This window comes from Pseudomonas sp. TE3911, from assembly GCF_054062775.1.
The window spans coordinates 2,575,044-2,632,714 of record NZ_JBSSFP010000001.1; the positions used below are offsets into that span (position 1 = coordinate 2,575,044).

Below are 57,671 nucleotides of genomic sequence, written 5' to 3' on the forward strand. Positions count from 1 at the left end.
TCTCGCCGTCGTGGCCTTTGTCGCCGGTTTCATCGACGCCATCGCCGGTGGCGGCGGCCTGCTGACCACGCCCGCCCTGCTCACCGCAGGCATGCCACCGCACTTGGTATTGGGCACCAACAAGCTCAGTTCCACCTTCGGTTCCGCCACCGCCAGCTTTACCTTCTACCGCCGCAAGCTGTTCCACCCACGCCAGTGGGTTCACGCCATCGTCGGCACGTTGATCGGTGCATTGACCGGCGCGGTCGTCGCCCACTACCTGCCCGCCGAAACCCTGAACAAAATGCTCCCGGTGATCGTCTTCGGTTGCGGCCTGTACCTACTGTTTGGCGGCACGCCCAAGGCAGCGCTGGATAACGACGCGCCAATCAAGAAGAAATGGCAGTCCACCCAAGGCTTCGGCCTGGGTTTCTACGATGGCGTGGCCGGCCCCGGTACCGGCGCGTTCTGGACGGTCAGCACCATGTTGCTGCACCCCATTGACCTGGTGAAGGCCAGCGGCGTTGCGCGCAGCATGAACTTCGTCAGCAACGCGGCAGCGCTGTCGGTGTTTATCTTCAACGGGTCAGTGGACTGGATAGTCGGGCTGGCGATGGGCGTGTCGGTGATGTGTGGCGCATTCTTTGGCGCACGCAGCGCAATCAGCGGCGGCGCCAAATTCATTCGCCCGGTGTTTATCACCGTAGTCCTCGGCCTGACGGTGCGCCTAGCCTGGCAGCACTGGTTCAGCGTGGCCTAAGCGACGGGCCAGGTAGAGGTCGATCAGGTAGCGCGCAATCGAACGTGAAGCGGGCAACGGCGGCAGATCGTGGATGTTGAACCACTGCGCGTCCTCGATCTCGTCAGCCTGGGGCACGATATCGCCACCGGCGTACTCGGCGTGAAAGCCCAGCATCATCGAATGGGGGAACGGCCAGCACTGGCTGCCCATGTACTGAATGTTCTTGACCTCCACCTGCACTTCCTCGCGCACCTCTCGAATCAGGCAGTCCTCGGCCGACTCGCCCGGCTCGGCAAACCCCGCCAGCGTGCTGTACACGCCAGTGACAAAACGCGGTGAACGCGCCAACAGAATCTCGTCGCCGCGGGTCACCAGCACGATCATGCTCGGCGAGATCCGCGGGTAACTGCGCAGGTCGCAGGCCTGGCAGAACATCGCTCGCTCCCGCGGCACCTGGACCATGGCCTGGCCGCAACTGCCGCAAAAACGATGCTCCCGCGCCCAGGTGCCGATCTGGGCGGCGTATCCGAGCACTTTGTACAGGGTGTGATCGCCTTGCAGCATAAAGCCGCGCAGGCCTTGCCAGCCGCAGCCCGGCACGTCAGCGGCGGAGTCAAGTTCCAGCAAGTACACCGGCTCCCCGTCGAGGTGTCCGATGCCGTGCTCGGCGAACACCGACAAGTCCTGGCGCTTGAGCCATTCCCGAGGGAACAGCGGGCCATTGGTGTCATGTAAAAAGCCGTCGCGGCTGCGGGCGACGGCCCAGCCGCCGGGAGTGTCGTTGTCCAGCAACGTTGTGGTAATCCAGCCTTGGGTCATGTCAGTCAATCCACGAATTCGGGTTTCTGCTTACTCATATGGGCCGCGATGGCCACGCGCAGGTCGTTGGATTGCAACATAGCCGAGTTCCAGGTGGCAACGTATTCGAGACCATCATTGACCGTATGGTCACGCATATAACTGATCATGGCCTTGGTGCCGGTCACAGCAATCGGCGACTTGGCGGCGATCTGATGGGCGATTTCCATTACGCCGGCCAGCAGTTGCTCGTGATCGGGATAAACGCGGTTGACCAGGCCAATGCTGCGCGCTTCCTCGGCACCGAATTGGCGACCGGTATAGGCCAGCTCACGCAGCATGCCGTCACCGATGATGCGTGGCAGGCGTTGCAGGGTGCCGACGTCGGCAGCCATGCCGATGTCGATTTCCTTGATGGAAAACTGTGCGTCTTCAGCCGCGTAGCGCATGTCGCAGGCGCTGATCAGGTCGATGGCGCCGCCGATGCAATAGCCGTGGATCGCCGCCAATACCGGCTTACGGCAGTTGTCGACCGCGTTGAACGAGGCTTGCAGCTCCAGGATTTTGCGGCGCAGCAGCCGCGCGTTGCGGCCCACGTCCTTGCCAAAGGCGTTGGCCACGGAGGCCAACATCATCAGGTCGATACCGGACGAGAAATGCTTGCCGGCGCCGCTGAGCACCACGGCACGCACGGCGTCGGTGTCTTCGACCCATTGGAAAATGTCGATGATCTCGGTCCAGAACACCGCGTTCATCGCGTTGATCTTTTCCGGGCGGTTGATCTGCACATGGGCAACGTTGCCAGTGACTTCGACGACGAACGCTTGGTATTCGGACATGGCAGTGATCCCTGACTGGCGAGTGATAAGGCCCGAACTATAACAAGGGTCCACCACGGCGCATCGGCCAAAAGCGGGACTGGCAAAAAAACCTGCCAGGCGCCATCCTTGGCGCTTTAAGCCGCCTTCTGTGCGGCGCTCGACGTTTTAAGGAAATGCCATGCACGCCCAACCCCTTGCCCCCGCCGATTTCGACTTCATCGAAGAAACCCTGCTCAAATACGGCGATGACCATTCGGTGCTGAACCTGGCGGAGCTCGACGGTTACTTCACCGCATTGGTGTCCAGCCCGGCACAGGTGGATGTAGCCGAATGGTTCCCGGCAATCTGGGGTGGTCAGAACCCTGAATGGGACAGCATGGACGACGCCCAGCGCTTCCTGGAGTTGTGCGTACGTCACAGCAACACCCTGGCCGCCCAACTGGCGACCGACGCACAAGGCTTCAAAGCACGCTTCGACGACACCGAACATCAAGGCCAAACCGTAACCCTCGCGGAAGAATGGTGCTTTGGCTATATCCGAGGCGCAGCCATCGGCAACTGGCCGCAACTGCCTGCCGAACAGGCCGCGCAGTTGGAGAAAATCTCCTGGTGCGCCGAGCAGGACAACTTCGAGTTGCCGGCCGACCTGGATGTGCAGGCTCACCAGCAACGCGTCAGCGAGATCGAACCGGCCGCGCGGGCCCTGCATGATTACTGGTTGAGCCGGCGCTAAACCTCGACAAGCACTGCACCTTTGGCCGATTATTCGGGTCCGCCCGTCGGCCACTCCGTCCCACCTTGCCTTGATCAGGAGCCTTGTACCTTGAGTTCGCAGAAAACCGTGACCGTTACACCGCCCAACTTCCCCCTGAACGGCAAGGTCGCACCGCCCGGCTCCAAGTCCATTACCAACCGCGCCCTGCTGCTGGCCGCCCTGGCCAAGGGCACCAGCCGCCTCAGTGGCGCGCTGAAAAGCGACGACACCCGCCACATGTCGGTGGCCCTGCGCCAAATGGGCGTCACCATCGATGAGCCTGATGACACCACCTTTGTCGTCACAGGCAGCGGCAAGCTTCAATTGCCTGCGCAACCGCTGTTCCTGGGCAATGCCGGCACGGCGATGCGCTTTCTCACCGCCGCCGTCGCCACCGTCGAAGGCGCCGTGGTGCTGGACGGCGACCACTATATGCAGAAGCGCCCGATCGGCCCGCTGCTGACCACCCTCAGCGAGAACGGCATCCAGGTCGACAGCCCGACCGGTTGCCCGCCGGTGACCGTGCACGGCGTGGGCAAGGTCCAAGCCAAGCGTTTTGAGATCGACGGCGGTTTGTCCAGCCAATACGTCTCGGCCCTATTGATGCTGGCCGCGTGCGGTGAAGCTCCGATTGAGGTGGCGTTGACCGGCAAGGACATCGGCGCCCGTGGCTACGTGGACCTGACCCTGGACTGCATGCGTGCCTTCGGGGCGCAGGTTGATGAGGTCAACGACACCACCTGGCGTGTAGCCCCCACTGGCTACACCGCCCATGACTACTTGATCGAACCCGACGCGTCCGCTGCCACGTACCTGTGGGCTGCTGAAGTGTTGACCGGTGGCCGTATCGACATCGGCGTGGCCGCGCAGGACTTCACCCAACCGGACGCCAAGGCCCAGGCCGTGATCGCCCAGTTCCCCAACATGCAGGCCACCGTGGTCGGCTCGCAGATGCAGGACGCGATCCCGACGCTGGCCGTGCTGGCCGCGTTCAACAACACCCCGGTGCGCTTCACAGAGCTGGCCAACCTTCGGGTCAAGGAATGTGATCGCGTGCAGGCACTGCATGACGGCCTCAATGCAATCCGTCCGGGCCTGGCGACCATCGAAGGCGATGACCTGCTGGTGGCCGCTGATCCTGGACTGGCCGGTACATCCTGCAACGCGCTCATCGACACCCACGCCGACCACCGCATCGCCATGTGCTTTGCCCTGGCTGGTTTGAAAGTGTCGGGGATCCGCATCCAGGATCCGGACTGCGTGGCCAAGACCTATCCTGAGTACTGGAAGGCCCTGGGCAGTCTTGGGGTCGCGCTGAGCTACTGAGTCAGCGGCGCCGAAATGGGGAGGGAATGCACATGACAATTCGCCAACCCTGCCCACCCGGCGCCTGTGTCTGCGACCGCGAGCAATTGCTTGAAGCCCCCGGCGCCGACCTGCGCATCCTCAACCTCACGCGCCAGGAAGAAAAACGCCTGCTCGACCGCCTCGAAGACCTCAAGAGCCTGCAAGACCTGGAGCGCATGCAACAGCTGATGTACCAGCAATTGGGCATTCGCGTGCATATCGCACCGGGACACACCGAGGTCAAAAGCATGCGCGGGATCCAGATCGTTATCGACGAACTACCGGGCATGTGCCGCAAGACTCGGCAATCGATCCCGGCGGCGATTCGCCGAGGCCTTGAGAAACGCCCGGAAATCGCCTACCGCCTGCTGGATGCCCACGACCTGTTTCGCGAAGGTTGACTCAACCGGCGACTGTCTCGGCTTCGAACAGCTGCTGCCCGACGGCCTTTGCCGTTTTCAGATGCGCCTCGGCCGCGCCGCCTTCCGAGTCCAGCAACAATTCGGACGTCCACCACCTTCGCCCCACAGTAATCAAAGATGCCGTAGTCGATCTGCGTGCGCATCGCCGTGGCATAGCCGTGGCGGTCAAACGCGCCGGCATCCGCAGCGCCGAGGGCCAACAGGTGCACCTGCAAATGCCGCAGTTTTTTCACCACTGGGGTATCCGGGCCGTAGTCGATCGCCCAGCCATTGACGAACACTCGATCGACCCACCCCTTGAGCAGCCCCGGCAGCGACCACCAGTAGATAGGGAAAGCGAGCACCAAGGCGTCGGCGCGGTCGAGCCGCGCCTGTTCAGCGAGCACATCGGCCGGTGGCGTGGCGTGGTTACGGTGTACGCGGTGGTCGGCGGCGGTGTAGCGCGGGTCGAAACCTTCGGCGGCGAGGTCGGCGATTTCGTAGGTGTGGCCGGAGGCGCTGAGGCCTGCAGCGACTTGCGTGGCGATGCTGTGGGTGAGGGATTGTGGGTCGTGATGAGCAACAACGATCAGTGCGTGCATGACATTGACTCCCTTTCGGTTTAGGCTGGGCTTAGTTACTTTTGGTAAGTTAATTCAAATAAGTTACTTTTGGTATATAAGCATGTCAAGCAATGAATCCCCTGCCCCACGTCGTCGTTTGTCCCGTGAGGATCGCCTGCATCAATTGTTGGAAGTGGCCTGGCAACTGGTGCGCGAGGAAGGCACCGACGCCCTGACTCTGGGCCGCCTGGCGGAACTGGCGGGCGTGACCAAACCGGTGGTCTATGACCATTTCGTCACCCGTGCGGGGTTGTTGGCGGCGCTGTATGAAGACTTCGACGGGCGTCAGAACCAAGCCTTCGCCGATGCCATCGAGGCCAGCCGTGCAACCCTGCAAGACCGCGCCTGGGTCATCGCCGCGTCCTACGTGGACTGCGTGTTATTGCAGGGTCGGGAAATTCCGGGCGTGACCGCCGCGTTGAGCGGCTCACCGGAGCTGGAAGCGCTGAAGCGCAAATACGAGGCCATTTTTCTCGACAAATGCCGTGACGCCCTGGCGCCCTTCGCCCCCAACGGCACGCTGTCACAAGCCGGCCTGCGGGCCATGCTGGGCGCGGCGGAAGCCTTGTCCCACGCAGCGGCCGACGGCGAAATCAGCCGAGAAGAAGCCCAGCACGAATTGTTGGCGATCCTATTGGCGATGGTTAACCGCGCGCCTGTTTTGTCACCTGACCCACTGCAATCGCTGCCTCGCTAAAGCTCGGGAGCGCCTACAGGGGATCGGTGGTTGACGCTCTGTTTAGCCCCGCTCCTGAACGAATAACCGGACTTTGCGCGTCAATTGGTCAAGATGCCGATCCCGCTGCTTCTCCGCGTCGACCATCGCCCGCTTGCCGTGTTTTTGCAGCAGGTAGGTATGGATCTGCCGCACTTCGAGGGAGCTATAGATCGCGGCTACGTCCAGCACGCCCATCAGGCCATCCGTGCCGTAGTCGCGAGTGTTCATCAGCACCTGGGTGCCACGTGCGGCGCGTACTTGAAAGCCCAGGGCTTCGAACGCAGGCACCTTTTCCACGGCACACGCCAATTCGGCATGGGGATAGCGCGCCAGCACGTCTTGCATCATCCCCCGTGCCACGCCCTGGCGGCGCAAACCGGCTTTTACAGCCATGAAGGCAATGCCACAGGCTTCGGGATCATCCTTCACCGGCAGGCAAAGAAAAAAACCGATGACGGTCTCCGAGTCCTCGGCGTCGGTAGCCACGATCAGTTCGACGTCAATGCCCTTCTCCCCATTCAGCGCCTGCAGGTAAAGGTGCACTTCAAAGCCAACCGCATACTGGTAGATGTTGTAGAGCAGGTTGCTCGGCGGCAACGCGACGCTGCTGATGTCAGTGAGGTTGTCTACCACCATCTGCAGGATCTGGCCATTGATGGGCTCGGGGCATGGTGTGGTGTAGCGGGTAAGGCTGAACATGCAAATTCCTGGGGGTTCACGTCTAGGCAGCGGGGATTGTACCTGTTGCGCACGGTCTATTGCCCGCAGACCTCACGCAGGCACCCGCGCAGCCAGCGGTGCGCCAAGTCCGCGTCCATCCGTGGGTGCCAGAGCATCGCAACAGTAAAGGTCGGCAACGTCAGCGGCAGGGCAAAGCAAAACAGGTCGCGACGGTGGGCGGTGTAGCGTTCCGGCACACTGGCGATCAGGTCGGTGTCGCGGGCCAGGGAGATGGCAGTGGAGAAACCCGCGACAATGCTGGTGATCTGCCGCGTGAAGCCCAAGGTTTCGAGCGCATCGTCGATCTGACCGCGCGCCTGCCCACGCCGCGAGACATAGACGTGCTGGCCCTCGGCATAACGCGCGACGCTGATTTCACCCAGGCTCAGGGGATGGCCGTTGCGCACTACGCCAATCAAGCGGTCGCGGAACAACGCCTGGGTCAGCACTTCAGGGCTGGCAGTGGGATCGACCACGCCGGTTTCCAGATCAACACTGCCGTCGCGCAGCAGCGTGCTGTCCTTGTCGTTTTTATTGATAAAACGCAGGCGCACGCCGGGCGCCTCTCGGGCGATGCGTGCCAGCAGCGCCGGGCCAAAGTTTTCGACGAACTCTTCGCTAGTGCGCAAGGTGAAGGTACGCGCCACCACCGCCATGTCCACAGACTGCGCAGGCCGCAGCACCGCGTGGGCAGCCTGAACCAAATCACTGACCTGTTCACGCAGCTCCACCGCCCGTGGCGTGGGCACCAAGCCGCGACCGGCACGCACCAGCAAGGGGTCGCCGGTGGTTTCACGCAGGCGGGCCAAGGCGCGACTCATGGCCGAGGGGCTCAAACCCAGGCGCTTGGCCGCGCCGGCGACGCTGCCTTCGGCGAGCAGCACATCCAGGGTGATCAGCAAATTCAGATCAGGCATAAGAGGTTCTCATCAGGCGTTTGGTGCAGGTATTCACTGCAACTCCTGCGCCTTCCGCCATGTTAGGCGACGCCGTAGATTTGTGACAGTTGCTTTCATTCAAGGAATTGCCCATGTCTACGTCCCCGCGCGGCAGCCTCATCAGCCTGTCGCTGTCCATGCTGCTGGCCTCACTCGGCACCAGCATCGCCAATGTGGGCCTGCCCAGCCTGACGCAGGCGTTCGACGCGTCCTTCCACGCCGTGCAGTGGGTGGTGCTGGCGTATCTGCTGGCGATCACGGCGGTGATCCTCAGCGCCGGCCGCCTGGGTGATCGCCTGGGGCGACGTCGGTTGCTAATAGGCGGCTTGCTGCTGTTCAGCCTGGCCTGCGGGCTGTGCGGCGGCGCGTCCTCGCTCAACGCGCTGATTGCCGCGCGCAGCCTGCAAGGCCTTGGTGCAGCCATCATGATGGTCATGGCCTTGGGCATGGTCGGCGATACCGTGCCCCAGGGCCGCACCGGCCGGGTGATGGGTTTGCTGGGCACCATGTCGGCGGTCGGAACCGCCATGGGCCCCAGCGTCGGAGGCGTGTTGCTGAGCCTGTGGGGCTGGCGTGCATTGTTTCTGGTGGGCGTGCCGATGGGCCTGCTGGCCGTCGCCCTTGCCTGGCGTTTTCTGCCGGTGGATCAGCGACACACGCCGGCATCCAGCGACCTGGGTATCTGGGCGTTGTTAAAGGATTCGTCATTGCGCACGGGCTTGGCGATGAGCGCGCTGGTAGCGGCGGTAATCATGGCCACCTTCGTTGTCGGGCCGTTTTACCTGTCCCGTGGTTTGGGGCTCGACCCGGCCTCGATGGGCCTGGCCATGGCGGTCGGGCCCTGTGTCGCAGCAATCACCGGCATACCGGCGGGCCGCCTGACCGACCGCCTGGGCAGCCAACGCATGACCTGCAGCGGGCTCGGCATTCTGCTGTGCGGTGCCCTGCTGCTGACGTTGGCTTCGGGGTTGTTCACCTACCTGGGCGCGCTGATTGTTTTGACGGCGGGCTACAGCCTCTTCCAGGCGGCGAACAATACCGCCGTGATGCGCAATGTCGCTGCGATTCGGCGCGGCACGGTCTCGGGTCTATTGAACCTGTCGCGCAACCTCGGCCTGATTGTCGGTGCTTGGGCACTCAGCGCCGTATTCGCCTGGACTGCACCCGATATAACCCACGCCACCCCCCAATCACTGGCGAATGGCCTGCACGCCACCTTCGCCGTCGCGTGCGGCCTGATCCTCCTGGCCGCGGTGATGGCATCGGGCCGCAACCGCGCCGTGAACGGCCTTCATAACCCCCACTGAGGCAAAAAAACAAAAAAGGCGTTGCGCCAGATGGGGTTACATCGCGCATCATGGGCACTTTCAAGCTCAAGGGTAACGTCCATGCGCGTTCTGTCATTGATGATGGGTCTTACGACGCTGGCCGCCAGTACGGTGTTCTGCGCCAGCGCGATGGCGAATGAAGAAAGTCAGCTGGTGCAACAGATCAACGAGTACCGCAGCCAGGTGCAGCGCTGCGGTGACCAGGGTTCCCAGGAACTGCCGCCACTGGCGAGCGACACACGGCTGGTGCTGCCGGCCACTAACGTCGGCGACCTTCAGCAGGCGCTGGCCCGGGCCGCGTATCCGATGGTGAACGTGCAGGCCATCAGCCTGTCCGGTCCCAAGGATGCTCTGTCCGCGATGAAGGCGGTGCGCGAGAGCTTCTGCCGGGTGGTGCTGGATCCGCAATTTATCGACATCGGCGTGAGCAACAGCGGTCAGGACTGGCGCATCGTGCTGGCCCGGCCCTTACTGTCCAGCGGACTGGGGGATTGGCAGACTGAAGGCCGGAAACTGCTGGACTTGATCAACGCCGCCCGTACACAACCTCGCCAATGCGGCACCCAGGCATTTACCGCGACCACCCCGTTGTCGTGGAACGACACCCTGGCCAGCGCCGCCAACAGCCACACGCGCAACATGGCCAACGGCAATTTCTTCGACCATCTGGACCACGACGGCCGCACGCCCGGCGACCGCGCCGAGCTGGCCGGTTACATCGCCAAAAACATCGGCGAAAACATCGCCGCCGGTCTGGACACCCCGCGCAAGGTGGTCGATGGCTGGCTCGCCAGCCCCGGTCATTGTGCCAACCTGATGAACCCGCAATTTCGAGAACTGGGCGCGGCCTACGCCATGGACCCGAAGAGTGATGCGGGCATTTACTGGACCGGTTTGTTCGGCACGCAATGAAGGTTGGGCAAGCGCCCAACCTCGGCGGATCCAAACGACTCAAATGAGTAAAGCATCAAAACGCCATCTATCGGATAATTGCGCTGAACTGGCAGCGTTCAACCGGGTCTGTAGCTTTGCGCCACCCACTGAAAGGCGCGCTGAAGACTCTCGATAACAAGGTGTTCCCCCAATGATGAATTGGCTGCAAAGCAGCAGCGACATGGCTGAACGGGTAATTCAGCATGATTGGGCCAACACGCCTCTCGGTCCGCTGGAGCAATGGCCGGACGTTCTGAAGACCACCGTCGCGCTGTGTTTCGCGTCGAGCTTTCCCCAGGCCATTGTCTGGGGGCCCCAGTTGATCACGATCTACAACGACGCCTTTATTCCGATACTGGGCAATAAGCCCTATGCCTTGGGAAGACCGTTCAGTGACATATGGCGCGAGGTGTGGGCTGACGTCAGCCATATCGCCGACGCGGCGTTCCAGGGGCATGCCACCTATATCGAAAACTTTCCCCTCGTGGTTGAACGCGGCCAGGCGCGGGAACAAGCCTACTTCACTTTCTGCTACAGCCCGATCCGTGATCCCCAAGGCCACGTGGTCGGCTTGCTCGACACCGTGACCGAAACCACTGCCACGGTGTTTCTCGCCAGACGCCTGGAAGTGCTGGATGCCATTGGCAACGCCGTGGTCAATGCGGCCGATGCCGAAGCCATCATGACCCGCACTACCCAGTTGCTCGCCGAACACCTGCAAGTGAGCAATTGCGCCTACGCCGACATGGACGCCGATGAAGACGGCTTTACCATTCGCGACAACTGGACCGCGCCCGGCTCGCCGAGCATTGTCGGTCGCTACAGCCTGGCAGCGTTCGGCGAGGCGGCCGTCAACTGCCTGCGGGCTGGCGAGCCTCTGGTGATCTGCGACAACCTGCGCGAGCTGCCACCCGAAGAGTCTGCGGCCTTCCAGTCCCTGGGGGTGACTGCGACTATCTGCATGCCTCTGATCAAGAACGGACGCCTGACTGCATTGATGGCCGTCCACGACAAATCCCCACGCCCATGGTCACCCTACGACCTGGCCTTGTTGAGGGAAGTCACCGAGCGCTCCTGGGCCCATATCGAACGCGTGCGCGCCGATGCCGAGGTCCGTGAAGGTCTGGCAGCGTATGCCGAGCTGAACACCTACCTGGAACAGCGGGTGGAGGAACGCACACAGGCGCTGGCCCAAGCCGAAGCCGCGTTGCACCAATCCCAGAAACTCGAAGCCATCGGACAGCTGACCGGCGGCGTCGCCCATGACTTCAACAACCTGCTCACGATCATTCGCTCCTCGGTGGATTTTTTGCGGCAGCCAGGCCTGTCGGAAGAGCGCCGCCAACGCTACATGAGCGCCGTTTCGGATACCGTGGAGCGGGCCAGCAAGCTGACCAGCCAGTTGCTCGCCTTTGCCCGTCGACAACCGCTCAACCCGGAGGTCTTCGACGTAGGCCAGCGGGTACAGAACATTGGCGAGATGCTGGAAAGCGTCACCGGCGCACGCATTCAGGTGCAGGTCGAGATGCCGTCACAGGCCTGTTTCGCCCGCATCGACGCGAGCCAGTTTGAAACCGCGCTGATCAACATCGCCCTCAATGCCCGGGACGCCATGGGCGGCCAGGGTACGCTGAGCCTACGGGTGGTCGGGCGCAAGCCGCTGCCACGTATCCGTGGCGATGCGGGGTCACGCCAACCGTATATCGCCATCTCCATGGCCGATACCGGGCCGGGTATTGCCGCCGACACCGTGGAGCGGATTTTCGAGCCGTTCTTTACCACCAAGGCCGTCGGCAAAGGCACCGGCCTGGGTCTGTCGCAGGTCTTCGGGTTCGCCAAACAGTCGGGGGGCAATATCGATGTGTCCAGCACGCCGGGCCAAGGCAGCGTATTTACCCTGTATTTGCCCCAGGTCGAAGCCCAGGATGTGCCGCCCCAAAGCCCTCAGGGAACGCTCGCCATGCCCCACGACACAACCCAGTGTCGGGTGCTGATCGTGGAAGACAACCTGGAGGTCGGGCGGTTTGCCCGCCAAATCCTTGAAGACTTGGGCTATCAGACCGCCTGGGCGACCGATGCCGAACAAGCCCTGAGCTTGGCCGGCCAGGATGGAATGGCCTTTGACGTCATCTTCTCCGACGTCGTGATGCCCGGTATCACCGGCGTCGCCATGGCCAAGCTGCTACGCCAGCGTCGTGCCGACCTGCCGGTGGTGTTGACCTCGGGTTACAGCGAGGAGCTGGCAGAAAGCGGCTATGAAGGCTTCGAGTTTCTGCCCAAGCCTTACTCGGCCGAACAACTTTCGCAGGTATTGATCAAGGCAACACTCAAGGACTGAGCGTCGCCCTACTCCGCCACAGCCACTTGGTTGCGGCCCAGGGCCTTGGCCCGGTACAGCGCCTTGTCGGCGGTGTTCATCAGGCCATGCAAGTCCCCATCCAGCGCATGGGCCGAGGCGACACCCAAGCTGGCTGAAAGCCCCGTGACCGGTTCGGCCGGCAATCCGGAAATCGCCTTGATCAACTGCTCGGCAATACCCCGTGCGGTTTCCAGCGAGGTATTGGGCAGCAATACCGCAAACTCCTCACCGCCCAGACGACCATACACATCAGACTTGCGAAACGAAGCACTGATCACCCCTCCAATCTGGCGCAACACTTGGTCGCCGGCCTGGTGTCCGTAGGTGTCGTTGATAAGCTTGAAGTGGTCCATGTCCAGCATCAGCGCGCACAGCGGCTGTTGGTTGTGTCGGCATTGTGCGTACAGCGAATGGGCATGTTCGAAGAATGCACGACGGTTCATCAGCCCGGTCAGCTCATCGGTCTGTGCGGCACGGGTTGAAATGTTGTGGGCTCTTTCCATTTGCCGAGTCAGGCGAAACGCCTTTTCCAGCGCATCGGACAATTTACGCGTGGCGCTGGCGACAAAGGTGGTGAACACCAGCACCGCGATGGCAACACCCACCTGCATGGGAGCCGGCTGGAACAGCAGCCAGAAGGTGCACGGCAGCAATACCAGGCCGATAGACGCCAGCGTCATGTAGCGATAGGCCGAGTAACACGACACCGCGCTGACCGACATGCCCACGGTGAACAGCATCACCAGCACCTGGGACAGCCGATCATCCGCTGGCATCACCGCTAACGCACCGGCGCCCCAGATGCCGGCAGAGAGCACGAGAGTGACCCAGTAGCGGCGCTCCCAGCGAGCCGGCGTGCGCTCGCTGTTGGGGCAGCGAAACCAGTCCATGAACATCTTCACACGCAGCAGCGACGACGCTGTGAGCAACAGCATCCAGACCAGCATAACGTCGTGGTCGAAGCGATCCCAACACAGCCAGCAGAGCATGGTAGCCGCGAGGTAACTGCCCAAAATGGCGGCAAATGACTGCCGAAACAGCTGGTGCAGACGGTCAGTCCGCACCTGCTCTTCTATAACGCAATCCTGGTCCTGCTCACGCCCAAGGCCATTCATGAAATTCGCCTGATTCGACTGCCATGACAAAGGCGCCATTGTGGCACCCTGCCAGCACCGCGGACAACTGAATCCCGCGCGGCAGAGCGGTTAACCCCCTTCAGGTCGCAGAATCAACACCCCCAGCGGCGGCAAATTCAGCGACAGCGACACCGGTTGCCCATGGCGCGGTTCATCCTGGGTAAAGACTTCGCCGCCATTACCGAAGTTGGAACCGGCATACATGTCCGCATCACTGTTGATCACCTCACTCCAGCGCCCGGCAAACGGCACACCAACGGAATAGGACTCGCGCGGCACCGGTGTGAAGTTAGCCACCACCAGCACGGGCTTGCCGTCTTTGCTCCAGCGCAGCCACGCGTAGACACTGTTGATCGCGTCATCGCCGATCAGCCATTGGAAACCTTGCGGCGCATCGTCCTGCTCGTGCAGGGCCGGCTCTTCGCGGTACAGACGGTTCAAGTCGCCGACCAGCTTCTGCACGCCTTTGTGCTCGGCGTACTGCAACAAGTACCAGTCCAGTTGCTGGTCGTGGTTCCACTCGCGCCACTGGCCGAATTCGCAGCCCATGAACAACAGCTTCTTGCCGGGATGCATCCACATGAACGCCAGGTAGGCACGCAGGTTGGCAAATTTCTGCCAGCGGTCGCCGGGCATCTTGTCGATCAACGAGTGCTTGCCGTGCACCACCTCATCATGGGAAATCGGCAGGATAAAACGCTCGGACCAGGCATACACCAGGCCAAAGCTCAGCTCGTTGTGGTGATGGGCGCGATACACCGGGTCTTGCTGGATGTAATGCAGCGAATCGTGCATCCAGCCCATGTTCCACTTGTAGTTGAAGCCCAGGCCGCCCTGTTGGGTCGGCTGGCTCACACCGGGCCAGGCGGTAGATTCCTCGGCGATCACCAACGCGCCGGGAGCTTCCAAGGCCACTACGTCGTTCAGGTGACGCAGGAAGTCGATGGCTTCCAGGTTCTCCCGACCGCCGTGGCGGTTGGGCACCCATTCACCGGCCTTGCGCGAGTAATCGCGGTACAGCATCGACGCCACCGCATCCACACGCAGCCCGTCGATATGGAAGTGTTTAAGCCAATGCAGGGCCGACGCCAGCATAAAGCCGTGAACTTCGGTGCGGCCCAGGTTGTAGATCAGCGTGTCCCAATCCTGGTGGAAACCTTCCAGCGGGTTGGCGTATTCGTACAGCGCCGTGCCGTCAAACTGTGCCAGCCCGTGGGTATCGGTGGGGAAATGCGCCGGTACCCAGTCAAGGATCACGCCGATATCGGCCTGGTGCAGCGCATTGACGAAATAAGCGAAATCTTCCGGCGAGCCAAAGCGCGCACTCGGGGCGAACTGCGACAACGCTTGATAGCCCCAGGAGCCACCAAACGGATGCTCCATGATCGGCATCAGTTCGATATGGGTGAAACCCAGTTGCTGTACATACGGGATCAGCCGTTCCGTCAGTTCACGCCAGCCGTATTGGCGGGCGACTTCGCCGGCCTCGTCCAGCTCGCATTGCCAGGAGCCCACGTGCAACTCATAGATCGACAGCGGTGCGGAGGATTTCTGCTTTTCGCTGCGCGACTGCATCCACTCATGGTCCTGCCAATCCACCTGCAACGGCGGAGCGACTTTCGACGCAGTGTCCGGCGGCAGTTGAGTGGCCAATGCCATGGGGTCAGCCTTGAGCGGCAAAATCCCATTGGCACCCAGGATCTCGTACTTGTAGGCCGCACCCGGTTGCAGACGCGGGATAAACAGCTCCCATACGCCCGAAGGATGGCGCAGGCGCATCGGATGGCGGCGACCGTCCCAGATATTGAAATCGCCCACCACCGACACCCGCCGCGCATTCGGCGCCCACACGGCAAAGCGCACACCCTGCACGCCATCGACGCTGGTCACCTGTGCACCCAGGCAGCTGCTGAGGTCGCGATGGTTGCCTTCGGCAAACAGGTACAGGTCCATTTCGCCCAGTAACAACTGGCTGAAACTGTAGGGGTCTTCGGTAATTTGCTCACCGCCGGCCCACTGGATCTTCAGCAGGTAGGCCTGGCGCGTGGTGAAGTGCCCGACAAACAAGCCCGGCACCTGGGTCGCGTCCAGGCTGCCGATCGGCTCGCCACTGTCCTGCGCCAACACCTGGACGCTCAGAGCTTCCGGCAGGAATGCGCGGATAAATTGCCCACCCTGCTCGTCATCATGTGGCCCGAGGATCGAGAACGGGTCATGGTGCTCGGCGCGCACCAGCGCTTCGACGTCCTTGGACGCCGGCATGGCAGTCAACTTGGGCTGCAGCGGTTCTTTATGCGTGTAATTCATGACGTCTCCCCACCGCGTGCAGTTTTAGATAGAGGTGCTAGCCCACTGAGCAACCCGTGCAGCCCTTGCAGGGGCACCGGTAGCCAGGTCGGGCGATTCTCCGCTTCGTAAGCCACTTCGTACGCGGCCTTCTCCAGGCTGAACAAGGTCAGCGCGGCGTCCTGGCCTTTGGCGTCCTGCCAGTCATGCGCCAGTGTAGACGTAGCTGTCTGATAAGCCTGGATAAATGCCTCGCGTGCTTCATTCAGATAGCGATCGGTCACGCGCCTGCGGGCCAGATCGGCTTGCGGCGAATGATCCACACCTTGCACATTCAAGGCCATGGCCGCCGCGTAATCAAACGAGCGCAGTACGCCGCTCACATCTTTATACGGGCTGTGCTTGCCACGCCGCTCATGCAATGGCCTGGCTGGCTCGCCTTCAAAATCGATCAGGTAAGCATCGCCCTTCACCACCAGTACCTGGCCCAGGTGCAAATCACCGTGAACCCGAATACGCAGCCCGCCCAACGTGGCTTTCGCCAACGCCTGGACATGGGCGCCGATGGCTTTTTTCTGCGCCAGCAAGTCACTGACCAGTGCCTGATCCGCCGGGTTCAATGTGTGTTGATGCAACTTGAGCAATTGCAGCGCGCGGTCAAGCTGTGCGCCCACGTCCTTGGCCCAGGCCTGAGTGTCCTTAGCCGTAGTGACCTCGGGTTTGAAGTCCTTGTTGTCAGTCTTCGCGCCTAGCACCAGGTGCATTTCCCCCAGGCGCTGGCCGAGCAACCCGGCAAAGTCCGCCAGTTCACCCAAGGCGTTGTAGTGCTGTTCCTGCTCGGAAATGGCCTGCGCCAGTTCATCGCGAATCGCGCGTTCCAGGTTGTTCTGGGTCCAGCTCCAGGCGTCGCCCTGATTGCTCAAGTAACCCTGGGCAATCATCAGCAGGTTGTCCTGGCCATCGGCGTCGCGACGAATCATCGAGCCCAGCAGCGGTGAGATATTCGGGTAATCGGCAGCGGTGAGGTAGGCGCTCATTTCCAGCTCCGGGTGTACGCCGGCGCTGACTTTGCGGATCAACTTGAGCACCAGGCTCTCGCCCACTACCACCGAACTGTTGGACTGCTCGGCGGACAAGTAGCGTACTTGGGCGTCGTCCGTCAGTTGCAGCGGGGCCAGGTGCGGCGTGGCTTCAAAGCGTAAATCGCCTTCGCTGGAATTGAGCACCGTACCCGCCTGCAGACCCTGGATCACCGCGCGGATGAAGTGCTCCAGGCTGAAGGCATCGGTGACCAGCCCCACCTGCCGCGTACGCCGCACACGAGCCAGGGCCAATTGTTGCGGCAAGGCACTGGTGAACTGATCTTCACCCAGGAAGCCAAAAGGCAGTTGATAGCGACTGACTTGGCCGCCGCTGGTGACATCAATTTCACTGAGCAACACCGGATGCTCCGGGTCGCCAAACCGCACGCCGTAAGCGATGTTCACGCTGTCGATGGCGGTGTCCTTACCGGCGAACCAGCGCCGCTTGGGCAGCCAGGCCGGCAACGAGGTCTGCTCCAGGGTGGTGCGACAAGGTTCTTCGAGCAATTCTTCCATGCGTTTTTTCAGTACCAGAGTGGTGAAGTCAGGGATGCTCTGCGCCGGTTCCACATGCCAACTGGGCATCTGGTTTTCCGCCGCCAGTACAAACCAATAGAAGCCGTAGGGCGCCAGCGTCAGCAGGAAATTCAACTGGCCAATGGGCGGGAAAGCGTTTCCGCCAAGCATCTCCACCGGCACCATTCCCGCGAAGGCAGAGAGGTCCAATTCCGCCGCCTGGGCGCTGCGGGACACGTTGGCCACACACAGGATAATTTCCGTACGGCCGTCTTCCCCGGTGTATTCACGGGTATAGGCCAGGATGCGGCGATTGCTCGGCGAGAGCATTTTCAAACTGCCCCGCCCAAACGCCTTGGATTGCTTGCGCACCGCCAACATGCGCCGATTCCAGTTAAGCAGTGAGTGCGGGTCTTGAGTCTGGGTTTCGACGTTGACCGACTGGTAGCCGTACAGCGGGTCCATGATCGGCGGCAGCACCAGGCTGGCCGGATCGGCGCGGGAGAAGCCGCCGTTACGGTCGATGGACCACTGCATCGGCGTGCGCACACCGTCGCGGTCGCCGAGGTAGATGTTATCGCCCATGCCGATTTCATCGCCGTAATACAACGTCGGCGTACCGGGCATCGACAGCAGCAGGCTGTTAAGCAATTCCACGCGACGGCGATCCCGCTCCAGCAACGGTGCCAGACGGCGACGAATCCCCAGGTTGATGCGCGCGCGCCGATCTGCGGCGTAGTAATTCCACAGGTAATCGCGCTCTTTGTCGGTGACCATTTCAAGGGTCAACTCATCGTGGTTGCGCAGGAAGATTGCCCATTGGCAGTTGGCAGGAATCTCCGGGGTCTGGCGCAAAATATCGGTGATGGGGAAGCGATCTTCCTGGGCCAGGGCCATGTACATGCGCGGCATCAGCGGGAAGTGGAACGCCATGTGGCATTCATCGCCGTCGTCGCCCTTCTTGTCACCGAAATACAGCTGAGTGTCTTCCGGCCATTGGTTGGCTTCGGCAAGCAACATGCGGTCCGGGTAGTTGGCGTCGATTTCGGCGCGGATCTGCTTGAGCACATCGTGGGTTTCGGGGAGGTTCTCGTTGTTGGTGCCGTCGCGCTCGATCAAGTACGGGATGGCGTCCAGGCGCAGGCCGTCAATGCCCATGTCCAGCCAGTAACGCATCACCGACAACACGGCCTTCATCACTTGCGGGTTGTCGAAGTTGAGGTCGGGCTGGTGAGAATAGAAACGGTGCCAGAAGTACTGGCCGGCGACCGGGTCCCAAGTCCAGTTGGACTTCTCGGTGTCGAGGAAAATGATGCGCGTGCCATCGTACTTCTGGTCGTCATCGGACCACACATAGAAGTCCCGCGCCGCCGAACCAGGCTTGGCCTTGCGGGCACGCTGAAACCACGGGTGCTGGTCGGAGGTGTGGTTGATCACCAGCTCAGTGATCACCCGCAATCCACGCTTATGGGCCTCGGCGATAAAGCGCTTGGCGTCGGCCAGGGTGCCGTAGTCACTGTGTACGCCACGGTATTCGGCGATGTCGTAGCCGTCATCGCGGCGAGGCGAGGGATAAAACGGCAATAACCAAATGGTATTCACGCCGAGGTCGGCGATGTAATCGAGCTTGGCGATCAACCCGGGGAAGTCACCGATGCCGTCGTTGTTGGAGTCAAAAAAGGATTTGACGTGAACCTGGTAGATCACCGCGTCCTTGTACCAGAGCGGGTCTTTGATAAAGGTGGCAGGGTTAGGTTTCTTCGCCATTGGAAACTCCTGAATGACTTAAATTCTGCGGACGCGATGCGATCGTTGTGGGAGTGGGCAAGCCCCCTCCCACAATGGATCTGCGCAAGACTTAGGAAACCGTGATGCGCCAGATTCCAAACGGCATCTGCGGATCAAGGCGTGTCCATTGGGTCTTGCCATACCAGGTCCAGCGATGGCCGTTCATCAGGTCTTCGCCTTGGGTCTGCGCATCATCCGGCAGCCCCAGCTCCCACAGCGGCAACTCAAAATGCGCTTCCTGGACGTTGAATGGATCGAGGTTGATCGCCACCAGAATGAAGTTACTGCCATCCTCACTGCGCTTACCGAAGTACAGGATGTTGTCATTCCAGGCGGTGTAGAGCTTCAACCCCAAATGCGTCTGCAACGCCGGATTTTGCCGGCGGATACGGTTGAGCTGGGCAATCTCGGCAATGATGTTGCCGGGCGCGGTGAAATCCCTTGGGCGGATTTCATATTTCTCCGAGTCCAGGTATTCCTCTTTGCCCGGCACCGGCGCTGATTCACACAGTTCAAAACCGGAATACATGCCCCACAGGCCCGAACCCATGGTCGCCAGCGCGGCCCGGATCAAAAAGCCTGGGCGGCCGGACTCGTGCAGGAAGGCTGGGTTAATGTCCGGCGTATTGACGAAGAAGTTCGGCCGGTAGCACTCGCGCCACGGCGACTGGTTCAACTGAGTGAAGTACTCGCTCAGTTCAGCCTTGGTATTGCGCCAGGTGAAGTAGGTGTAGCTCTGGGAATAACCGACCTTGCCCAGCCGCGCCATCATCGCAGGCGTGGTGAAGGCTTCAGCCAGGAAGATCACCTCGGGGTACTTTGAACGAACATCGCTGATCAGCCATTGCCAGAACGGCAGCGGTTTGGTGTGGGGGTTGTCGACGCGAAAGGTCTTCACGCCCTCTTCCACCCAGCCCACTACGATGTCGCGCAACTCCGTCCAGAGACTGGGAATCGCGTCGGCCGCATAGAAGTCGACGTTAACGATGTCCTGGTACTTTTTCGGCGGGTTTTCCGCGTATTTGATCGTCCCGTCCGGACGCCAGTTGAACCAACCCGGATGCTGCTTGAGCCACGGGTGATCCTGGGAGCACTGGATGGCAAAGTCCAAGGCGATTTCCAGGCCATGATCGGCGGCAGCCTGGACCAGGCGGCGGAAATCATCGCGACTGCCCAGTTGCGGGTGGATGGCTTCGTGGCCGCCCTCCTCACTGCCAATGGCGTACGGGCTGCCCGGATCGTCGGGGCCGGCGGTGAGGGAATTGTTTTTGCCCTTGCGGTGGCTGCGGCCGATGGGGTGGATCGGCGGGAAGTACAGCACGTCGAAGCCCATGTCATGGATCATCGGCAGGCGTGCGTGCACATCGTTGAAGGTGCCGTGACGGGCCGGATCATCAGTGATCGAGCGCGGAAACAGCTCGTACCAACTGGCGAATTGCGCCGCTTCACGCTCCACATCGATCGGGTATACGGCACTGATGCTCAAATAGGCGCGGTGATCGGCCTGAGTCATCAAATGTGCACTGTCTTCGTGCAGAAACAGTGCGACCTGCTCGGTTTCCAGCAGGCCGGACAGTTCGTGGTGCAGCAGCATCAAGCGATCGCGCAGTTCGTTGTCACTGCGTTCGGCGGCCTGCAACACCAGGCTGCGGCCTTCCTGCAACTCCAGGCTGACCGGCACACCGGCCTCGTGCTTTTTGCGCAGCTCGTAGCAAAAGCTGGCGAAGGTATCGATCCAGGCTTCGATGCAGTATTCGTGAGGGCCCTGGTCGGTGACGGTAAACGCGCCCTCCCAACCGTTGTTGCCCACATCCGCCATCACCACGCTGTGCCAGCTTTCGTCCTGCAGCGGGCGCCAGCGGATCAATACCGCGAGTTTGTCATGGCCATCGGCGAACACCTTGCTGGTCACGGTGACCCGCTGGCCCACTGCGGCCTTAACGGCGAATTCACCGCCATCAATCACAGGCATGGTGCTTTCGATTGCAATCCTGGGCAGCAACAGCGCCTGGGACAGCGGCAATAAGGAAACATCTGGAACCTGAGTTTCAGCAGTCATCGAGCATCTTCCCCTTACGCCCTGTGGACGCTCTTTGCTTGATCCGAATTCTGAGACGGCGACGCTCTCCCTGAGCAAGGCCGTAATAGGTCCGAGCCTGAGGCTTGGTCAAAAGTTCAGGTGGATGTTCCGCCATTGAGCGGGGAATCAAATCGCCCAGGCGGTTGTCCACCGGTAGAGCAAAGCACAAAGGAGGCCACACCGATGAATATCCCGATCCCGGCTGAAACCCCTGATCCTAATATCGACAATCCGACCCTACCGCCCACCGAACCGGAGCCGATTCCAGAAAAAGAACCACCCGAAAATGAGCCGCCACCGGTGGAAGAGCCGCCGACAACCATGCCCCCTGTGATCGTCAGTCCTTCTCGAAACGCTTGACGATTTTCGGCATCACACTGAACACCGCCAAGGCCAGCAACGTACTCAGGACCGCTGTCGATTCCCGGCCCAACCCGGCCGAGACCCCAATCGCAGCGGTCATCCACAGGCCGGCGGCGGTGGTCAGGCCTTTGACATGCCCCTCTTCATCATCCTTGCCTTTGATGATCGTGCCTGCGCCGAGAAAGCCGATCCCCGCGATCACGCCCTGCACCACGCGACTCATAGCATCCGCCTGATTACCTGACATCTGCGGCACCATCACAAACAGCGCGGCGCCCAACGCCACCAGCATGTGGGTCCGTACCCCGGCGGCCTTGCCCTTGCTCTCGCGCTCAAAACCCAGGATGCCGCCGAGTACGGCGGCGATCAGCAGGCGCACGGTGATCTGGGTCAGTTGTTTGGCATCGCCGATATCGGCGAACTCGGCCTGCAGTGTTTGCCACACTTCATGCCACCAAGCGTCCATGGATCCTGTCCTTTAAAGAAGCGGTTAAGTCATGGACAGCGCCTACCGCCAGTCAGTTGCCTTGAACCACGCCACGGCACCATCCCCTAAGGTTCATAGCCGATGAGAAAGGAGTTCGACATGACCCTGCGTATTGAAAACCACCTGTGTTATTTCACGCTCGACGACAATGGCCAGGAACAGAGCGTCCCCGCCACCCGAGTGAAGATATTGACGGACGATGACAAGTCCATGTCCTACGTAGAACTTGCGGGCGAGCGCACCTACATCACCGAAGCTGAAGCAGACGCCTTGACCGTCGAAGGCGCGACAGACGGACGCAACCATGTGAAGGCCACGGAGCCTGGTTCGCTGATTTGATTGATCTGTATCATTACCGCTGAAATGCCCCTGCACCCCAGGCGCGCCGGGGTGCAGCAGATTGTCGCAGAGCTCACCACACGGACCATCTGATCCGCTTTTTATCGCGCTAGCTGAGTCTGTTATGCAAACAGTCCCCGGCCCATAGTTCATCCGCCTGATGGAGGCTGATGAGCGAACGACCATGAGCGAACGAATCCCAACCGTGGAAACCTTTGAGCCCATACACCCAAAGAAGGTGAAGGCCAAATCCAGCGACACCCTGATCCATACCCGCAGCTTCACCGGACTGTTCCGCACCTTGCGCGTAGCCGGTGCCGGCTTTCTGTTCCTGGCGTTTTTCGGCACCGTGTGGCTGAACTGGGGCGGGCGCCAAGCCGTGCTGTGGGATCTGGCGGAAAGCAAATTCCATATTTTTGGCGCGACGTTCTGGCCCCAGGATTTCATCCTGCTGTCGGCGCTGCTGATTATCTGCGCCTTCGGCCTGTTCGCGATCACCGTGTTCGCCGGCCGCGTGTGGTGCGGCTATACCTGCCCGCAAAGCTCGTTCACGTGGTTGTTTATGTGGTGCGAAAAAGTCACTGAGGGCGAACGTAACCAACGCATCAAGCTGCAAGCCGCGCCCTGGAGCCTCAACAAACTGGCAAGGCGCTCGGCCAAGCACACGCTGTGGCTGGGTATCAGCGTGCTGACTGGGCTGACCTTTGTCGGCTACTTCACACCTATCCGCCCGTTGGCCGAGGAACTGCTGACTTGGCAAATGGGGGGCGTGAGCCTGTTCTGGGTGCTGTTTTTCACCGCCGCGACCTACATCAATGCCGGTTGGCTGCGTGAGGCGGTGTGCATGCACATGTGTCCGTATGCGCGGTTCCAGAGCGTGATGTTCGATAAAGACACCCTGACCATTTCCTACGACAGCGCCCGTGGCGAGAACCGCGGCCCGCGCAAACGCGAGGTCAAGCCGGCCGATGTCGGCCTGGGTGACTGCATTGACTGCCACCTGTGCGTGCAGGTCTGCCCCACCGGCATTGATATCCGCGATGGCCTGCAAATGGAATGCATCGGCTGCGCGGCCTGCATCGACGCCTGTGATTCGATCATGGACAAAATGGGTTATGCCCGTGGTCTGGTGAGCTATACCAGCGAGCATCAACTGCAAGGCGGCAAAACCCGTCTGCTACGGCCCCGTCTGATCGGCTACAGTGCGGTGCTGCTGGTGATGATTGCCGCGCTGGTAGTAGCACTGGTGGAGCGGCCGATGGTGTCGCTGGACGTGACCAAAGACCGTGGCATGTTCCGCGAAAACGCCCAGGGCCAGATCGAAAACATCTACAGCCTCAAGGTCATCAACAAGACCCAGCAACGCCAGGATTATCGGGTGGAGCTCGTGGAGGCCGACGGCTTCCAACTGCAAGGCAAGACAGAGATCAGCCTGGCGCCGGGGGAAATCATAGATGTGCCGGTGTCGGTGGCATTGCTCGCGGAGAAACCCGCGAGCAGTTCCCAGACGTTGCGCTTCAAAGTGATGGATGTAGATGAGCCAGGGATCCATAGCGTTGCCGACAGCCGCTTTGTGGCGCCGTTGAACCGCTGAGATCTATCTAAATCAGTGAGAATCCAATGTGGGAGCGGCTTACCCCTCCCGGATTGGATCTGTGCTCGTATAAACATTGTTAAGGCCCCTATGAAACGCTACGAAAAATTCGCCGAAGACATTGCCGAACTGATCCGCTCTGGCGTCCTGGGGCCTGGCCAACGTGTGCCGTCGGTGCGCTACGCCAGCCAAACCTACGGCGTCAGCCCGTCCACAGTGTTCCAGGCCTATTACCTGCTGGAACGCCGTGGCCTGATCCGTGCTCGGCCGCGTTCCGGCTACTTCGTCAACACCCATGCACCGAGCCCGTTCTCTGAGCCGGCGGTGAGCGAGCAGGTGCACGAGTCCACCGAGGTGGATGTCAGCGAGTTGGTGTTTTCCGTGCTCGACTCGATCAAAGACCCCAACACAGTGCCCTTCGGCTCGGCGTTCCCAAGCCCCATGCTGTTCCCGTTGCAACGCCTGGCCCGATCCCTGGCCAGCGCCAGCCGTGAAATGGACCCGCGCCTGGTGGTCACCGACATGTCGCCGGGCAATCCGCAGTTGCGTCGACAAATTGCCCTGCGCTACATGGTCGGCGGCCTGATGCTGCCGATGGAAGAACTGCTGATCACCAATGGCGCCCTGGAAGCCCTGAACCTGTGCCTGCAGGCCGTGACGGAACCCGGCGATCTGGTGGCCATCGAGGCTCCGGCGTTCTATGCCTGCCTGCAAGTGCTGGAACGCCTGAAGCTCAAGGCGGTGGAAATTCCGGTGCACCCGCGCGACGGCATCGACCTCGGCGCCCTGGCGCAAGCCCTTGCGCGCTATCCGATCAAGGCCTGCTGGACCATGACCAGTTTCCAGAACCCCATGGGCGCAACGTTGCCGGAAGAAAAGAAGCAAGCACTGGTTGAGCTGTTGCGCAGTCACCAGGTGCCGCTGATTGAGGACGATGTGTACGCCGAGCTGTATTACGGGCAACAGGCGCCCAAGCCGGCCAAAGCCTTCGACACCGAAGGACTGGTGATGCACTGCGGTTCCTTTGCCAAGAGCCTGGCGCCCGGCTACCGCGTCGGCTGGGTCGCCGCCGGGCGCTATGCGCAAAAGGTCGAACGTCTCAAGCTGATGACCTCGCTGTGCCCGTCGATGCCAGCCCAGGCGGCGATTGCCGACTACCTGCAACATGGCGGCTATGACCGCCACCTTCGCAAATTGCGTTATGCCCTGGAGGAGCAACAAAGCGCCATGCTCGCCGCCATCGCTCGGTATTTCCCGGCGCAGACCCGCGTCAGCCAGCCGGCCGGAGGGTATTTCCTGTGGCTGGAATTGCCGGAACAAACGGACTCATTGAAGTTGTTCCAGATGGCGCTGGCCCAAGGCATCAGCATTGCACCGGGGCCGATTTTTTCGGCGACCCAGCGCTTCAGAAACTGTATTCGCCTGAACTATGGCAGCCCGTGGACCGAGGCCTCGGAGAAGGCGATGGAGACGTTGGGGCGGATTGTGCGGTCGTTTTGAGGGAGGGGGGGTTGCTCTTTCTGACGCCATCGGGAGCAAGCCCCCTCCCACATTTTGATCGGGTTCACACAGTCCAAGTGTGGGAGGGGGCTTGCTCCCGATGGCGCCCGCACAGACGCTACCGACTCAACGGCCGCCACCCAAATCTAAAAAAGTCCCGGTGGCATACGACGCCTTATCCGACAACAACCAGATAATCGCTTCCGCCACTTCATCCGGCCGCCCTCCACGGGCCATGGGAATGCCGGACTCCAGCTTGCTGACCCGATCCGGGTCGCCGCTGAGGGCGTGGAAGTCGGTAAAGATATAGCCGGGGCGTACTGCGTTGACGCGGATACCCTCACCTGCCACTTCTTTGGACAGGCCGATGGTGAAGGTGTCGAGGGCGCCCTTGGAGGCTGCATAGTCCACGTATTCACCCGGCGAGCCCAGGCGCGCCGCCACCGAGGACACGTTGACGATGCTGCCACCCTGCCCGCCATGTTTGGGCGACATGCGCAACACCGCGTGCTTGGCACACAGGATCGGCCCCAGCACATTGGTCCTCATGATGTTAAGGATGCGGAATTCGGACATCTCATCGACCCGAGACTTGTGCGCCACGGTGCCGGCATTGTTGACCAGGGCGGTCACGCGGCCCAACTCGGCGTCGACGCGATGAAACAACGCAATCACTTCATCTTCGATGCTGACATCAGCTCGCACAGCAATCGCCTGGGCACCCAGGCCACGGACCTGTTCCAGTACGCCCAGGGCGGCTTTTTCATCGGAGCGGTAGTTGATGCAGATGCGATAGCCTTCGCGCGCCGCCAGCAGTGCCGTTTCGGCGCCAATACCGCGACTGCCCCCGGTGATGATGACAACTTTGTCCATGCGTACGGTCTCCTGATCCAACCTGGCGTTAGGGTTGGATCCGATACTAACCGTCAGGCACTGTTTTTGTCAGGCGCCTGTGCGTCCTCGGCCCGCAGAATATCCGCCATGAAACCATCGGCCGGCAGCGGATGCCCCAGCAAGTAACCCTGCAGGGAGTTACAGCCCAGCCGCGTGAGGAAACTCTGCTGCACGTCCGTTTCCACGCCTTCGGCGACAATCCGCAATCCCAAGGCCTGGCCGAGGGCAACGATGGCCGAAACGATGGCGGCGTCATCGCTGTCGTGCTCAAGGTCGCGCACAAAACCGCGGTCGATCTTCAACTCGTTGGCCGGCAGGCGCTTGAGGTACATCAGGCTGGAATAGCCGGTGCCGAAGTCATCGATGGACAGGTCGACGCCCATGTCCGAGAGCTGCTGCAACACCGTCATACTCGCGTCGGCATCGCTCATGGCGGTGGTTTCGGTGATCTCCAAGGTCAGGCTGTTGGCCGGCAACTGATGACGATCAAGGGCGTCGGCCACACTCTTGACCAGCCCCGCATGGCAGAACTGCAACGCCGACAGGTTCACGGCGATGCGCCAATGCTCATAACCCAGCGCGTACCACACGCTCATCTGACGGCAGGCCTCATTAAGCACCCATTCGCCGATGGGAATGATCAAGCCAGTCTTTTCCGCCAGTTCGATAAAGGTGGCCGGCAACAACAGGCCCTGCTGCGGATGCTCCCAGCGCACCAGCGCTTCGGCGCCCACCGCAATACCACTGACCGCATCGAACTTGGGCTGGTAGTACAAGCGAAATTGCTCTTGGTCGAGGGCGTTGCGCAGGTCCTGCAACAACTGCAATTGCTTGCGCGCATTGGTGTTCATCGACACGTCGAAAAAGCTGTAGCCGTTCTTGCCCATGCCCTTGGCGTGGTACATCGCGGCGTCGGCGTTCATCAACAATTCCTGGGGGTTGCCACCGTTACCGGGGAACACAGCGATGCCGATACTGGCCGAGATTTTCAGCTCATGCTCGGCCACCTGGAATGAGCGGTTGATCAGCCCGACCTGCCGCTCGGCCAAGCGCAGGGCATCGTCTGGCTGGCTCAGTTGCACCAACAGCACAAATTCATCACCGCCGATGCGCGCCAGGGTGTCATGGCCGCGCAAGTCTTCGCGCAGGCGCAGGCCGACTTCGCGCAGCAACTGGTCGCCCATGTGATGGCCAAAGGCATCGTTGACTGGCTTGAAGCCATCCAGGTCGATAAACATCAAGGCGAAGCAACCGCCCTGCTCGTTAACCGCCTGTATGGCCTGTTGAATCCGATCGGCCAGCAACGTGCGGTTAGGCAGACCGGTGAGCATGTCATGCAGGGCCAGGTGGGTCAGTTCCTGATTGGCCAGGCTGAGGGAGTCGGCGAGCACCGCGGTGCGGGCCTCCAGTCGCGCGTCGAGCAACGAGGTCAGCAACGCGATGGCAAGCACCGCCAGGGTGGTGACCAGCACCAGGTTATCCAGGCCCTTGCCGGTCAAGCCGTCCAACGCGGCAGCGCAGTAGCTGTCATCGGCAAAGCGTGCCGCGGCCATTCCGGTGTAATGCATACCGACGATGGCAAACCCCATCACCACCGCCGCCCCGCCGCGTGCCAGGCGTACATACGGCGTGTTGCGCCGCAGGTTGAAAGCTATCTGCAAGGCGGCGCCCGAGGCCACGACCGCTATTAACAGAGAAGCTCCAAACAAGGTGGGGTCGTAGTCGATACCGGGGGTCATGCGCATCGCGGCCATGCCGGTGTAATGCATGGTGGCAATGCCGGTGCCCATGACCAGCGCGCCAAACACCAATTGCCAGGCGGGCAAGCGCGGCTGGCTGACCAGCCATAAGGCAAAGCCGCTGGACATCACCGCGATCAACAACGACAGCGCGGTAATGCCGATATCGAAGCCCAAGGCAAACGGCAGGCGCAGGGCCAACATGCCGATGAAGTGCATCGACCAGACACCCACGCCCATGGCCAATGCCCCGCCGGCCATCCACAAATAAACCGCGCGGCCCTTGGCGGTCGCAATGCGGCCGGTCAGGTCCAGCGCGGTATAAGAGGCCAGGATCGCAACGCACAGGGAGATCACGACGAGGGAGGTTGAATAACTACCGATGAGCATGGGATTTCTCGCGGGCAACAGTTTTGAGACGTCCGTGCCAGGGTGGCAAAGCGCGCGATTGTAGCGAGATTAATTCTGGTGCAGGTGATTAATTATCATAGGGCCATCACCTGTAATTTGACGTCAAACTACTGGCCAGGTCCGGAGTGGTCTATAGCTCGTGTGCGACGTCACCTGCGTATCAAAGGCAGTGTGTCGCTTCAGTGTTGGCGGGTCTCGGGATAACAAAAACTAAAAATTTTAGAGGATTGTTACCCCTTTTCCAGTATAGACGCCCGTATTTTGAAATCGGGCTTAACACAAACTCCCAGCATCCTGCACTCCATAAAAATAAAATTTTTATTCCGTAAGGATATATAAAACTGTCATATCTTACAGGTGACTTTCATGCTGAGAGCGATAAACTTTACTCCACATGACATTCGGAGTTTCAGAAATGGCCATCATCGCACTTCTATACCCTAATAATACTGAGAATACTGGCCACCTGAAAGGCACTCAATGTATTCGAGACAAAGGCGGCGAAATCAAGTCTTATAGAATCGAAAACATCGGAGATGCTCAAGCAGTGACCGATATAACACCCTATGTAGAGCGAAAAATTGCTGAACGCGGAACTTTCCCCATTGACGATGGCGAGTACGTAGTAAGCACTCATCTATGTTATGACAAACAAATATGTTATGAAAAACAAAAAATATATGAAGTCTGGGGGAGAATCGACGCTTTCGAGGACACGGTCATTACCTATCATTTTCCCGGTGGAAAAGAATACCAATTAACCGACGGAGATAACCGAGTATTGAAATTTCGAGTTGCTTGTAAAGTTGACCAAATTCTAAAATACCTACCACGGTACACAAAAATAATTCTGGAATACAAAGGTCGCTCTACAACAGAATTTGGGAGTTTGATATCGTATAACCATGACTCTTTAGAGCTGCATGTTGAGAACAACTCCAAGTCATACAAATTTGCTGATTTAATATCCCTCAGAGCCATTTAACTCAGGTTGGCAAACAATGATGAGTGAGCCGAACAAAGAGCCCTTTCGTTCGGCTATCGCGCGTTGGCCTGTTGATCTTCGCTCAGCAACTACAGACTCAATTGGCTAAGACCGCACCAAGTGCGCGCAACGAGTCCTGACCACGTAGCATTATTCCCCCTCACGCCTACTCGGCTATTGACGTCTGCCCATCCCAACCGCCCCCCAAAGCGGCAATCAGTTGCACGCTGGCTACCAACCGGCTCTGCAGCAGCGTTAACACCGTGCGTTCATTGCTGAGTGCGGTCGCCTGTACCGTCACCACATCCAGGTAGGCAATCAACCCCGCCTTGTACTGGTTCTGAGTCAAGCGCAGGGATTCGCGCGCCGCTTCCAGCGCTTCGTTACTGACCACCGCCTCGTCTTCCAGCACCTTGAGTTGCACCATGTAGTTTTCCACTTCACGGAAGCCGTCGAGCACCGTCTGGCGGTACTTGGCCACAGTTTCGTCGTAGGACGCCACAGTGCGGTCGACTTCCGCCGAGCGCTGGCCGCCGTCGAACAAGGTCATGGCCAGCTTCGGGCCCACTGACCAGAAGCGGTTTGGCAGGCTGATCCAGTCAGCGTACGTGCTGCTGGAATAACCACCGGCCAGGCTCAGGCTCAAGTCTGGGTAGTAGGCGGCCTTGGCCACGCCAATATTGGCGTTGGCAGCGATCACCGAGCGCTCGGCCGAGGCGATGTCCGGGCGGCGCTCCAGCAACTGCGACGGCAGGCTCACCGGAATCTGTGGCAGTGCCGGGATGTCCTTGCTCACGGCCAGGTTGAAGTTGGCCGGCGCTTCGCCGATCAATACCGCAATGGCGTTTTCCAGCTGCGCACGCTGCCAGATCAGGTCGATCAGACTCGCCTGGGTGCTCTTGAGCTGGGTTTGCGCCTGGGCCACCGCATCCTTGCCGGAGACACCAGCGCGGTATTGGTTTTCGGTCATTTGCAGGGAGCGCTGGTAAGTGTCCAGCGTGGCTTGCAGCAAGCGGGTCTGTTCGTCCATTACGCGCAATTGCAGGTAGCTCTGCACCAGTTCCGATTGCTGGCTCAAGCGCATGGCCGCCAAGTCCGCCGAGCTGGCTTCGGCGCTGGCTTCATTGGCTTCCAGACCACGGCGCAATTTGCCCCAGATGTCGGCTTCCCAGCTCACGCCCAATTGCGCGTTGAGGGTGTCGCGGATACCACTGCTGGAACTGCTGAGGCTTGCGCTGCTGCTGCCGGTGCCCTGGCTGGCGCGGGTTTTACCGGCGCTCAGGTCGACCGTCGGGTAAAACGCCCCGCGCGAACTGCGCACCAGTGCCTGGGCCTGGCGAAAACGCGCCTCGGCCTGTGCCACCGTCTGGTTAGCCGTATTCAGGCGCACCACCAGGTCGTTGAGCTGGCGGTCGCCGTACAACTCCCACCAGGCGCCACGGGCCAAGGAATCACTCGGCGTGGCCTGACGCCAGCCCTGGGCCTCCTTGAATTGCACGGGTTCGATAACATCCGGGCGCTTGTAGTCCGGGCCGACGGCGCAGGCGCTGAGCAATACGCCGCAAAGCACCAGGCTCGCGACACGGGAACCGCGGGTCATGGCCAATTTGGCAAAGGTTGAATCGGTCATAGCGCAGTGTCCAGGGCAGCATCGGTACGCACGCCGCGCCATTTATTGAAACGATGGCGCGCGCGGTCGAGATAAAGGTAAACCACCGGGGTGGTGTAAAGGGTCAGGACCTGGCTGAAGACCAGGCCGCCAATGATGGTCAGGCCCAGGGGGCGACGCATTTCGGCGCCGTCGCCGGCGCCGAGCAGCAAGGGCAAGGCACCGAGGATGGCCGCCAGCGTGGTCATCAGGATCGGCCGCAGACGCAACAGGCAAGCGCTGCGAATCGACTCCAAGGGGCCCAAGCCGTCGTTACGCTCCAGTTGCAGGGCCAGGTCGATCATCAGGATTGCGTTTTTCTTCACCACGCCGATCAGCAGGAACAGCCCCAGCAAGGAGATCAGGCTGAACTCGCCCCCTGTCAGGTAGATCGCGAGCATGGCGCCGACGCCGGCCGACGGCAGGGTCGAGAGGATCGTCAGCGGGTGAATGTAGCTCTCATACAGAATGCCCAACACCAGGTACACCGCCACGAGCGCGCCGAGGATCATGAACGGCTGGCCTTTCTGGGTGGCTGCGAAGGCATCGGCAGTGCCGGCCATCTTGGCGATCACGTCCTCGGGCAAACCGACCTTGGCAATCGCCCGTTCGATGGCGGCCGTGCCCTGCTCCACCGTCACCCCTTCGGCCATGTCGAAGGCGATGTTTTCCGAGGCGAACTGGCCTTCGTGACTGACCCGGTCATCGGCCAGGCTGTTCTCGTAATGGGCAATGGTCGACAACGGCACCCGTGCGCCATCGGCAGTAATCACCTGCATCTGGTTGAGGGTGATCGGGTCCTGGGCGTATTTGGGGTTGACCTCCATGACCACCTGATACTGGTTAAGGCTGTCGTAGATCGTAGAAATCTGCCGTTGGCTGTAGGCGTTGTTCAACACCCCGGTGACCATGTCCATGTCGATGCCCAGGCGCTTGGCCTGGTCGCGGTCGACAATCAGCGTGACCTGGGCTGCGCCCCGGCCTTCACGGGCGTCGATGGCGGTGAGTTGCGGCAGTCCACGCAACGCAGCGACGACTTTCGGGTACCACAGGCGCAATGCGGCCAGATCACCGCTTTGCAGGATGTAGGAGTACTGCGCGCTGGTCTGGTCGCGGCTGCCGCCAAATTGCAGGTCTTGGTCAGCCATCAGGAACAGGCGCCCGCCCGGCACCAGCGGCACTTCCTTGCGCAGGCGCTCAATCACCGCCTGGGCAGAAATCTTGCGTTCGCTGATGGGCTTGAGGCGTACCAGCATTACCGCGTTGTTGGTGCCGTTGTTGCCGCCGATAAAGCCCGCCACGCTAAGCACCGCCGGGTCCTTGAGCACCGCCTTGCGGAAAGTCTCCATCTTCGGCTGCATCACGCTGAACGACAGCCCGTCATCGCCGCGCACAAAGCCGATTAACTGGCCGGTGTCCTGCTGGGGCATAAAGGTTTTCGGCACCACCACGTACAACGCCACGTTCATGCCGATGGTCAGCAACAAGCTGAGCAAGGTCAGGCGTCGATGGCGCAGTACCCAGTCCAGACTGGTGGCATAACCGGCGACCATCCGGTCGTTGATCCTCTGGCTCCAGCGCTGCAAACCGGTCATCCGGTCTTTGACGTGGGGCTTGAGCCAGCGAGCGCAGAGCATGGGGGTCAAGGTCAGCGAGACAATCAACGACACAATGATCGCGGCGGACAAGGTGATGGAAAACTCGCGGAACAGGTTGGTGACAATCCCGCCCATAAACAGAATGGACAAGAACACCGCCACCAGCGACACGTTCATCGACAGCAAGGTAAAGCCGACTTCCTGGGCGCCCAAGTACGCCGCGTTCATGGGCGGCACACCATCGTCGATATGCCGGGAAATGTTCTCCAGCACCACAATGGCATCGTCCACCACCAGGCCGGTGGCCAGGATCAACGCCATCAGCGAAAAGTTGTTCAGCGAGAACCCGTACAAGTACATCACCGCGAAAGTGCCCACCAGCGACACCGGCACCGCCAGGGTCGGGATCAGCGAGGCGCGGAAGTTACCGAGGAACAGGTAAACCACCAGAATCACCAGCCCCACGGCAATCAGCAGGGTCATCTCGGCTTCGTGCAAGGTGGCGGTGATGACCGGCGAGCGGTCCATGGCCAGGCTGAGCTTGACGCTGGACGGCAGCACCGCCTGCAACGCCGGCAGTTGAGCCTTGATCTGTCGGACGGTCTCGATGATGTTGGCGCCGGACTGGCGGTTGATCACCAACAGCACCGCCGGCTCGTTGTTGAAGAAGCCGCTGTTGTAGCGGTCTTCAACGCCGTCGCTAATCTTCGCCACATCCGACAGGCGCAAGGCCGCGCCATTCTGGTAGCGAATCAGCAGCGGCTCGTAGTCCTTGGCTTTTTCCAACTGGTCATTGGCCTGGATCTGCCAGTTGCGCTCGCTGTCTTCCAGCGACCCCTTGGGTCGCCGCTGGTTGGCGTTGGCAATGGTGTTGCGCACATCGTCCAGAGCCACGCCGTACTGGTCGAGGGCCTTGGGCTCCAGCTCGATGCGCACCGCTGGCAGGGAACTGCCGCCGATCTGCACTTCGCCCACACCCGGCACTTGGGACAGGCTTTGGGACAGGATGGTCGAGGCCAGGTCATAGAGCTGGCCCTTTTGCAACACGTCCGAGGTCAGCGACAGCACCATGATCGGCGCTTGGGACGGGTTGATTTTCTTGTAGGTAGGCATGCTGCGCATGCCGCTGGGCAGCAGGTTGCGTGACGCGTTGATCGCCGCCTGCACTTCACGCGCCGCGCCGTTGATATCACGGTCGGAGTCAAACGCCAGGATCACTCGGGTAGAGCCCTGGCTCGACGAACTGCTCATGGTGGTGATGCCGGCAATCGCGCCAAAGGAGCGCTCCAGCGGCGTGGCCACGGTCGAGGCCATCACCTCGGGGCTGGCACCCGGCAAGCTGGCCGAGACCACGATCACCGGGAAGTCGATCTGCGGCAGCGGCGAGACCGGCAACAGGTTAAAGCTCACCCCGCCCAGCAGCATGATCGCCAGGCTCAGCAGCAGGGTCGCTACCGGTCGGCGGATGAAAGGTCCGGACAGGTTCATGACTCAACCGGCTCCAGGCTTTGCGGCTCTTTGCGCCAGCGACGACCCAGGCGATCGAAATACAGGTAGATCACCGGTGTGGTGAACAGCGTCAACACCTGGCTCACCAGCAGGCCGCCGACCATCACCAAACCCAGCGGCTGGCGCAATTCAGCACCGGAGCCGGTGGCCAGCATCAGCGGAACCGCACCGAACAGCGCGGCCAGGGTGGTCATCAGGATTGGCCGGAAGCGCAACAGCGCGGCCTGGTAGATCGCGGTCTGTGGGTCGAGACCCTGGTTGCGTTCGGCGTCGAGGGCGAAGTCGATCATCATGATCGCGTTCTTTTTCACGATACCGATCAGCAGGATGATGCCAATGATCGCGATCATGCCCAGGTCATTACCACTGAGCAGCAGGGCCAGCAATGCCCCCACCGCCGCCGAAGGCAAGGTCGACAGGATGGTGATCGGGTGGATATAGCTCTCGTAGAGCACGCCGAGCACGATGTACATGGTGACCACCGCCGCCAGGATCAGCAGCAAGGTGCTCGACAGCGAGGCTTCGAACGCCTGGGCTGCGCCCTGGAACTGGGTCTGCACGCCCACGGGCATGCCGATGTCTTTCTGCGCCTGGTTGATCAGCTCCACGCCCTTGCCCAGCGCCACGCCGGGAGCCAGGTTGAACGACATCATCACGGCCGGAAACTGGCCGATATGGGCAATGGCCAACTGCGCCTGACGCTGTTCCACACGGGCCAGGCTCGACAGCCGCACTTGGCCGCCGTCGGTGGTTTTCACATGGATCTGGTTCAGTGCATCCGGGCCGAGGGTCTCACCGGACTGGGCCTGCAACACCACGCGGTATTGGCTGGCCTGGGTGTAGATGGTGGAAATCTGGCGTTGGCCGAAGGCGTCGTACAGCGCGTCGGTGATGGTCGACACACTGACGCCCAGGCGCGAGGCCGCATCGCGGTCGATCACCAGGTACACCTGCAGGCCTTTGTCCTGCAGGTCGCTGGCGACGTCGGTAAGCTCCGGCAACTGGCCGAGGGCGTGCACCAGCTTGTCACTCCATAGCGCCAGCAACTCAGAGTCCGGGGAGGACATGCTGAATTGGTACTGGGTGCGGCTCACACGGTCTTCGATGGTCAGGTCCTGCACCGGCTGCATAAACAGGCGGATACCCACCAACTTGTCGATTTCCGGTTGCAGACGCGTGATTACCTGGGCTGCGCTCAAGTCGCGCTGGCCGTGGGCCTTGAGGTTGATCAGCAAGCGTCCGCTGTTGAGGGTCGCGTTATCGCCATCCACACCGATGTAGGACGACAGGCTTTCCACCGCCGGATCCGCCAGGATGATTTTGGCCAACGCCTGCTGGCGCTGACTCATGGCCGCAAAGGAAATCGACTGCGGCGCCTCGGAAATACCCTGGATCACCCCCGTGTCCTGCACTGGGAAAAAGCCCTTGGGCACCACCAGGTACAGCACCACGGTAAGACCCAACGTGGCGATGGCCACCAGCAGGGTCAGCGGCTGGTGCTTGAGCACCCACTGCAACTTGCGCCCGTAGGCTTCGATCATCCAGTCGATCCAGGCGCCGCTGGCCTTGTAGAAGCGGCCCTGTTCTGCCTCTTTCGGCTCACGCTTGAGCAACCGCGCGCACATCATCGGCGTGAGGGTCAGGGACACTACCAGGGAAATCAGGATCGCCACCGCCAGGGTGATGGCAAATTCGCGGAACAGGCGTCCCACCACATCGGCCATGAACAGCAGCGGAATCAGCACCGCGATCAGCGAAAGGGTCAGGGAAATCAGGGTGAAACCAATCTGCTTGGCGCCCTTGAGGGCGGCGGCCAGGGGGGGCTCGCCTTCTTCGATGTACCGGGAGATGTTCTCCAGCATCACGATGGCATCGTCCACCACAAACCCGGTGGCGATGGTCAAGGCCATCAGCGTGAGGTTGTTGATGGAGAACCCAGCCAGGTACATAACGCCGAAAGTGCCCACCAGAGACAACGGTACGGCGATGGACGGAATAATCGTGGCGCTGACCCGGCGCAGGAACAGGAAGGTCACCATCACCACCAGGGCAATGGCGATCAGCAATTCATGTTGTACGTCCTTGACCGAGGCGCGGATGGTCTGGGTGCGGTCGGTGAGGACGGTGACGTCGAGGCCGGCAGGCAGATTGTCGGTGATGCTCGGCAGCAACGCCTTGATGCGGTCCACCACCTCAATGACGTTGGCACCCGGCTGGCGCTGGATGTTCAGCAGCACCGCCTGGTTTTCATTGGCCCAAGCCGCGAGGCGCTCGTTTTCGGCGCCGTCGACGATCTGTGCCACATCTTTAAGGCGCAACGGCGCGCCATTGTTGTAGGCCAGGATCAGTTCGGCGTATTGCTGGGGCGAGACCAACTGGTCGTTGGCGTCGAGCATCGACACCCGGGTCGGGCCGTCGAAGTTACCCTTGGGTTGGTTGACGTTGGACGCCGCGATCAAGGTGCGCACATCCGACAAGTTCAGGCCATTAGCCGCCAGGGCTTCGGGGTTGACCTTGATCCGCACGGCCTGACGCTGGCCGCCAGCGATGCTGACCATGCCGACGCCACTGATCTGGGCAATTTTCTGTGCCATGCGCGTGTCGACCAAGTCATTGAGCTTGGGCAGCAACATGGTCTTGGAGCTGATAGCCAGGGTCAGCACCGGGGTATCCGCCGGGTTGACCTTGTTGTACACCGGCGGCGCAGGCAGGTCCTTGGGCAGCAAATTGGTGGCGGCGTTGATCGCGGCCTGCACCTGTTGCTCGGCGACATCCATATTAATGTCGAGGTTAAAACGCAGGGTCAGTACCGAAGCGCCGCCGGAACTGGTGGACGCCATCTGGGTCAAGCCGGGCATCTGCCCGAACTGGCGCTCAAGGGGCGCGGTAACCGCGCTGGTCATCACGTCGGGGCTGGCGCCGGGGTAGAGGGTCATCACCCGAATGGTCGGGTAATCCACCTGGGGCAAGGCCGAGACCGGCAGCAAGCGGTACGCGATGATGCCGGCCAGGACAATGGCCAGCATGCTCAGCGTGGTGGCGACCGGGCGAAGGATAAACAGCCGCGACAGGTTCATGCGCCGACCTTTTGCGCCTTGCCAGCGTCAGCGCCGGTCTCCCCTTTCGCTGCCGGTTTGCCTTGCAGGTGCTCAGTCGGGGTGGTCGGGACTTCAGTGCTGTCGTTGACCACTTCGATTTCGCTGCCTTCCTTAAGGCGGTCGGTGCCTTCCAGCACCACACGGTCGCCAGCGACCAAGCCTTCCTTGATCACGGTGTTTTCACCGTCGGTATCACCGACCACAAGGGGCTGTACCTTGACCTTCTTGTCGCCATCAAGCTTGTAGACAAAGGTGCCCGCATTGCCGAACTGAATCGCGGCGGACGGCGCCAGCACCACGTTGTGCAGGGTGTCGGCCAGCAGGTGCACGTTGACGAACTGGTTGGGGAACAGCGCTTTGTCCTTGTTATCGAAACGCGCCTTGAATTTCAGAGTGCCGGTGGTGACGTCGATCTGGTTGTCCAGGCTCTGCAACACGCCGACGGCCTGCTGTTTCACGTCGCCACGGTCCCAGGCTTCCACGGGCAGTTTGTTGCCAGCGTGGTAACGGGCGAGCACGGTTTCCAGGGTGTTTTCCGGCAGGGTAAAGGTCACGCTGATCGGCTGGGTCTGGGTGATCACGGCCAGGGCGGTGGTGTCGTTGGCGGCCACCAGGTTGCCGACGTCGAGCTGGCGCAAGCCGACGCGACCGGCGATCGGCGCGCGGATCTTAGTGAATTCAAGGTTGAGCTTGGCGTCGTCGACCGCGCCCTGATTGGTCTTGACCGTGCCTTGGTATTGCAGGACCAGCGCTTCGGCGGTGTCCAGGGTCTGCTTGGCGATACTGTCCTGGGCATACAACCCACGATAGCGTTCCACATCGACCTGGGCGTTTTTCAGCTGGGCCTGGTTCTGCATCAGCGTGCCCTGGGCCTGGAGTAAGGCGTTCTGGTAGCTGCGCGGGTCAATCTCGGCCAGCAGATCGCCGGCCTTGACCATCTGCCCTTCTTCAAAGGCGATCTTCATCAATTCCCCGCCCACCCGGCTGCGTACATTAATGGTGTTGAGCGCGGTAACAGTGCCCAATGCCTTGTAGTACACCGGAAACTCTCCCAACACCGCCGGCGCCACGCGCACCGGTATCGGGCCCGTGGAACCGCCGAAACCAGGGCGTGCCATGCCGGTTTTGCTGGTGTGCCCGGCCGGTGCGTCTTTTTGGGCCGCGCCGCCGGGCCAGAATTTCCAGCACAGACCGGCGATAACCAGCAGCACAAGCAGGCCGAACAGCCAACGACGGGAGTTGCGGGGGGAGGATTGCATGGAATGATCAACCATTGGGCGCGAGAGCTTCTTCTTTGGGAGGCTGAAAGATAAGCACTGGGGCGCATTAAGAAAAGCGCCTTTACCGGCTATTTACCTTGGACTTACAACTTTTAACGTCTGGGTCTAGTCCGTCGGCTATTTGCCTAAACGTCTGAAGCACAAATGAAAACGGCCTGGACTAGGCCAGGCCGCAATCATGTATCACGCGTGTTACTGCAAAACGACAGCATCCACGCAAACAGTTACTTCAAAACAGCCAGAACGGCTTCGTAGTTTGGTTCTTCAGCGATTTCAGAAACCAGTTGGCTGTGCAGGACGTTGTTGTTTTCGTCCAGAACCACCACGGCGCGGGCGGTCAGGCCGTGCAGCGGGCCATCAGCGATTGCCACGCCAAAGTCCTGAGCGAAAGCAGGATCGCGGAAATCCGACAGGTTCTTCACGTTTTCCAGGCCTTCGGAGCCGCAGAAGCGTGCTTGGGCGAATGGCAGGTCGGTGGAGATGCACAGTACAACGGTGTTGTTCAGTTCGTTGGCCTGGGCGTTGAACTTGCGAACCGACGCCGCGCAAGTCGGGGTATCAACGCTTGGGAAGATGTTCAGCACTTTGCGCTTGCCGGCGAAGGTCGCCAGGGTTGCGTCCGACAGGTCGTTGGCAGTCAGGATGAAGTCTGGAGCCTGGGTGCCGACTTGCGGCAATTCGCCTTCAACCTTGACCGCGTTGCCTTTAAGGGTGACTTGAGCCATGAACAGAATCCTTATGCTGGGTTTAGTTAAACGAATTCGAGAGGCGGAAGTTAACCACAAAGTGCCGTGCCTACCTACCGCCAGACACAAATTGTCATGCCCACAGGTTGTGGTTTAATTGCGCGCTTTTCGCCTGCCCTTAAAGGAAACCGTCGTCGATGAATCCGCCTGCCACCAAAGTTCTGGTCATTGGTTATGTCTGGCCGGAGCCGCGTTCTTCGGCCGCTGGCGGGCATATGATGCAGATTCTTGAGACCTTTCTTACGCAAGGTTGGGACATTACCTTCAGCAGCCCTGCTGCACTCGGCGAGCACAAAGCCGACCTGCTCGCCCTGGGCATTGCCGAATGCGCCATCGAGCTCAATAACAGCAGTTTCGACGACTTTATCCGCGAGCTCGCTCCGGATATCGTGCTGTTCGACCGTTTCATGATGGAAGAGCAGTTCGGCTGGCGCGTGGAGAAGTGTTGCCCCGACGCATTGCGCGTGCTGGAAACCTGCGACCTGCAAAGCCTGCGCGACGCCCGCCAGCAACGGCTCAAGAACCACCTTAAGAGCCATCCCGACAGCGACGACTTCAGCGCTCTGTTTGTGCCCGCCCTGGAAGATGAGTTCCAACTGATGGCCGACACCGACGTGGCCAAGCGCGAGATCGCGGCGATTTACCGCTGTGACATCAACCTGATGATCTCCGACGTGGAAATGCGCCTGCTGACCGAGCAGTTCAAGGTGCCGGCCGCCCTGCTCCACTGGTGCCCGCTGATGCTGGAGCCCTTGACCGAAAACTTCGTCCCGTTTGACGACCGCGCGCATTTCCTCAGCATCGGCAACTTCCGCCACGCGCCCAATTGGGACGCTGTGCTGTGGATGAAGAACAGCCTGTGGCCGCTGATTCGACAACAATTACCCGGCGCGCAGCTGCATATCTATGGCGCTTACACCCCACCCAAAGCCACCGCCCTGCATAACCCGGCCCAGGGCTTTCATGTGATGAACTGGGCTGAAGATGCGCTACAGGTGATGAGCGCAGCACGCATCTGCCTGGCCCCCCTGCGCTTCGGCGCGGGCATCAAGGGCAAACTGGCGGACGCGATGCTGTGCGGTACGCCGAGCATCAGCACGCCGATCGGCGCCGAGGCCATGGGCGATGAGCAACCATGGCCCGGCATGATCGAAACCAGCGCGCCTGCCTTGGCCGCCGCTGCCGTGGCTTTGTACCAGGACCGCGAGCGCTGGACCCAGGCCCAGGAAGACGGCCGCCAGTTGATTGCCCGCCGCTATGACCAGAACATCCACGGGCCTGCGCTGGTGGAGTGCCTGGAGCACTGCCGTCGCCACCTCGCCGCCCATCGCCGCGACAACTTTACCGGCAGCATGCTGCGCCATCACGCCCACAAAAGTACCCAGTACATGTCCCAGTGGATCGAGGCAAAAAACCGCGTGCTGTAAACACCGGCGCTGGCAGGGTCGCGCACAAGGGGGCATTATTCGGGTCGCAACCAACAATAAAAGCGACGGCAGCATGACCCGAGCAGCGCGAATCACCGACCCTTCCTACGAGCTGATGGACGATCACAACGGTCTGTCCATCATCTATCGCCAGCATGGTTTCCCCTGTCCGCTGGTGCGCTGGCATTTCCACAAGGAATACGAACTGCACCTGATCGTCGCCAGCTCGGGCAAGGTGTTTATCGGCGACTACATCGGTAATTTCTACCCTGAAAGCCTCTTCCTCACCGGCCCCAACCTGCCCCATAACTGGATCAGCCAGGTGGAAGAAGACGAGGTGGTGCCCAAGCGCGACATGCTGGTGAACTTCACCGATGAATTACTGGAAAACGGCAGCCATATCTTCACCGAGCTGAAAACCCTCACCCCACTGCTGGAACGCGCCCAGTACGGCATCGAGTTTCGTTGCAGAAAGACCATTGCCCAGGCCATGACCCTGATGCAACGCATCGAGGACGCGCAGGGTATGGCGCGCCTGGGGCACTTCTTTATCTTGCTGGAAGTGTTGAGTACCTGTGAGGACTACCAACTGCTGTCCGGCGTGACCACGCCGCAACTGGCCGATGAACACAGCATCGACCGTACCAACCGGGCGGTGGATTACATCTTCGCCCACTACGCGCGGGAGTTGCCGCTGGAGGAAGTGGCGGAACACTTGGGCATGAAGCCCACGTATTTTTCCCGGGTGTTCAAGCAGGCCACCGGGCGCACATTTATCGAATTCGTCAACAGACTGCGCATCAGCAAGTCATGCGAGTTACTGGCAGATGGCGACAAGGCCGTCACCGATGTGTGCTTTGAGTCGGGGTTCAACAATATCTCCAACTTCAACCGACGTTTTCAGCAGCTTAAGGGCATGACCCCTTCCCACTACCGGCGCCTGGCGGTGCAACGGCTGACCGAGCAGAACCTGGCTTGAAGGTTTCAACGGCTGTGTGACCGAGTGCAAAAAAGTATCAGTCCAAGTGCTCCCAAGGATTTGTCACAACCCCATTTGAAGGCTGTAATCAACGCACACTCTTCCTGACTCCTCGTAGGAAGACACAACAACAATAACTGTCCTTCTGTAGCCCCTGGGCGCGGAAATGGAGTGCGCGATGAAGTTCACAGCAAAAGCACTGCTTGTCTCCACCTGCATGACAACCTGCATGACCCTCAGCGCCGTCAGCTTTGGCGCGCAGACCCTGACCATTGCCACCGTCAACAACAGCGACATGATCCGCATGCAAAAGCTCTCGAAGACCTTCGAGGCCGAGCATCCAGAGATCAAGCTGAATTGGGTGGTGCTCGAAGAAAACGTGCTGCGCCAACGCCTGACCACCGACATCGCCACCCAAGGCGGACAGTTCGACGTGCTGACCATTGGCATGTACGAAGCCGCACTCTGGGGCGCCAAAGGCTGGCTGGAACCGATGAAGGATCTTCCGGCTTCCTACGACCTCGACGACGTTTTCCCTTCTGTGCGTGACGGTTTGTCCGTCAAAGGCTCGCTGTACGCCCTGCCGTTCTACGCTGAAAGCTCGATCACGTATTACCGCACCGACCTGTTCAAGGACGCCGGACTGACCATGCCCGAGCATCCGACCTGGACCCAGATCAGCGAATTCGCGGCCAAACTCACCGACAAAACCAAAGAGCAATACGGCCTGTGCCTGCGCGGCAAAGCCGGTTGGGGTGAAAACATGGCGCTGATCACCACCCTGGCCAACGGCTATGGCGCGCGGTGGTTCGATGAAAAGTGGCAGCCTGAATTCAACGGCCCCGAATGGAAAGACGCGCTTAACTTCTACGTCGACAACATGAAGAAATCCGGCCCGCCGGGTGCGTCCAGCAACGGTTTCAACGAAAACCTGGCGCTGTTCAACAGCGGCAAGTGTGCAATTTGGGTCGACGCCAGCGTGGCCGGCTCGTTTGTCACCGACAAGTCCCAAAGCAAGGTGGCCGACAGCGTAGGCTTCACCTTCGCGCCCCACGAAAAGACCGACAAAGGCACTTCGTGGCTGTATTCCTGGTCCCTGGCGATCCCGACCAGCTCCAAGGCCAAGGACGCCGCCAAGGTGTTCACCAGTTGGGCAACCTCCAAGGAATATGGCGCATTGGTTGCCAAGACCGACGGCGTGGCCAACGTACCGCCTGGCACACGCAAGTCGACCTACAGCGACGAGTACATGAAGGCTGCACCGTTCGCCAAGGTGACCCTGGAATCGCTGAAAGTCGCCGACCCGACCAAACCGACGCTCAAGCCGGTGCCGTATATCGGTATCCAGTTGGTGACCATTCCTGAGTTCCAGGCGATTGGTACCCAGGTCGGCAAGTTCTTCTCCGGTGCGCTGACCGGTCAGCAAACGGTCGATGCTGCACTGACCGCCGCGCAGACCACCACCGAGCGTGAAATGAAGCGGGCGGGTTACCCCAAATAACCCTGGTCTCACCACAGTCAAATGTGGGAGGGGGCTTGCTCCCGATAGCCATCTACCAGTTGATGATTCAGTGACTGATACACCGCTATCGGGGGCAAGCCCTCTCCCATCCTGACCGCATTCCGATCCTTGCTTCGCAATGGCCTTGATTATCATGAATACAGCACCCAAAAACCGCCTGGCCAACCCCGGCTGGTTCCTCGTCACGCCCTCGGTCGCCATGCTGTTGCTTTGGATGATCGTGCCCCTGGGCATGACCCTGTACTTTTCCCTGATCCGCTACAACCTGCTCTACCCCGGCGAAAACCAATTCGTGGGGCTGGAGAACTTCACCTACTTCATCACCGACTCGGGCTTCTTGCCCGGTGCCTCCAACACCCTGTTGCTGGTAGGTAGCGTATTGCTGATCAGCGTGGTGTTCGGCGTGTTGATCAGCGCGCTGCTGGAAGCCAGTGAATTCTTCGGTCGCGGCCTGGTGCGGGTGTTGCTGATTTCTCCGTTCTTCATCATGCCCACCGTCGGTGCGCTGATCTGGAAGAACCTGATTTTTCACCCGGTGTCGGGAATCCTCGCTGCCGTGTGGAAGTTCTTTGGCGCAGAACCTGTTGACTGGCTGGCGCACTACCCGCTGCTGTCGATCATCATCATTGTGTCGTGGCAATGGCTGCCCTTCGCGATCCTGCTGCTGATGACCGCCATGCAGTCCCTCGACCAGGAACAAAAGGAAGCGGCACGTCTCGACGGTGCCGGCGCCATTGCGATTTTCTGGCACCTGACCCTGCCCCACCTGGCCCGCCCGATTGCCGTGGTGGTGATGATCGAAACGATCTTCCTGCTCTCGGTATTCGCCGAAATCTTCACCACCACCAACGGTGGCCCCGGCTATGCGTCGACCAACCTCGCCTACCTGATCTACAACCAGGCGCTGGTGCAATTCGACGTGGGCATGGCCTCGGCCGGCGGCTTGATTGCCGTGGTCATCGCCAATATCGCGGCGATCATCCTGGTGCGGATGATCGGCAAAAACCTGACTGACAAGCCTTGAGGGCCGCGCCATGACGCTTCAACAATCCCGCCGCCTGCAAAGCCTGTTGCTCGGCACGTTGGCCTGGGCCATCGCGATCCTGATTTTCTTCCCGATCTTCTGGATGGTGCTGACCAGCTTCAAGACCGAAATCGATGCGTTCGCCACGCCGCCGCAGTTCATCTTCACGCCGACGCTGGAGAACTACCTGCACATCAACGAGCGCAGCAACTACTTCAGCTATGCCTGGAACTCGGTGCTGATTTCCTTCAGCGCTACCGCCCTGTGCCTGCTGATCTCGGTGCCGGCGGCCTACTCCATGGCGTTCTACGAAACCAAGCGCACCAAGGGCACGCTGCTGTGGATGCTGTCCACCAAGATGCTGCCGCCGGTAGGCGTGCTGATGCCGATCTACCTGCTGGCCAAGAGTTTTGGCCTGCTGGATACGCGCATTGCGCTGATCATCATCTACACCCTGATCAACCTGCCGATCGTGGTCTGGATGGTTTACACCTACTTCAAAGACATCCCCAAAGACATCCTCGAAGCCGCACGCCTGGACGGCGCCACCCTCTGGCAGGAAATGGTCCGGGTACTGCTGCCGATCGCCAAGGGCGGCCTCGCTTCCACGGTGTTGCTGTCGCTGATCCTGTGTTGGAACGAGGCGTTCTGGTCGCTGAACCTGACCTCATCGAACGCGGCGCCGTTGACCGCGCTGATCGCCTCCTACTCCAGCCCCGAAGGTTTGTTCTGGGCCAAATTGTCGGCCGTCTCGACCCTCGCCTGTGCGCCGATCCTGATCTTTGGCTGGATCAGCCAGAAACAGCTGGTGCGCGGTTTGTCCTTCGGCGCAGTTAAATAATAATTTCTAGCGGAGGGCCCATCATGGCCAACCTCAAAATCAAGAATTTGCAAAAAGGCTTCGAAGGTTTCTCGATCATCAAAGGCATCGACCTGGAAGTGAACGACAAGGAGTTCGTGGTCTTCGTCGGCCCGTCGGGCTGCGGTAAGTCCACCCTGCTGCGCCTGATCGCCGGTCTGGAAGAAGTTACCGAAGGCACCATCGAACTCGATGGCCGCGACATCACCGAAGTGACCCCGGCCAAGCGCGACCTGGCGATGGTGTTCCAGACTTACGCGCTGTATCCACATATGAGCGTGCGCAAAAACATGTCGTTTGCCCTGGACCTGGCCGGCGTCGACAAGAAGCTGGTGGAGAGCAAGGTCAACGAAGCGGCGCGCATCCTCGAACTGGGCCCGCTGCTGGAGCGCAAGCCCAAGCAACTCTCCGGTGGCCAGCGTCAGCGCGTAGCGATTGGCCGCGCCATTGTGCGCAACCCGAAGATCTTCCTGTTCGACGAACCGCTGTCCAACCTCGACGCCGCCCTGCGTGTGCAAATGCGCCTGGAGCTGGCGCGCCTGCATAAAGAACTGCAGGCGACCATGATCTACGTGACCCACGACCAGGTCGAGGCCATGACCCTGGCTGACAAGGTGGTAGTGCTCAACAGCGGCCGTATCGAGCAGGTAGGTTCGCCGCTGGAGCTGTATCACCAACCCGCGAACCTGTTTGTGGCAGGCTTTCTAGGCACGCCGAAAATGGGCTTCCTCAAGGGCAAGGTCACGCGTGTCGAGTCCCAGACCTGCGAAGTGCAACTGGACGCCGGCACCTTGATCAACCTGCCGCTCAGTGGTCCGACCTTGAGCGTCGGCAGCGCGGTCACCCTGGGCATTCGTCCGGAGCACTTGGAAATCGCGTCGCCTGGCCAAACCACCCTGACCGTCACCGCCGACGTCGGCGAACGCCTGGGCAGTGACACCTTCTGCCACGTCAACACCGCCAACGGCGAGCCGTTGACCATGCGCATCCGCGGCGACATGGCCAGCCAGTACGGTGAAACCCTGCACCTGCACCTGGACCCGGCGCACTGCCATCTGTTCGACACCGATGGCGTGGCCGTGGCCCGTCCACTGCGCGCTGCCGCCTGATTTCGCGAGTATTACGTTATGAAATTGAACACACAAAACCTCACGCAACTGGCTGAGCAGGTGAAAATCCCGGCCTACGCCATTGCCGACACCCGTCAGGGCATCGCTCATATCGGCGTCGGCGGCTTCCACCGCGCGCATCAGGCGTATTACACCGATGCGCTGATGAACACCGGTGAAGGCCTGGACTGGAGCATCTGCGGCGTCGGACTGCGGGCCGAGGACCGCAAGGCCCGCGACGACCTGGCCGGCCAGGACTACCTGTTCACCCTGTATGAACTGGGCGACACCGACGACACCGAAGTGCGCGTAATCGGTGCCATCAGCGACATGCTGCTGGCCGAAGACAGCGCCCAAGCCCTGATCGACAAGCTCGCCAGCCCTGAAATCCGCATCGTCTCGCTGACCATCACCGAGGGCGGTTACTGCATCGACGACAGCAACGGCGAGTTCATGGCCCACCTGCCGCAGATCCAGCACGACCTGGCGCACCCCACGGCGCCGAAAACCGTGTTCGGTTTTATCTGCGCGGCGCTGACCCAACGCCGCGCCGCCGGAATTCCCGCGTTCACCGTGATGTCCTGCGATAACCTGCCCCACAACGGCGCCGTCACGCGCAAGGCATTGCTGGCGTTTGCCGCCCTGCACAATGCCGAGTTGCATGACTGGATCGAGGCCAATGTGAGCTTCCCGAATGCCATGGTCGACCGCATCACCCCCATGACCAGCACCGCCCACCGCCTGCAATTGCACGATGAACACGGCATTGACGATGCCTGGCCAGTGGTGTGCGAACCCTTCGTGCAGTGGGTGCTGGAAGACAAATTCGTCAACGGCCGCCCGGCGTGGGAAAAGGTCGGCGTGCAGTTCACCGACGATGTGACGCCCTATGAAGAGATGAAGATCGGTTTGCTCAACGGCAGCCACCTGGCCCTGACCTACCTGGGGTTTCTCAAGGGTTATCGGTTTGTGCACGAGACCATGAACGACCCGCTGTTCGTAGCCTACATGCGTGCCTACATGGACCTCGACGTCACGCCAAACCTCGCGCCGGTACCGGGCATCGACCTGACCGACTACAAGCAGACGCTGGTGGATCGCTTCTCCAACCAGGCGATTGCCGACCAGTTGGAGCGCGTGTGTTCGGACGGCTCGTCGAAGTTTCCCAAGTTCACCGTGCCGACCATCAATCATCTGATTGCCGATGGGCGTGAAACAGAGCGCGCGGCGCTGGTCGTCGCAGCCTGGGCCTTGTATTTGAAGGGTGTGGATGAGAATGGGGTGAGCTACAAAATCCCCGATCCGCGGGCGGAATTCTGCCAGGGGTTGGTGACTGACGATGCGCTGATCAGCAAACGCCTACTGGGCGTAGAAGAGATTTTTGGCACGGCTATTCCCAACTCGCCGGCGTTTGTGGCAGCGTTCGAGCGGTGCTATGAGAGTCTGCGTGATAACGGCGTCACCGCTACCCTGAAGCACCTCCTGAAGAAACCGGTTTAAATGTGAGAAGGGGCTTGCCCCCGATGAGGGTGTGTCAGTGAAATATCCTTCACTGACCCACTGCCATCGGGGGCAAGCCCCCTCCCACACTGGACCGGGTTGCCAATCCAAAAAAATAACACTGCTGAGCACACCATCATGACCCAGCAAAACCTGTTCCTCGGCATCGACTGCGGCACCCAAGGCACCAAAGCCATCGTCCTCGACGCCTCCAGCGGCAAGGTGCTGGGCCTGGGCGCCGCCGCGCACACGTTGATCAGCGGCGCCAATGGCCGTCGCGAACAGCACACCCAGGAGTGGCTGGACGCCTTTACCGAAGCCACCCACCGCGCCCTGCAACAGGCTGGCGTGGACGGCCAGGACATCCTTGGTATCGGGGTTTCCGGCCAGCAGCACGGGCTGGTGCTGCTGGATGACCAAGGCCAGGTCTTGCGCCCGGCCAAGCTGTGGTGCGACACCGAAACCGCGCCGGAGAACGACCGCCTGCTGCAACATCTGGGCGGCGAAAGCGGTTCACTCGAACGGCTGGGCGTGGCCATCGCACCGGGCTACACCGTGTCCAAGCTGCTCTGGACCCGCGAACAACACCCGGACATCTTCAAGCAAATCGCCCATATCCTGCTGCCCCACGACTACCTCAATTACTGGCTCACCGGCCGTGCCGTCGCAGAATACGGCGATGCGTCCGGCACCGGCTATTTCAACGTGCGCAGCCGTGACTGGGATGTGGCACTGCTCAAGCACATCGACCCCAGTGGTCGCCTGGAACAAGCCTTACCGCAACTGATCGAAGCCGATCAAACCGTGGGCAGCATCCTGCCTGCCATCGCCGAGCGCCTGGGCATCAACCCCAACGCCATCGTCGCCAGCGGCGGCGGCGATAACATGATGGGCGCGATCGGCACCGGTAATATCGCGCCCGGCGTGATCACCATGAGCCTGGGCTCATCGGGTACCGTCTATGCGTTTTCGGACCAACCCAACGTCAGCCCCCAAGCGTCGGTCGCCACATTCTGCTCATCCAGCGGCGGCTGGTTGCCGTTGATCTGCACGATGAACCTGACCAACGCCACAGGCGTGATACGCGAGCTGTTCGAACTCGACCTCAACGCGTTCAACAGCCTGGTCGAGCAAGCGCCGATTGGCGCCGACGGCGTCAGCATGCTGCCGTTCCTCAACGGCGAACGCGTACCCGCCCTGCCCCACGCCACTGGCAGCCTGCACGGCCTGACCATGACCAACCTGACACGCGCCAACCTGTGCCGCGCCGTGGTTGAAGGCACCACCTTCGGCCTGCGCTACGGGCTGGACCTGCTGCGCCAGACCGGCCTGCAAAGCCAGAGTATCCGCCTGATCGGCGGCGGCTCGAAAAGCCCCGTGTGGCGGCAGATGGTCGCCGATATCATGAACACCGAAGTGATCTGCACCGAACAAAGCGAAGCCGCCGCCCTCGGCGCGGCGATCCAGGCTGCGTGGAGCCAGTCCGGCGAATCCCTGGCCAGCCTCTGCGACAAATGCGTGAGCGTTGACCCGGCCAGCCGTACCCTGCCGGTGGCGGCTCATGTCAGCGCCTATCAACTGGCTTACGAACGCTATCAACAGCACGTGGCAACCCTTTAAGAGCGAACGACTATGTATCTGGTGTGTGGTGAAGCGCTGTTCGATTTTTTCAGCGAGGAAGATGCCAGCGGGCAGGCCTCCAAGGTCAACTACAAGGCGATTGCGGGTGGCTCACCGTTCAACGTCGCGGTGGGGTTACGCCGCCTAGGCATCGAGGCCGGGTTGTTCGGCGGCCTGTCCACCGATTTCCTCGGCCGACGCTTATTGCAGGTGCTGAAAGATGAAGGCGTCAGCGAGCAGTTCCTGGTGGAATTCGCCGCGCCGACCACCCTGTCCATGGTCGCCGTGGGTGCCAATGGTTCACCGCAGTACAACTTCCGGGGTGAGGGCTGTGCGGACAGGCTGCTGCAAGCCGAGCATTTGCCGGTACTCGGTGATGACGTGCGTGGGCTGCATATCGGCTCGTTCTCCCTGGTGGTGCAACCGATTGGCGACACCCTGCTGGCCCTGGTACAGCGCGAAAGCGGCAAGCGCCTGATCAGCCTCGACCCCAACGTGCGCCTCAACCCGCAACCCGACATCCAGCTGTGGCGTGACCGCGTCGCCGAGCTGGTCAAACATGCCGACCTGATCAAGGTCAGCGATGAAGACCTGCACCTGCTGTACCCCGACCAGTCGCCGGAAAGCGTGCTGCAAGGCTGGTTGCAACACCGCTGCCAGTTGGTATTCCTCACCCGTGGCGGCGACGGCGCCAGTGTGTTCAGCCGCCAACATGGCACCTGGTCGCAACCTGCGGTCAAGGTGCTGATGGCCGACACCGTGGGCGCCGGCGATACCTTCCAGGCTGCGTTGATTGCCTGGCTGACCGAGCAGCAGTTGGATTCGGTCGACGGTCTGCAACAACTCACCCGCGCGCAGATTGACGCCATGCTCGGCTTCGCGATTCGCGCGGCGGCAATGACCTGCACCAAAACCGGCCCGGACCTGCCGTATCGTAAACAGTTGGGCTGAACACCCGGTTTCATGAAGGTTTTGTCAGCCAGGCCTCGATTAATCGATGGTTAATCCCGCAAGCCGACAGTGAAGTCGAACCCACTTGCGGAGCACCTTCATGAAACTACGTACTTTACTGTGTGGCGGCGCGCTGGCACTGGCAGCCGTCTCGGGCCTGGCCCAGGCCGACAACCAGAAACCCGTGCCTTACCAATACGGCATGCCGCTGAACATCAAGCATGTGATCGCCATGAACGAAGCGCCGACCAATGACTGCAAAGTCATCGACGCCGATATCAAGTTCGTGGACAAGGCTGGGAAAGTCGAAGATGTGGGCTATCGGAAGCTGTCCGACGCGTGCAGCTTCCAGAATTGAGCGTTGCACTGTCACACAGCAAGCCCGCGTAGATAGGCGTATTCTTGCGGGCTTGTCCCAAGGCCGAAAGGAATCGCCATGCCGTTCAGTTTTCGTACCCTCGCCACCACAACCGCCCTGCTGTGCTTTGCCCTCGCACTGGTCTGGGGGTTACGCCCCGATCTGCTGCTCGGTATGTGGGGAGTCAATTCTTCAGACGCCACGGGCCTGGTCGCCCGCCGCAGCGCCGCGCTGTTCCTGGCCATCGGCATCATGTTTTACCGGGCCCGCCATGCGCCGCCTTCGGACACGCGTCGCGCCATGACCAGTGGCTTTGCCATCGGTTGCCTGGTGCTGGCTGTGCTGGGCTTGAGTGAGTGGTTCAATGGCAACGCCGGGCCGGGGATCTTCCTGGCCGTGGCGACCGAAACCGTATTGGGCCTGGCGTTTATCCAAGCCCACAGGTCTTCGGTGGTTCACCCTCAGGCGTCTGCCTAGTAATAGGCTCGACCTCCCGCTCTTTGCAGGGCGGGTGCATGGGTATTTTTCAGATCTTCACGCAACCCGGCGATCAGGTTGCAAATCGCTCGACTGCTGTCGAGTTTGTCCGTCTTGATGCCTTTGACCTCCAAATCCACCCGGTCACGGTCGCGATCGTCATAGATCTTGATCGTCAGCGAAGCATCTTCAGCTTTGGTGCATTCGCACCGTTTGGGCAGGAAACTTCCTTCAATAATGCTGCGAAGCTCTAATTCCGAAAGCATGGCCAACCTCTCCTTTTTTGAGACTGCCAACAGAGTCTTATGGGTGTGGCAGACGCCTGCCTGCCGCGTCTTGCCGACCTTGGAAGACGTTTCAACTACCAGCCTACTCGGCAAAATACGCTTGCGTTGTAACCATTCCTCATAAGGAACGCGCAAGTTTATATAACTTAAACAGGTCCCCGTCCGTAGTGTTTATAACAGCGTCGAACAGCCACGATTAAACGTTTAACCCTGCACTTCGTGTGCGTATGCCGTCACTCTTTCAGCAACATGTCGCAAACTATCAAAGTTAATATTCGCCCCGGAATTCACCGCCACCAGAGTCTGGCCATGCACGCCTCGTAGCGCCACGTACTTGCGAATGCCCGCCACCGCCAACGCGCCAGAGGGTTCGGTGATGGAACGGGTGTCGTCGTAGATCAGCTTGATGGCGCTGCACAGTTCGTCATTGCTCACGGTGATCACTTCATCCACCCACTCCCGGCAGATTTCAAAACCGTAGGCGCCGATCTGCGCTACGGCGGTACCGTCGGCAAACCCGTCGACGCTCGGCAACACCACCCGCTCACCGGCGCGCAGGGCGGCCAGCAGGCAACTGGAGCCTTCGGGCTCGACACCGACGATGCGCACCTCAGGCCGCAGGTATTTGACGTAGGCCGCGATACCTGCGATCAGACCGCCGCCACCCACCGGCACGAAGATGGCGTCCAACGGGCCCTGTTGCTGGCGCAGGATTTCCATGGCCACGGTGCCCTGGCCGGCGATCACGTCCGGATCATCGAAGGGCGAAACGAACGTGCATCCGGATGTCTCGGCCAGTTGCAGCGCATGGGCCAGGGCAAACGGGAAACTCTCCCCGTGCAACACCGCTTCGGCGCCTCGGGAGCGCACGCCCAACACCTTCAACTCGGGCGTGCTGCACGGCATGACGATCCGCGCCTTGATCCCCAACTCCTTCGCCGCCAGTGCCACGCCTTGCGCATGGTTCCCCGCCGATGCGGTCACCACACCGCGCGCCTTTTGCTCGGCGGTGAGCTGCACCAGCTTGTTGTAGGCGCCGCGAATCTTGAAGGAAAAGGTCGGTTGCAGGTCTTCGCGCTTGAGCAGCACCTGGTTACCCAGCAGCGCCGACAATGCCGGCGCGGCTTGCAGGGGCGTACGCAACGCCAGGTCATAGACCGGCGCGGCGAGGATCTTTTTTACATAGTGTTCAAGCAATGCCGTATCAGCGGTGTGGGGGACGGGGCACGTGCTCATGGGTGTCTCCTGGTTTTCAAGGGCCCTGGAGACGGAAAAACAAAACCCGCCTCTAAGGCGGGTTTGGGCGCAGCCGTGTGCTATCCCGCCAAATGAGGAATGGCGGTAATAATGCTTGGCTGGCTGCGGAAGGTTTGAAATGTCATGTCACGAAATTAACCGGGCGTCACCGGGCAAGTCAATGGCCAAGCGCCATTTAGCGTTTGGGGGTTTACGATAGATATACGAAACATATACGCTTTGTATATCAACTTTTAAACAGTGAACCCCATGGGCATCGTCAAAATCACCGACCAACTGCATGAACAACTCCGCCTGGCCAGCGCGGCCATGGACCGCTCCATCAACGCCCAGGCCGAGTTCTGGATCAAGATCGGCCTGCTCGCCGAACTCAACCCCAACCTGCCGTACAACGAGCTGATCAACAAACTGTTGCTGGACAAGCCCGACCTGATCCGGGGGCGCAGCTGATGATTAAGACTGCCGCTCAACTGGCTGTGATGCGCGAATCCGGGCGCCTGCTGGCTCAAGTGTTCGACATGCTCGACGGGTTTGTCGCGGCCGGCCGTTCCACCCTGGAGCTGGACGCCGCCGTCGAAGCCTTCATTCGTAACGACCTTAAAGCCCGCCCCGCCAGCCTCGGGCAATACGACTTCCCCTTCTCCATCAACACCTCAATCAACGAAGTGGTGTGCCATGGCATGCCCAGCGCCAAGGAGATCCTCAAGGACGGCGACATCATCAACATCGACATCACCCTGGAAAAAGGTGGCTTTATCGCCGACTCCAGCAAGATGTACATGATTGGCAACGTCGCCCCCAAGGCGCGGCGCCTGGTGGAAATGACCTTTGAGGCGATGTGGGCCGGGATCCGCCAGGTCAAGCCCGGCGCACGCCTGGGTGATATCGGCCACGCGATCCAGAGCCACGCCCAGGCCAACGGCTACAGCGTGGTGCGTGAATACTGCGGCCACGGCATCGGCAAGCAGATGCATGAAGAACCGCAAATCCTGCACTTCGGCCGACCCGGCACCGGGCTGGAACTGCGCGAAGGCATGGTGTTTACCATCGAACCGATGCTCAACCAGGGCAGTTCCAAGGTGCGCAGCCTGAAAGATGGCTGGACGGTGGTGACCAAGGACAACAGCCTGTCGGCGCAGTGGGAGCACACGGTGGCGGTGACGGCGGATGGCTTTGAAGTGCTGACCTTGCAAACACAGCCAGTCGAATAACCTGTGGCGAGCGGGCTTGTCGAAGAAGTATTCCCTCGCCCCCCTTACATCGTCGCGCCCGCCATCCGTTTGAGCGCCAGTACCATCAAGCCGGCGCCCAACCCCATCGCTGCCAGGAACAATGGGTACGACACCCACCACGGCGTACCCGCGGTCATCATGCTGAACTCCGACATACCGCCAATGCTGGCGATCAGGTTGAGCGGCAAGAACACCACGTTGATCAGCGTCAGCTTGCGCAACAGGTTGTTCATGCTGTTGTTCATCAGGTTGCCGCGCGCATCGATCAGCCCGGAAAACACGTTGGAATAGATCTCCGCCTGTTTGTAGCACTGGTGGTTCTCGATGATCAGGTCATCGATAAGGCCGAGAATTTCAGCACTGAAGTGCTCTTTTTCCCCATGGTTACGCAGCCGCGACAGCACGGCGCCGTTGCTGTGCAGCGCGTTGATGTAATAGATCAGGCTTTCGCTGAGGCTGAACATCTGCATCAGGTGATGGTTGCTCATGGACGCGTTGAACTGCTGCTGCAACTCCCGTGCAACCAGCTTGATCACCTTGAGGTGGCCCAGGTAGTGGTGGATGTTGTTGAGCAGCAGGTCGAGCAATACGTCCAGCGGCGTGTGCAACGGCCGGCGCTGGCCCAGGCCACTCAGTGGGGTTTCATCGGTGGCGATCACCAGCAGGCGGCCGGGTGAAAACAGCAGGCCGCACGACGTCACTTCGAACACCAGGTTGCCACCACCGGAATAGTTCTCCGGGCGCTTCCAGATCAGGAACAGGTTGTCGGGATGAAACTCGATGCGTGAGACTTCATCCGGGTCGAGCGCCGACGCCAACGCGTGCTCGTCGAGCTTGTGGTGATCACGCAGCCACTCGCGCTCGGCCAGGTCGGGGTTGTTGAACAACAGGATCGGGGCCGCGTCGCTGTGCCCCGGACGTAACTTTCCACCGTTCAGTTCAAAGCGCTGGATCATCGCGCGTCACCACACCTGACCCTGGCGTTTCAGCTCCAGGCGCCGCACAAACTCTTCCAGCACCAGGCTGTAAAGGTCGTCCTGCAAGTAGGCATCTTCGATTCCAGCATCCAGGTTCGGGTTGTCGTTGACCTCGATCACCACCACCTTGTCGCCGGACTGCTTGAGGTCCACACCGTAAAGGCCATCGCCGATCAGGTTGGCGGTCTTCACCGCCAGTTCCACCACCGCCTTGGGCGCTTCATGGACGGCCAGGGTGCGGCATTCGCCGTTGATGGCCTGGCCGATGGCCTTGTGGTTATAGATCTGCCAGTGGCCCTTGGACATGAAGTACTGGCAAGCGAAGATCGGTTTGCGGTTGAGTACGCCGATGCGCCAGTCGTACTCGGTGTAGAAGAATTCCTGGGCCAGCAGCAGCACCGAATGCTCGAACAACTCGGCGGTGGCCTTGAGCAAGGCTTCCTGGCTTTCGACCTTGATCACGCCACGGGAGAAACAACCGTCGGGAATCTTCAACACCAGCGGAAACCCGAGGCGCTCGCCGACCCGTTCGAAATCTTCCGGTCGCTCCTTGTAGAGAATCTCGGTGGCGGGCATGCCCAGCTGATGGCTGTTGAGCAAGTCGGTGAGGTAGACCTTGTTGGTGCAGCGCAGGATCGACGCGGGGTCGTCCATCACCACCAGGCCTTCGCTTTCGGCTTTTTTGGCAAAGCGGTAGGTATGGTTGTCAACGCTGGTGGTCTCGCGGATCAGCAAGGCGTCGTATTCGGCCAGCCGCGCGTAGTCCTTGCGCTCGATCAGCTCCACATCGATGCCCAGGCCCTTGCCCACGCGGATGAAGTTCTCCAGGGCACGGGCGTTGGAGGGTGGCAGCTGCTCCTGTGGATCGTGCAGGATTGCCAGGTCGTAACGGGCCAGGCGCCGCGAACGGGGTTGGCGCCAGATCTTGCGGCTGAAGTTATCAAGGGCATGGGCGAACTGATCTTCCTGATCGTCACGCAACTTGTGCAATACGCCGGATTTCACCCCTTCGATATGCCAACCGTTATTCTTTCTGAATTCAACCAAGAGGATCGGACACGGGAATGTTTCAAACAACTGGCGGGCCAATTCCTGCAACGGTTCTATATTGGTCCTGCCGAAGTAAAGTGTAAGGGTAAACCCTTCGGTATTACTGTAGAGGTGATGACTCAAGGCTTTATCAAGGGTTTTATCCAGGTCATCCAGCGCCAGGCCGTACAGCGACTTCTTAGTCAGTTCGCTGATGGTGCGCACCGAAGGAATCACCTTGTGTCCGCGCGCTTCGGCCAGCAACGAGCAGTAGTAGCCGTGCCCCAGGTACTTGTAGCTGCGGCACAGGTTGATCACCTGCACACGCTTGCCCGTCTCGTTTTGCCGTGTTTGCTCAAGGTATTCCTGGGCGGTGACGATGTCTTCGCTGGGAAAGTAGGAGGCCCAATCTTCCTTGCGCTCAACAATAATCACCACTTGACTGTTACTTCGAGGCGACGCAGAAAAAAAGCCCTTCGAAGTTATTGTCGCCGCGACAATTTGCTCGGATACTTCACGCCAATGACCTTGTACCGCCGACATAATATTTGATCCGCTTTAGAGAACTCGACCTTTTCTATTAAGCACGATCTTTTAGGGAAGTCCCGTTTCGTTACGCAACTTTTACGGCGGTTATATGGCTCTTTTCTCTCGCGTTGCATTACCCGGTGATGTACCGGCATTGGTCGCATTGGAACAACAGTGTTTCACCAGTGACCGGCTCTCATCGCGCAGTTTTCACTGGATGATCAGCCGCGCCCACGGCCAGTTGCTGGTAGCGGAACAGGACGGGCAGTTGCTCGGTTATGCGCTAGTGCTGTTTCGTCGTGGCAGCGCGTTCGCGCGCTTGTATTCCATCGCCATTGCCGCCCACGCACGCGGCCTCGGGCTGGGCAGGCAGTTGCTCAGCCATGTCGAGGCCTGCGGGGTGACGCACGGGTGCGCGCACCTGCGCCTGGAGGTGCGCACCGACAACCCCGGCGCCCTTGCGCTGTATGAGCGCAATGGCTACCGGCGCTTCGCCCAGGTCAACGACTACTACGCAGACCACACCCCGGCCCTGCGCCTGGAAAAAACCTTGGTCAGGCCACCTGCTTGATCCCGGCCTTGGCTTCCAGCTCGCGTACCAGCGGCAATACGCGTTTGCCGAAGTACTCCACTTCTTCCTGGAAGTGCAGGAAGCCCGCCAGCACCAGGTCCACGCCTACGGCCTTGAGTGCAACGATGCGCTCGGCAATTTGCTGCGGAGTGCCGATCAGGTTGGTCTTGAAGCCATCGTTGTACTGCACCAGGTCTTCAAAGCTGGACTTGGCCCAGTTGCCCTCGCCTTCGGGTGACGCCTTGCCTGCTTGCTTGGCCGCGTCGCCAAAGGCATTCACGGCTTCCGGGTCGGCCTTGTCGATGATCTCTGCGAGCACGGCGCGGGCTTCTTCCTCGGTGTCGCGGGCGATGATGAATGCATTCACGCCGACTTTGACCGAGTGGTTATTTGCGGCAGCCTTGGTGCGAATGTCATCGACCTG

Annotated in this window: 47 protein-coding genes and 2 pseudogenes (2 of these 49 cut by a window edge); 27 read left to right on the forward strand and 22 right to left on the reverse strand. The window is 60.6% G+C overall.

What is annotated here, in order from left to right; all coding sequences use genetic code 11:
- Positions 1-739, forward strand: the 3' portion of a protein-coding gene (locus ACVWXD_RS11785; RefSeq protein WP_032886830.1) for a TSUP family transporter. Its footprint begins 41 nt before the window's first position; only the last 739 of its 780 coding nucleotides appear in the window; the start codon falls outside the window, past its left edge; it ends in the stop codon at positions 737-739.
- On the opposite strand, the gene nudC is transcribed toward ACVWXD_RS11785, so the two are convergent.
- Complete coding sequence (gene nudC / locus ACVWXD_RS11790) at positions 707-1,540, reverse strand: NAD(+) diphosphatase (protein WP_260367205.1); 834 nt, start codon at positions 1,538-1,540, stop codon at positions 707-709. The two genes, ACVWXD_RS11785 and nudC, sit on opposite strands and share 33 nt — an antisense overlap.
- 5 nt (positions 1,541-1,545) lie before the next feature.
- Positions 1,546-2,358, reverse strand: a complete 813-nt coding sequence (locus ACVWXD_RS11795; RefSeq protein WP_095185851.1) for a crotonase/enoyl-CoA hydratase family protein — start codon at positions 2,356-2,358, stop codon at positions 1,546-1,548.
- A 160-nt stretch (positions 2,359-2,518) separates the two neighbouring features.
- Here ACVWXD_RS11795 and ACVWXD_RS11800 point away from each other — a divergent pair, with 160 nt between their 5' ends.
- From ACVWXD_RS11800 to ACVWXD_RS11810, 3 genes are all read left to right on the forward strand, one after another.
- A complete protein-coding gene (locus ACVWXD_RS11800; protein WP_032886834.1) occupies positions 2,519-3,073 on the forward strand; it encodes a UPF0149 family protein in 555 nt (184 codons plus the stop codon).
- A gap of 90 nt (positions 3,074-3,163) precedes the next feature.
- Positions 3,164-4,420 (forward strand): 3-phosphoshikimate 1-carboxyvinyltransferase, encoded by a 1,257-nt coding sequence (locus tag ACVWXD_RS11805; protein ID WP_095185852.1) that lies wholly within the window; start codon positions 3,164-3,166, stop codon positions 4,418-4,420.
- 32 nt (positions 4,421-4,452) lie between these two features.
- On the forward strand, positions 4,453-4,842 hold the full coding sequence (locus ACVWXD_RS11810; RefSeq protein ID WP_032886837.1) for a hypothetical protein: 390 nt from the start codon (positions 4,453-4,455) through the stop codon (positions 4,840-4,842).
- A 1-nt stretch (position 4,843) separates the two neighbouring features.
- Here ACVWXD_RS11810 and ACVWXD_RS11815 read toward each other — a convergent pair.
- Positions 4,844-5,444: pseudogene (locus ACVWXD_RS11815) on the reverse strand (NAD(P)H-dependent oxidoreductase).
- Positions 5,445-5,526: 82 nt separating this feature from the next.
- Between ACVWXD_RS11815 and ACVWXD_RS11820 the strand changes: the two are divergent.
- Entirely contained in the window at positions 5,527-6,162 is a 636-nt protein-coding gene (locus ACVWXD_RS11820) for a TetR/AcrR family transcriptional regulator (protein ID WP_122757153.1), read from the forward strand.
- 42 nt (positions 6,163-6,204) lie between these two features.
- Here ACVWXD_RS11820 and ACVWXD_RS11825 read toward each other — a convergent pair whose 3' ends face one another.
- Both ACVWXD_RS11825 and ACVWXD_RS11830 read right to left on the reverse strand, forming a co-directional pair.
- Complete coding sequence (locus ACVWXD_RS11825; RefSeq protein ID WP_181643660.1) at positions 6,205-6,882, reverse strand: GNAT family N-acetyltransferase; 678 nt, start codon at positions 6,880-6,882, stop codon at positions 6,205-6,207.
- Between the two features lie 56 nt (positions 6,883-6,938).
- Complete coding sequence (locus ACVWXD_RS11830) at positions 6,939-7,820, reverse strand: LysR family transcriptional regulator (protein WP_457371049.1); 882 nt, start codon at positions 7,818-7,820, stop codon at positions 6,939-6,941.
- Positions 7,821-7,933: 113 nt separating this feature from the next.
- Here ACVWXD_RS11830 and ACVWXD_RS11835 point away from each other — a divergent pair, with 113 nt between their 5' ends.
- The 3 genes from ACVWXD_RS11835 to ACVWXD_RS11845 all read left to right on the forward strand — a co-directional run bounded on the left by ACVWXD_RS11835 (position 7,934) and on the right by ACVWXD_RS11845 (position 12,440).
- Entirely contained in the window at positions 7,934-9,148 is a 1,215-nt protein-coding gene (locus ACVWXD_RS11835; RefSeq protein WP_181643662.1) for an MFS transporter, read from the forward strand.
- 81 nt (positions 9,149-9,229) lie between these two features.
- Positions 9,230-10,081, forward strand: coding sequence for a CAP domain-containing protein (locus tag ACVWXD_RS11840; RefSeq protein WP_401381017.1), 852 nt, complete (start codon positions 9,230-9,232; stop codon positions 10,079-10,081).
- Positions 10,082-10,253: 172 nt separating this feature from the next.
- Positions 10,254-12,440 (forward strand): GAF domain-containing protein, encoded by a 2,187-nt coding sequence (locus ACVWXD_RS11845; protein WP_095185858.1) that lies wholly within the window; start codon positions 10,254-10,256, stop codon positions 12,438-12,440.
- Between the two features lie 8 nt (positions 12,441-12,448).
- Here ACVWXD_RS11845 and ACVWXD_RS11850 read toward each other — a convergent pair whose 3' ends face one another.
- The 4 genes from ACVWXD_RS11850 to ACVWXD_RS11865 form a co-directional block, all read right to left on the reverse strand.
- Positions 12,449-13,615 (reverse strand): diguanylate cyclase, encoded by a 1,167-nt coding sequence (locus ACVWXD_RS11850; protein ID WP_457371050.1) that lies wholly within the window; start codon positions 13,613-13,615, stop codon positions 12,449-12,451.
- Positions 13,616-13,666: 51 nt separating this feature from the next.
- Positions 13,667-15,904, reverse strand: coding sequence for a 1,4-alpha-glucan branching protein GlgB (gene glgB / locus ACVWXD_RS11855; RefSeq protein WP_122753602.1), 2,238 nt, complete (start codon positions 15,902-15,904; stop codon positions 13,667-13,669).
- Positions 15,901-19,248 carry a maltose alpha-D-glucosyltransferase gene (gene treS / locus ACVWXD_RS11860; protein ID WP_401381012.1) on the reverse strand — a complete coding sequence of 1,116 codons (3,348 nt, stop codon included), beginning with the start codon at positions 19,246-19,248 and terminating at the stop codon, positions 15,901-15,903. The genes glgB and treS overlap by 4 nt, the downstream gene beginning before the upstream one ends.
- Positions 19,249-19,339: 91 nt before the next feature.
- The gene (locus ACVWXD_RS11865; protein WP_457371051.1) at positions 19,340-21,328 is read right to left on the reverse strand and encodes an alpha-1,4-glucan--maltose-1-phosphate maltosyltransferase; all 1,989 of its coding nucleotides are present in this window, start codon (positions 21,326-21,328) and stop codon (positions 19,340-19,342) included.
- 204 nt (positions 21,329-21,532) lie between these two features.
- Between ACVWXD_RS11865 and ACVWXD_RS11870 the strand changes: the two genes are divergently transcribed.
- Positions 21,533-21,709, forward strand: a complete 177-nt coding sequence (locus ACVWXD_RS11870; RefSeq protein WP_163033259.1) for a hypothetical protein — start codon at positions 21,533-21,535, stop codon at positions 21,707-21,709.
- On the opposite strand, the gene ACVWXD_RS11875 is transcribed toward ACVWXD_RS11870, so the two are convergent.
- On the reverse strand, positions 21,687-22,178 hold the full coding sequence (locus ACVWXD_RS11875; RefSeq protein ID WP_032886852.1) for an MgtC/SapB family protein: 492 nt from the start codon (positions 22,176-22,178) through the stop codon (positions 21,687-21,689). The two genes, ACVWXD_RS11870 and ACVWXD_RS11875, sit on opposite strands and share 23 nt — an antisense overlap.
- Before the next feature lie 120 nt (positions 22,179-22,298).
- On the opposite strand from ACVWXD_RS11875, the gene ACVWXD_RS11880 reads away from it, so the two are divergent.
- The 3 genes from ACVWXD_RS11880 (at position 22,299) to mapR (ending at position 25,632) form a co-directional block, all read left to right on the forward strand.
- Positions 22,299-22,538: a DUF3203 family protein gene (locus ACVWXD_RS11880; protein ID WP_032886853.1), complete on the forward strand. Its 240-nt coding sequence runs from the start codon at positions 22,299-22,301 to the stop codon at positions 22,536-22,538.
- Between the two features lie 184 nt (positions 22,539-22,722).
- Positions 22,723-24,132: a cytochrome c oxidase accessory protein CcoG gene (ccoG, locus tag ACVWXD_RS11885; RefSeq protein ID WP_099602872.1), complete on the forward strand. Its 1,410-nt coding sequence runs from the start codon at positions 22,723-22,725 to the stop codon at positions 24,130-24,132.
- 90 nt (positions 24,133-24,222) lie between these two features.
- The gene (mapR, locus tag ACVWXD_RS11890) at positions 24,223-25,632 is read left to right on the forward strand and encodes a GntR family transcriptional regulator MpaR (RefSeq protein WP_032886855.1); all 1,410 of its coding nucleotides are present in this window, start codon (positions 24,223-24,225) and stop codon (positions 25,630-25,632) included.
- Between the two features lie 126 nt (positions 25,633-25,758).
- On the opposite strand, the gene ACVWXD_RS11895 is transcribed toward mapR, so the two are convergent.
- Positions 25,759-26,505: an SDR family oxidoreductase gene (locus ACVWXD_RS11895; protein ID WP_032886857.1), complete on the reverse strand. Its 747-nt coding sequence runs from the start codon at positions 26,503-26,505 to the stop codon at positions 25,759-25,761.
- Between the two features lie 53 nt (positions 26,506-26,558).
- On the reverse strand, positions 26,559-28,655 hold the full coding sequence (locus ACVWXD_RS11900) for a putative bifunctional diguanylate cyclase/phosphodiesterase (protein WP_095185863.1): 2,097 nt from the start codon (positions 28,653-28,655) through the stop codon (positions 26,559-26,561).
- A 436-nt stretch (positions 28,656-29,091) separates the two neighbouring features.
- On the opposite strand from ACVWXD_RS11900, the gene ACVWXD_RS11905 reads away from it, so the two are divergent.
- Complete coding sequence (locus ACVWXD_RS11905) at positions 29,092-29,661, forward strand: hypothetical protein (RefSeq protein ID WP_095185864.1); 570 nt, start codon at positions 29,092-29,094, stop codon at positions 29,659-29,661.
- 166 nt (positions 29,662-29,827) lie between these two features.
- Here the strand turns inward: ACVWXD_RS11905 and ACVWXD_RS11910 are convergent, their stop codons facing one another.
- The 5 genes from ACVWXD_RS11910 to tpx form a co-directional block, all read right to left on the reverse strand.
- Complete coding sequence (locus ACVWXD_RS11910; protein ID WP_032886861.1) at positions 29,828-31,291, reverse strand: efflux transporter outer membrane subunit; 1,464 nt, start codon at positions 31,289-31,291, stop codon at positions 29,828-29,830.
- Complete coding sequence (locus tag ACVWXD_RS11915) at positions 31,288-34,395, reverse strand: efflux RND transporter permease subunit (RefSeq protein WP_181643665.1); 3,108 nt, start codon at positions 34,393-34,395, stop codon at positions 31,288-31,290. Before ACVWXD_RS11915 ends, ACVWXD_RS11910 begins: the two co-directional genes overlap by 4 nt.
- Positions 34,392-37,493 (reverse strand): MdtB/MuxB family multidrug efflux RND transporter permease subunit, encoded by a 3,102-nt coding sequence (locus tag ACVWXD_RS11920; RefSeq protein WP_442116991.1) that lies wholly within the window; start codon positions 37,491-37,493, stop codon positions 34,392-34,394. The genes ACVWXD_RS11915 and ACVWXD_RS11920 overlap by 4 nt, the downstream gene beginning before the upstream one ends.
- The gene (locus ACVWXD_RS11925; RefSeq protein ID WP_286817839.1) at positions 37,490-38,788 is read right to left on the reverse strand and encodes an MdtA/MuxA family multidrug efflux RND transporter periplasmic adaptor subunit; all 1,299 of its coding nucleotides are present in this window, start codon (positions 38,786-38,788) and stop codon (positions 37,490-37,492) included. The genes ACVWXD_RS11920 and ACVWXD_RS11925 overlap by 4 nt, the downstream gene beginning before the upstream one ends.
- 230 nt (positions 38,789-39,018) lie before the next feature.
- Positions 39,019-39,519: a thiol peroxidase gene (gene tpx / locus ACVWXD_RS11930; protein ID WP_457371052.1), complete on the reverse strand. Its 501-nt coding sequence runs from the start codon at positions 39,517-39,519 to the stop codon at positions 39,019-39,021.
- 158 nt (positions 39,520-39,677) lie between these two features.
- Here tpx and ACVWXD_RS11935 point away from each other — a divergent pair, with 158 nt between their 5' ends.
- The 11 genes from ACVWXD_RS11935 to ACVWXD_RS11985 all read left to right on the forward strand — a co-directional run bounded on the left by ACVWXD_RS11935 (position 39,678) and on the right by ACVWXD_RS11985 (position 51,366).
- On the forward strand, positions 39,678-40,967 hold the full coding sequence (locus ACVWXD_RS11935; RefSeq protein ID WP_457371053.1) for a glycosyltransferase: 1,290 nt from the start codon (positions 39,678-39,680) through the stop codon (positions 40,965-40,967).
- Between the two features lie 73 nt (positions 40,968-41,040).
- Positions 41,041-41,946, forward strand: a complete 906-nt coding sequence (locus ACVWXD_RS11940) for an AraC family transcriptional regulator (RefSeq protein WP_099602877.1) — start codon at positions 41,041-41,043, stop codon at positions 41,944-41,946.
- 217 nt (positions 41,947-42,163) lie between these two features.
- Positions 42,164-43,447, forward strand: a complete 1,284-nt coding sequence (locus ACVWXD_RS11945; protein ID WP_401381034.1) for an ABC transporter substrate-binding protein — start codon at positions 42,164-42,166, stop codon at positions 43,445-43,447.
- Positions 43,448-43,601: 154 nt separating this feature from the next.
- Entirely contained in the window at positions 43,602-44,492 is an 891-nt protein-coding gene (locus tag ACVWXD_RS11950) for a carbohydrate ABC transporter permease (RefSeq protein WP_050442832.1), read from the forward strand.
- 10 nt (positions 44,493-44,502) lie between these two features.
- Positions 44,503-45,333, forward strand: coding sequence for a carbohydrate ABC transporter permease (locus ACVWXD_RS11955; RefSeq protein ID WP_032886872.1), 831 nt, complete (start codon positions 44,503-44,505; stop codon positions 45,331-45,333).
- A 23-nt stretch (positions 45,334-45,356) separates the two neighbouring features.
- A complete protein-coding gene (locus tag ACVWXD_RS11960; protein WP_095185869.1) occupies positions 45,357-46,460 on the forward strand; it encodes an ABC transporter ATP-binding protein in 1,104 nt (367 codons plus the stop codon).
- 18 nt (positions 46,461-46,478) lie between these two features.
- Positions 46,479-47,960: a mannitol dehydrogenase family protein gene (locus tag ACVWXD_RS11965; protein WP_122764276.1), complete on the forward strand. Its 1,482-nt coding sequence runs from the start codon at positions 46,479-46,481 to the stop codon at positions 47,958-47,960.
- A gap of 138 nt (positions 47,961-48,098) precedes the next feature.
- The gene (gene xylB / locus ACVWXD_RS11970; protein WP_032886875.1) at positions 48,099-49,580 is read left to right on the forward strand and encodes a xylulokinase; all 1,482 of its coding nucleotides are present in this window, start codon (positions 48,099-48,101) and stop codon (positions 49,578-49,580) included.
- A gap of 12 nt (positions 49,581-49,592) precedes the next feature.
- Positions 49,593-50,531, forward strand: a complete 939-nt coding sequence (locus ACVWXD_RS11975) for a carbohydrate kinase family protein (RefSeq protein WP_457371054.1) — start codon at positions 49,593-49,595, stop codon at positions 50,529-50,531.
- Between the two features lie 100 nt (positions 50,532-50,631).
- Positions 50,632-50,889 (forward strand): DUF2790 domain-containing protein, encoded by a 258-nt coding sequence (locus tag ACVWXD_RS11980; protein ID WP_095185872.1) that lies wholly within the window; start codon positions 50,632-50,634, stop codon positions 50,887-50,889.
- A 78-nt stretch (positions 50,890-50,967) separates the two neighbouring features.
- Complete coding sequence (locus ACVWXD_RS11985) at positions 50,968-51,366, forward strand: hypothetical protein (protein ID WP_095185873.1); 399 nt, start codon at positions 50,968-50,970, stop codon at positions 51,364-51,366.
- Here the strand turns inward: ACVWXD_RS11985 and ACVWXD_RS11990 are convergent.
- Both ACVWXD_RS11990 and ilvA read right to left on the reverse strand, forming a co-directional pair.
- Positions 51,363-51,632: a DUF1652 domain-containing protein gene (locus ACVWXD_RS11990; RefSeq protein WP_032886880.1), complete on the reverse strand. Its 270-nt coding sequence runs from the start codon at positions 51,630-51,632 to the stop codon at positions 51,363-51,365. The genes ACVWXD_RS11985 and ACVWXD_RS11990 overlap by 4 nt on opposite strands.
- A 225-nt stretch (positions 51,633-51,857) precedes the next feature.
- Entirely contained in the window at positions 51,858-52,889 is a 1,032-nt protein-coding gene (gene ilvA / locus ACVWXD_RS11995; protein ID WP_457371055.1) for a threonine ammonia-lyase, biosynthetic, read from the reverse strand.
- Positions 52,890-53,159: 270 nt separating this feature from the next.
- Here ilvA and ACVWXD_RS12000 point away from each other — a divergent pair, with 270 nt between their 5' ends.
- Together ACVWXD_RS12000 and map are read left to right on the forward strand one after the other, a co-directional pair.
- A complete protein-coding gene (locus ACVWXD_RS12000; protein WP_025855286.1) occupies positions 53,160-53,360 on the forward strand; it encodes a ParD-like family protein in 201 nt (66 codons plus the stop codon).
- Complete coding sequence (map, locus tag ACVWXD_RS12005) at positions 53,360-54,121, forward strand: type I methionyl aminopeptidase (protein WP_457371056.1); 762 nt, start codon at positions 53,360-53,362, stop codon at positions 54,119-54,121. Before ACVWXD_RS12000 ends, map begins: the two co-directional genes overlap by 1 nt.
- A gap of 44 nt (positions 54,122-54,165) precedes the next feature.
- On the opposite strand, the gene ACVWXD_RS12010 is transcribed toward map, so the two are convergent.
- Both ACVWXD_RS12010 and ACVWXD_RS12015 read right to left on the reverse strand, forming a co-directional pair.
- A complete protein-coding gene (locus ACVWXD_RS12010) occupies positions 54,166-55,098 on the reverse strand; it encodes a magnesium transporter CorA family protein (protein ID WP_401380980.1) in 933 nt (310 codons plus the stop codon).
- A gap of 6 nt (positions 55,099-55,104) precedes the next feature.
- On the reverse strand, positions 55,105-56,691 hold the full coding sequence (locus tag ACVWXD_RS12015; protein ID WP_032886887.1) for a RimK family protein: 1,587 nt from the start codon (positions 56,689-56,691) through the stop codon (positions 55,105-55,107).
- 94 nt (positions 56,692-56,785) lie between these two features.
- Between ACVWXD_RS12015 and ACVWXD_RS12020 the strand changes: the two are divergent.
- Positions 56,786-57,235, forward strand: a pseudogene (locus ACVWXD_RS12020) (GNAT family N-acetyltransferase); the annotation flags it as partial.
- On the opposite strand, the gene sfnG reads toward ACVWXD_RS12020, so the two are convergent.
- Positions 57,231-57,671, reverse strand: the end of a protein-coding gene (sfnG, locus tag ACVWXD_RS12025; RefSeq protein WP_401380978.1) for a dimethylsulfone monooxygenase SfnG. It continues 645 nt past the right edge of the window; the window shows 441 of its 1,086 coding nt (coding positions 646-1,086); the start codon falls outside the window, past its right edge; it ends in the stop codon at positions 57,231-57,233. The pseudogene ACVWXD_RS12020 and the gene sfnG overlap by 5 nt on opposite strands.

Coding starts and splice junctions, on each gene's coding strand:
- ACVWXD_RS11900 (WP_095185863.1), bottom strand. CDS start 28,655: ATGCTCATCGGTAGTTATTCAACCTCCCTCGTCGTGATCTCCCTGTGC.
- ACVWXD_RS11950 (WP_050442832.1), top strand. CDS start 43,602: ATGAATACAGCACCCAAAAACCGCCTGGCCAACCCCGGCTGGTTCCTC.
- ACVWXD_RS12000 (WP_025855286.1), top strand. CDS start 53,160: ATGGGCATCGTCAAAATCACCGACCAACTGCATGAACAACTCCGCCTG.
- ACVWXD_RS11845 (WP_095185858.1), top strand. CDS start 10,254: ATGATGAATTGGCTGCAAAGCAGCAGCGACATGGCTGAACGGGTAATT.
- ACVWXD_RS11835 (WP_181643662.1), top strand. CDS start 7,934: ATGTCTACGTCCCCGCGCGGCAGCCTCATCAGCCTGTCGCTGTCCATG.
- ACVWXD_RS11870 (WP_163033259.1), top strand. CDS start 21,533: ATGAATATCCCGATCCCGGCTGAAACCCCTGATCCTAATATCGACAAT.
- ACVWXD_RS11880 (WP_032886853.1), top strand. CDS start 22,299: ATGACCCTGCGTATTGAAAACCACCTGTGTTATTTCACGCTCGACGAC.
- xylB (WP_032886875.1), top strand. CDS start 48,099: ATGACCCAGCAAAACCTGTTCCTCGGCATCGACTGCGGCACCCAAGGC.
- ACVWXD_RS11945 (WP_401381034.1), top strand. CDS start 42,164: ATGACAACCTGCATGACCCTCAGCGCCGTCAGCTTTGGCGCGCAGACC.
- nudC (WP_260367205.1), bottom strand. CDS start 1,540: ATGACCCAAGGCTGGATTACCACAACGTTGCTGGACAACGACACTCCC.
- ACVWXD_RS11985 (WP_095185873.1), top strand. CDS start 50,968: ATGCCGTTCAGTTTTCGTACCCTCGCCACCACAACCGCCCTGCTGTGC.
- ACVWXD_RS11795 (WP_095185851.1), bottom strand. CDS start 2,358: ATGTCCGAATACCAAGCGTTCGTCGTCGAAGTCACTGGCAACGTTGCC.
- map (WP_457371056.1), top strand. CDS start 53,360: ATGATTAAGACTGCCGCTCAACTGGCTGTGATGCGCGAATCCGGGCGC.
- ACVWXD_RS11850 (WP_457371050.1), bottom strand. CDS start 13,615: ATGGCGCCTTTGTCATGGCAGTCGAATCAGGCGAATTTCATGAATGGC.
- ACVWXD_RS11925 (WP_286817839.1), bottom strand. CDS start 38,788: ATGGTTGATCATTCCATGCAATCCTCCCCCCGCAACTCCCGTCGTTGG.
- ACVWXD_RS11990 (WP_032886880.1), bottom strand. CDS start 51,632: ATGCTTTCGGAATTAGAGCTTCGCAGCATTATTGAAGGAAGTTTCCTG.
- ACVWXD_RS11840 (WP_401381017.1), top strand. CDS start 9,230: ATGCGCGTTCTGTCATTGATGATGGGTCTTACGACGCTGGCCGCCAGT.
- ACVWXD_RS11895 (WP_032886857.1), bottom strand. CDS start 26,505: ATGGACAAAGTTGTCATCATCACCGGGGGCAGTCGCGGTATTGGCGCC.
- mapR (WP_032886855.1), top strand. CDS start 24,223: ATGAAACGCTACGAAAAATTCGCCGAAGACATTGCCGAACTGATCCGC.
- ACVWXD_RS11910 (WP_032886861.1), bottom strand. CDS start 31,291: ATGACCGATTCAACCTTTGCCAAATTGGCCATGACCCGCGGTTCCCGT.
- ACVWXD_RS11935 (WP_457371053.1), top strand. CDS start 39,678: ATGAATCCGCCTGCCACCAAAGTTCTGGTCATTGGTTATGTCTGGCCG.
- ACVWXD_RS11965 (WP_122764276.1), top strand. CDS start 46,479: ATGAAATTGAACACACAAAACCTCACGCAACTGGCTGAGCAGGTGAAA.
- ACVWXD_RS11800 (WP_032886834.1), top strand. CDS start 2,519: ATGCACGCCCAACCCCTTGCCCCCGCCGATTTCGACTTCATCGAAGAA.
- ACVWXD_RS11810 (WP_032886837.1), top strand. CDS start 4,453: ATGACAATTCGCCAACCCTGCCCACCCGGCGCCTGTGTCTGCGACCGC.
- ACVWXD_RS11955 (WP_032886872.1), top strand. CDS start 44,503: ATGACGCTTCAACAATCCCGCCGCCTGCAAAGCCTGTTGCTCGGCACG.
- ACVWXD_RS11865 (WP_457371051.1), bottom strand. CDS start 21,328: ATGACTGCTGAAACTCAGGTTCCAGATGTTTCCTTATTGCCGCTGTCC.
- ACVWXD_RS11905 (WP_095185864.1), top strand. CDS start 29,092: ATGGCCATCATCGCACTTCTATACCCTAATAATACTGAGAATACTGGC.
- glgB (WP_122753602.1), bottom strand. CDS start 15,904: ATGAATTACACGCATAAAGAACCGCTGCAGCCCAAGTTGACTGCCATG.
- ACVWXD_RS11980 (WP_095185872.1), top strand. CDS start 50,632: ATGAAACTACGTACTTTACTGTGTGGCGGCGCGCTGGCACTGGCAGCC.
- ACVWXD_RS11975 (WP_457371054.1), top strand. CDS start 49,593: ATGTATCTGGTGTGTGGTGAAGCGCTGTTCGATTTTTTCAGCGAGGAA.
- treS (WP_401381012.1), bottom strand. CDS start 19,248: ATGGCGAAGAAACCTAACCCTGCCACCTTTATCAAAGACCCGCTCTGG.
- ACVWXD_RS11875 (WP_032886852.1), bottom strand. CDS start 22,178: ATGGACGCTTGGTGGCATGAAGTGTGGCAAACACTGCAGGCCGAGTTC.
- ACVWXD_RS11820 (WP_122757153.1), top strand. CDS start 5,527: ATGTCAAGCAATGAATCCCCTGCCCCACGTCGTCGTTTGTCCCGTGAG.
- ACVWXD_RS12015 (WP_032886887.1), bottom strand. CDS start 56,691: ATGTCGGCGGTACAAGGTCATTGGCGTGAAGTATCCGAGCAAATTGTC.
- ccoG (WP_099602872.1), top strand. CDS start 22,723: ATGAGCGAACGAATCCCAACCGTGGAAACCTTTGAGCCCATACACCCA.
- ACVWXD_RS12010 (WP_401380980.1), bottom strand. CDS start 55,098: ATGATCCAGCGCTTTGAACTGAACGGTGGAAAGTTACGTCCGGGGCAC.
- ACVWXD_RS11830 (WP_457371049.1), bottom strand. CDS start 7,820: ATGCCTGATCTGAATTTGCTGATCACCCTGGATGTGCTGCTCGCCGAA.
- ACVWXD_RS11825 (WP_181643660.1), bottom strand. CDS start 6,882: ATGTTCAGCCTTACCCGCTACACCACACCATGCCCCGAGCCCATCAAT.
- ACVWXD_RS11960 (WP_095185869.1), top strand. CDS start 45,357: ATGGCCAACCTCAAAATCAAGAATTTGCAAAAAGGCTTCGAAGGTTTC.
- ACVWXD_RS11915 (WP_181643665.1), bottom strand. CDS start 34,395: ATGAACCTGTCCGGACCTTTCATCCGCCGACCGGTAGCGACCCTGCTG.
- ilvA (WP_457371055.1), bottom strand. CDS start 52,889: ATGAGCACGTGCCCCGTCCCCCACACCGCTGATACGGCATTGCTTGAA.
- tpx (WP_457371052.1), bottom strand. CDS start 39,519: ATGGCTCAAGTCACCCTTAAAGGCAACGCGGTCAAGGTTGAAGGCGAA.
- ACVWXD_RS11920 (WP_442116991.1), bottom strand. CDS start 37,493: ATGAACCTGTCGCGGCTGTTTATCCTTCGCCCGGTCGCCACCACGCTG.
- ACVWXD_RS11940 (WP_099602877.1), top strand. CDS start 41,041: ATGACCCGAGCAGCGCGAATCACCGACCCTTCCTACGAGCTGATGGAC.